General features: G+C 44.2%; 55 protein-coding genes and 2 pseudogenes (2 of these 57 cut by a window edge). 51 read left to right on the top strand and 6 right to left on the bottom strand.

Features of this window, described 5'->3' with window-relative positions:
• The 13 genes from V1225_RS00750 to V1225_RS00690 all read left to right on the top strand — a co-directional run.
• Nucleotides 1-357, top strand: partial view of an MFS transporter gene (locus V1225_RS00750; protein WP_338547211.1) — the end only. Its footprint begins 888 nt before the window's first position; the window shows 357 of its 1,245 coding nt (coding positions 889-1,245); its start codon lies off the left edge, out of view; it ends in the stop codon at nucleotides 355-357.
• A 20-nt stretch (nucleotides 358-377) separates the two neighbouring features.
• Nucleotides 378-1,583 (top strand): amidohydrolase family protein, encoded by a 1,206-nt coding sequence (locus V1225_RS00745; RefSeq protein WP_160202887.1) that lies wholly within the window; start codon nucleotides 378-380, stop codon nucleotides 1,581-1,583.
• Between the two features lie 15 nt (nucleotides 1,584-1,598).
• Entirely contained in the window at nucleotides 1,599-2,996 is a 1,398-nt protein-coding gene (locus V1225_RS00740) for a sodium:solute symporter family protein (RefSeq protein ID WP_161909348.1), read from the top strand.
• 585 nt (nucleotides 2,997-3,581) lie between these two features.
• Nucleotides 3,582-4,985 (top strand): Na+/H+ antiporter NhaC family protein, encoded by a 1,404-nt coding sequence (locus V1225_RS00735; RefSeq protein WP_161909349.1) that lies wholly within the window; start codon nucleotides 3,582-3,584, stop codon nucleotides 4,983-4,985.
• A 12-nt stretch (nucleotides 4,986-4,997) separates the two neighbouring features.
• Nucleotides 4,998-6,026, top strand: a complete 1,029-nt coding sequence (locus tag V1225_RS00730; RefSeq protein WP_243151104.1) for a uroporphyrinogen decarboxylase family protein — start codon at nucleotides 4,998-5,000, stop codon at nucleotides 6,024-6,026.
• A 17-nt stretch (nucleotides 6,027-6,043) separates the two neighbouring features.
• Complete coding sequence (locus V1225_RS00725; protein ID WP_338547208.1) at nucleotides 6,044-7,819, top strand: sigma 54-interacting transcriptional regulator; 1,776 nt, start codon at nucleotides 6,044-6,046, stop codon at nucleotides 7,817-7,819.
• An 8-nt stretch (nucleotides 7,820-7,827) separates the two neighbouring features.
• Nucleotides 7,828-9,084: an L-serine ammonia-lyase, iron-sulfur-dependent, subunit alpha gene (locus V1225_RS00720; RefSeq protein ID WP_338547206.1), complete on the top strand. Its 1,257-nt coding sequence runs from the start codon at nucleotides 7,828-7,830 to the stop codon at nucleotides 9,082-9,084.
• Between the two features lie 19 nt (nucleotides 9,085-9,103).
• A complete protein-coding gene (locus tag V1225_RS00715) occupies nucleotides 9,104-9,997 on the top strand; it encodes a cation diffusion facilitator family transporter (RefSeq protein ID WP_251614288.1) in 894 nt (297 codons plus the stop codon).
• A 245-nt stretch (nucleotides 9,998-10,242) separates the two neighbouring features.
• Entirely contained in the window at nucleotides 10,243-10,659 is a 417-nt protein-coding gene (gene rpsL / locus V1225_RS00710) for a 30S ribosomal protein S12 (protein WP_160202881.1), read from the top strand.
• A gap of 456 nt (nucleotides 10,660-11,115) precedes the next feature.
• Nucleotides 11,116-11,586: a 30S ribosomal protein S7 gene (rpsG, locus tag V1225_RS00705; RefSeq protein ID WP_160202880.1), complete on the top strand. Its 471-nt coding sequence runs from the start codon at nucleotides 11,116-11,118 to the stop codon at nucleotides 11,584-11,586.
• Between the two features lie 41 nt (nucleotides 11,587-11,627).
• Nucleotides 11,628-13,697 carry an elongation factor G gene (gene fusA / locus V1225_RS00700; protein ID WP_160202879.1) on the top strand — a complete coding sequence of 690 codons (2,070 nt, stop codon included), beginning with the start codon at nucleotides 11,628-11,630 and terminating at the stop codon, nucleotides 13,695-13,697.
• Nucleotides 13,698-13,775: 78 nt separating this feature from the next.
• Nucleotides 13,776-14,969, top strand: coding sequence for an elongation factor Tu (tuf, locus tag V1225_RS00695; RefSeq protein ID WP_160200804.1), 1,194 nt, complete (start codon nucleotides 13,776-13,778; stop codon nucleotides 14,967-14,969).
• 885 nt (nucleotides 14,970-15,854) lie between these two features.
• The gene (locus V1225_RS00690; RefSeq protein WP_161908914.1) at nucleotides 15,855-17,063 is read left to right on the top strand and encodes a sugar-transfer associated ATP-grasp domain-containing protein; all 1,209 of its coding nucleotides are present in this window, start codon (nucleotides 15,855-15,857) and stop codon (nucleotides 17,061-17,063) included.
• 89 nt (nucleotides 17,064-17,152) lie between these two features.
• On the opposite strand, the gene V1225_RS00685 is transcribed toward V1225_RS00690, so the two are convergent.
• A complete protein-coding gene (locus tag V1225_RS00685; RefSeq protein ID WP_338547203.1) occupies nucleotides 17,153-18,031 on the bottom strand; it encodes a PhzF family phenazine biosynthesis protein in 879 nt (292 codons plus the stop codon).
• A 288-nt stretch (nucleotides 18,032-18,319) separates the two neighbouring features.
• On the opposite strand from V1225_RS00685, the gene V1225_RS00680 reads away from it, so the two are divergent.
• Together V1225_RS00680 and V1225_RS00675 are read left to right on the top strand one after the other, a co-directional pair.
• Nucleotides 18,320-18,964, top strand: a complete 645-nt coding sequence (locus tag V1225_RS00680) for a transglycosylase SLT domain-containing protein (protein ID WP_161908913.1) — start codon at nucleotides 18,320-18,322, stop codon at nucleotides 18,962-18,964.
• A gap of 262 nt (nucleotides 18,965-19,226) precedes the next feature.
• A complete protein-coding gene (locus V1225_RS00675; RefSeq protein ID WP_160200808.1) occupies nucleotides 19,227-19,904 on the top strand; it encodes a transglycosylase SLT domain-containing protein in 678 nt (225 codons plus the stop codon).
• 91 nt (nucleotides 19,905-19,995) lie between these two features.
• On the opposite strand, the gene V1225_RS00670 is transcribed toward V1225_RS00675, so the two are convergent.
• Nucleotides 19,996-20,208, bottom strand: a complete 213-nt coding sequence (locus V1225_RS00670) for a cold-shock protein (protein WP_161908912.1) — start codon at nucleotides 20,206-20,208, stop codon at nucleotides 19,996-19,998.
• 313 nt (nucleotides 20,209-20,521) lie between these two features.
• On the opposite strand from V1225_RS00670, the gene mtnA reads away from it, so the two are divergent.
• The 10 genes from mtnA (at nucleotide 20,522) to brnQ (ending at nucleotide 29,222) form a co-directional block, all read left to right on the top strand.
• On the top strand, nucleotides 20,522-21,574 hold the full coding sequence (mtnA, locus tag V1225_RS00665; RefSeq protein ID WP_338547200.1) for an S-methyl-5-thioribose-1-phosphate isomerase: 1,053 nt from the start codon (nucleotides 20,522-20,524) through the stop codon (nucleotides 21,572-21,574).
• A complete protein-coding gene (locus V1225_RS00660; RefSeq protein ID WP_338547198.1) occupies nucleotides 21,575-22,489 on the top strand; it encodes a DMT family transporter in 915 nt (304 codons plus the stop codon).
• On the top strand, nucleotides 22,489-23,397 hold the full coding sequence (locus tag V1225_RS00655; RefSeq protein WP_160200812.1) for a DMT family transporter: 909 nt from the start codon (nucleotides 22,489-22,491) through the stop codon (nucleotides 23,395-23,397). The genes V1225_RS00660 and V1225_RS00655 overlap by 1 nt, the downstream gene beginning before the upstream one ends.
• The gene (locus V1225_RS00650) at nucleotides 23,394-24,170 is read left to right on the top strand and encodes a segregation/condensation protein A (RefSeq protein WP_160200813.1); all 777 of its coding nucleotides are present in this window, start codon (nucleotides 23,394-23,396) and stop codon (nucleotides 24,168-24,170) included. Before V1225_RS00655 ends, V1225_RS00650 begins: the two co-directional genes overlap by 4 nt.
• Nucleotides 24,160-24,756: an SMC-Scp complex subunit ScpB gene (gene scpB, locus V1225_RS00645; RefSeq protein WP_160200814.1), complete on the top strand. Its 597-nt coding sequence runs from the start codon at nucleotides 24,160-24,162 to the stop codon at nucleotides 24,754-24,756. Before V1225_RS00650 ends, scpB begins: the two co-directional genes overlap by 11 nt.
• A complete protein-coding gene (locus tag V1225_RS00640; RefSeq protein WP_160200815.1) occupies nucleotides 24,737-25,378 on the top strand; it encodes a CpXC domain-containing protein in 642 nt (213 codons plus the stop codon). Before scpB ends, V1225_RS00640 begins: the two co-directional genes overlap by 20 nt.
• Before the next feature lie 349 nt (nucleotides 25,379-25,727).
• Entirely contained in the window at nucleotides 25,728-26,552 is an 825-nt protein-coding gene (gene pgeF, locus V1225_RS00635; protein WP_160200816.1) for a peptidoglycan editing factor PgeF, read from the top strand.
• Between the two features lie 15 nt (nucleotides 26,553-26,567).
• Entirely contained in the window at nucleotides 26,568-27,326 is a 759-nt protein-coding gene (locus V1225_RS00630) for a threonine/serine exporter family protein (protein WP_338547194.1), read from the top strand.
• Nucleotides 27,326-27,766 (top strand): threonine/serine exporter family protein, encoded by a 441-nt coding sequence (locus tag V1225_RS00625; protein WP_251614309.1) that lies wholly within the window; start codon nucleotides 27,326-27,328, stop codon nucleotides 27,764-27,766. Before V1225_RS00630 ends, V1225_RS00625 begins: the two co-directional genes overlap by 1 nt.
• Before the next feature lie 190 nt (nucleotides 27,767-27,956).
• A complete protein-coding gene (brnQ, locus tag V1225_RS00620) occupies nucleotides 27,957-29,222 on the top strand; it encodes a branched-chain amino acid transport system II carrier protein (protein ID WP_338547193.1) in 1,266 nt (421 codons plus the stop codon).
• Here the strand turns inward: brnQ and V1225_RS00615 are convergent.
• Nucleotides 29,219-29,920: a helix-turn-helix transcriptional regulator gene (locus V1225_RS00615; RefSeq protein WP_338547191.1), complete on the bottom strand. Its 702-nt coding sequence runs from the start codon at nucleotides 29,918-29,920 to the stop codon at nucleotides 29,219-29,221. The two genes, brnQ and V1225_RS00615, sit on opposite strands and share 4 nt — an antisense overlap.
• 158 nt (nucleotides 29,921-30,078) lie before the next feature.
• On the opposite strand from V1225_RS00615, the gene V1225_RS00610 reads away from it, so the two are divergent.
• From V1225_RS00610 to V1225_RS00595, 4 genes are all read left to right on the top strand, one after another.
• Nucleotides 30,079-30,573, top strand: coding sequence for a shikimate kinase (locus V1225_RS00610; protein WP_251614314.1), 495 nt, complete (start codon nucleotides 30,079-30,081; stop codon nucleotides 30,571-30,573).
• Between the two features lie 159 nt (nucleotides 30,574-30,732).
• Nucleotides 30,733-31,710, top strand: a complete 978-nt coding sequence (bsh, locus tag V1225_RS00605) for a choloylglycine hydrolase (protein ID WP_160200822.1) — start codon at nucleotides 30,733-30,735, stop codon at nucleotides 31,708-31,710.
• A gap of 307 nt (nucleotides 31,711-32,017) precedes the next feature.
• Complete coding sequence (locus tag V1225_RS00600) at nucleotides 32,018-33,805, top strand: ABC transporter ATP-binding protein (protein ID WP_251632030.1); 1,788 nt, start codon at nucleotides 32,018-32,020, stop codon at nucleotides 33,803-33,805.
• Nucleotides 33,798-35,720: an ABC transporter ATP-binding protein gene (locus V1225_RS00595; RefSeq protein ID WP_161908902.1), complete on the top strand. Its 1,923-nt coding sequence runs from the start codon at nucleotides 33,798-33,800 to the stop codon at nucleotides 35,718-35,720. The genes V1225_RS00600 and V1225_RS00595 overlap by 8 nt, the downstream gene beginning before the upstream one ends.
• 63 nt (nucleotides 35,721-35,783) lie before the next feature.
• Here the strand turns inward: V1225_RS00595 and V1225_RS00590 are convergent, their stop codons facing one another.
• Nucleotides 35,784-36,161, bottom strand: a complete 378-nt coding sequence (locus tag V1225_RS00590; protein ID WP_160200825.1) for a desulfoferrodoxin family protein — start codon at nucleotides 36,159-36,161, stop codon at nucleotides 35,784-35,786.
• Between the two features lie 198 nt (nucleotides 36,162-36,359).
• Here V1225_RS00590 and V1225_RS00585 point away from each other — a divergent pair, with 198 nt between their 5' ends.
• The 5 genes from V1225_RS00585 to V1225_RS00565 all read left to right on the top strand — a co-directional run bounded on the left by V1225_RS00585 (nucleotide 36,360) and on the right by V1225_RS00565 (nucleotide 42,180).
• Nucleotides 36,360-37,946 (top strand): ABC-F family ATP-binding cassette domain-containing protein, encoded by a 1,587-nt coding sequence (locus tag V1225_RS00585; protein WP_161908901.1) that lies wholly within the window; start codon nucleotides 36,360-36,362, stop codon nucleotides 37,944-37,946.
• A 26-nt stretch (nucleotides 37,947-37,972) separates the two neighbouring features.
• Nucleotides 37,973-38,764 (top strand): zinc dependent phospholipase C family protein, encoded by a 792-nt coding sequence (locus tag V1225_RS00580; protein ID WP_338547189.1) that lies wholly within the window; start codon nucleotides 37,973-37,975, stop codon nucleotides 38,762-38,764.
• A 190-nt stretch (nucleotides 38,765-38,954) separates the two neighbouring features.
• Complete coding sequence (locus V1225_RS00575; protein WP_338547188.1) at nucleotides 38,955-40,064, top strand: aldo/keto reductase; 1,110 nt, start codon at nucleotides 38,955-38,957, stop codon at nucleotides 40,062-40,064.
• 504 nt (nucleotides 40,065-40,568) lie between these two features.
• Nucleotides 40,569-40,949, top strand: a complete 381-nt coding sequence (locus V1225_RS00570; RefSeq protein ID WP_279153633.1) for a TnpV protein — start codon at nucleotides 40,569-40,571, stop codon at nucleotides 40,947-40,949.
• A gap of 169 nt (nucleotides 40,950-41,118) precedes the next feature.
• A complete protein-coding gene (locus V1225_RS00565; RefSeq protein ID WP_161908897.1) occupies nucleotides 41,119-42,180 on the top strand; it encodes a helix-turn-helix transcriptional regulator in 1,062 nt (353 codons plus the stop codon).
• Between the two features lie 60 nt (nucleotides 42,181-42,240).
• Here the strand turns inward: V1225_RS00565 and V1225_RS00560 are convergent, their stop codons facing one another.
• Entirely contained in the window at nucleotides 42,241-43,677 is a 1,437-nt protein-coding gene (locus V1225_RS00560) for a MobA/MobL family protein (protein WP_338547185.1), read from the bottom strand.
• A 247-nt stretch (nucleotides 43,678-43,924) separates the two neighbouring features.
• Nucleotides 43,925-44,140: a helix-turn-helix domain-containing protein gene (locus V1225_RS00555; protein ID WP_161908895.1), complete on the bottom strand. Its 216-nt coding sequence runs from the start codon at nucleotides 44,138-44,140 to the stop codon at nucleotides 43,925-43,927.
• A 180-nt stretch (nucleotides 44,141-44,320) separates the two neighbouring features.
• Between V1225_RS00555 and V1225_RS00550 the strand changes: the two genes are divergently transcribed.
• The 17 genes and pseudogenes from V1225_RS00550 to V1225_RS00470 all read left to right on the top strand — a co-directional run.
• A complete protein-coding gene (locus V1225_RS00550) occupies nucleotides 44,321-45,007 on the top strand; it encodes a helix-turn-helix domain-containing protein (protein WP_338547183.1) in 687 nt (228 codons plus the stop codon).
• A gap of 87 nt (nucleotides 45,008-45,094) precedes the next feature.
• On the top strand, nucleotides 45,095-46,393 hold the full coding sequence (locus V1225_RS00545; RefSeq protein WP_338547182.1) for a site-specific integrase: 1,299 nt from the start codon (nucleotides 45,095-45,097) through the stop codon (nucleotides 46,391-46,393).
• A 263-nt stretch (nucleotides 46,394-46,656) separates the two neighbouring features.
• Nucleotides 46,657-47,274 carry a helix-turn-helix transcriptional regulator gene (locus V1225_RS00540; RefSeq protein WP_160200829.1) on the top strand — a complete coding sequence of 206 codons (618 nt, stop codon included), beginning with the start codon at nucleotides 46,657-46,659 and terminating at the stop codon, nucleotides 47,272-47,274.
• Nucleotides 47,275-47,302: 28 nt separating this feature from the next.
• On the top strand, nucleotides 47,303-47,791 hold the full coding sequence (locus V1225_RS00535; RefSeq protein ID WP_160200830.1) for an HD domain-containing protein: 489 nt from the start codon (nucleotides 47,303-47,305) through the stop codon (nucleotides 47,789-47,791).
• A complete protein-coding gene (locus V1225_RS00530) occupies nucleotides 47,685-48,077 on the top strand; it encodes a flavodoxin (protein ID WP_338547181.1) in 393 nt (130 codons plus the stop codon). The genes V1225_RS00535 and V1225_RS00530 overlap by 107 nt, the downstream gene beginning before the upstream one ends.
• Nucleotides 48,068-48,264 (top strand): annotated as a pseudogene (locus V1225_RS00525) (Rid family hydrolase); the annotation flags it as partial. The gene V1225_RS00530 and the pseudogene V1225_RS00525, both read left to right, overlap by 10 nt.
• Before the next feature lie 302 nt (nucleotides 48,265-48,566).
• Nucleotides 48,567-48,728 (top strand): hypothetical protein, encoded by a 162-nt coding sequence (locus tag V1225_RS00520; RefSeq protein ID WP_251632024.1) that lies wholly within the window; start codon nucleotides 48,567-48,569, stop codon nucleotides 48,726-48,728.
• Nucleotides 48,729-49,100: 372 nt separating this feature from the next.
• Nucleotides 49,101-49,784, top strand: coding sequence for an aminodeoxychorismate/anthranilate synthase component II (locus V1225_RS00515; RefSeq protein ID WP_338547178.1), 684 nt, complete (start codon nucleotides 49,101-49,103; stop codon nucleotides 49,782-49,784).
• Nucleotides 49,784-51,280 carry an aminodeoxychorismate synthase component I gene (gene pabB, locus V1225_RS00510; protein WP_338547176.1) on the top strand — a complete coding sequence of 499 codons (1,497 nt, stop codon included), beginning with the start codon at nucleotides 49,784-49,786 and terminating at the stop codon, nucleotides 51,278-51,280. Before V1225_RS00515 ends, pabB begins: the two co-directional genes overlap by 1 nt.
• Before the next feature lie 12 nt (nucleotides 51,281-51,292).
• Nucleotides 51,293-52,039, top strand: coding sequence for an aminotransferase class IV (locus V1225_RS00505; RefSeq protein WP_338547173.1), 747 nt, complete (start codon nucleotides 51,293-51,295; stop codon nucleotides 52,037-52,039).
• A 387-nt stretch (nucleotides 52,040-52,426) separates the two neighbouring features.
• The gene (locus V1225_RS00500) at nucleotides 52,427-53,320 is read left to right on the top strand and encodes a DNA-binding protein (protein WP_251632017.1); all 894 of its coding nucleotides are present in this window, start codon (nucleotides 52,427-52,429) and stop codon (nucleotides 53,318-53,320) included.
• 647 nt (nucleotides 53,321-53,967) lie between these two features.
• A pseudogene (locus tag V1225_RS00495) lies at nucleotides 53,968-54,410 on the top strand (sigma-70 family RNA polymerase sigma factor).
• Between the two features lie 186 nt (nucleotides 54,411-54,596).
• Nucleotides 54,597-54,896, top strand: a complete 300-nt coding sequence (locus tag V1225_RS00490) for a YciI family protein (protein WP_338547170.1) — start codon at nucleotides 54,597-54,599, stop codon at nucleotides 54,894-54,896.
• Between the two features lie 366 nt (nucleotides 54,897-55,262).
• On the top strand, nucleotides 55,263-56,153 hold the full coding sequence (locus V1225_RS00485; protein WP_338547168.1) for a Fic family protein: 891 nt from the start codon (nucleotides 55,263-55,265) through the stop codon (nucleotides 56,151-56,153).
• 75 nt (nucleotides 56,154-56,228) lie between these two features.
• Nucleotides 56,229-56,444 carry a hypothetical protein gene (locus tag V1225_RS00480; protein ID WP_338547166.1) on the top strand — a complete coding sequence of 72 codons (216 nt, stop codon included), beginning with the start codon at nucleotides 56,229-56,231 and terminating at the stop codon, nucleotides 56,442-56,444.
• A 167-nt stretch (nucleotides 56,445-56,611) separates the two neighbouring features.
• Nucleotides 56,612-57,079 carry a low molecular weight protein-tyrosine-phosphatase gene (locus V1225_RS00475; protein ID WP_338547164.1) on the top strand — a complete coding sequence of 156 codons (468 nt, stop codon included), beginning with the start codon at nucleotides 56,612-56,614 and terminating at the stop codon, nucleotides 57,077-57,079.
• A gap of 40 nt (nucleotides 57,080-57,119) precedes the next feature.
• A protein-coding gene (locus tag V1225_RS00470) for a PucR family transcriptional regulator ligand-binding domain-containing protein (protein ID WP_338547162.1) crosses the window boundary here: on the top strand, nucleotides 57,120-57,671 show its start. 606 nt of this gene lie beyond the right edge of the window; 552 of the gene's 1,158 nt are visible here — the first part of the coding sequence; its start codon is at nucleotides 57,120-57,122; its stop codon lies off the right edge, out of view.

Raw genomic sequence — 57,671 nt, 5'->3', positions numbered from 1 at the left:
CTGCTGTTTGTTCCGCATCAGGAATCCAGCAAAACAATTGCGGTGATTTTGAGTATTGTACTTATCAGTGTAATTGCGCTGAGCCGTTCCGGTCTATATACTCCGATTCCTGAAGCGAAGGTTCCTTTTGAAATTACCGGAACTTCTATGGGTATTGCTTCAGCAGTAGGCTATTCAACTGACCTGTGGCTGTATAATTTATGTGGAAAATGGCTGGATACAAAAGGCGCAGATGGATATAACAACATTTTTATTTTGCTGATAGTTGGTCTTGGAATTGTAGTGGTTTGTGCAGTGTTGCTGCATTTATATGAAAAGAAAAATCACTGCTTTGAATCTGAGCGGGCAGTGATGTAAGGATTTGGAGGGAATGTGATATGAAAACTTTAGTTTTGAAAAATTGCAGACTGATTCCCTATTTGACTGAGGGATTTGTGGTTCAAGAAAATCAACTGGCAGATGTTGTGATTGAAGACAAGAGAATTAAGACGATTCTTCCGGCGGGAACTGCCTTTGAGGGGGATGTTGACATACTGGATGTCAAAGGAGATACTCTCATGCCGGGTATGTTGGATTTACATATGCATTTTGATTTTACAACGATGGACGTTTTGCAGATTAAATATCGCAGTGCGGTAAAAGAACTAGTGGAAGGAATTGAATATGGCTTTGATTATCTGCGCAGCGGTTATACTACGGTTAGGGACTGTGGCTCTGCATTTAATCTGGGCGTAACGCTGCGTGACATGTATGCTAAGGGAACTATCATGGGTCCGCGTGTGATTGCTTCCGGCCATTGTAACACCCCGACTGCACCGGGCAATGCAGAATTCGGACCACTTTATAAAGTGTTTGACGATGTGGCTGACGCAAGAAAAATTGTGAGAGAAGATATTGAAGCTGGCTGTGATTTTGTCAAATATATGGCAACTGGTGCAGTTATGAACATCGGTGGGGATCCTGGAGCTATGATCTGCTCTTTTGAAGAACTGAAGGCACTTTCCGATGCGGCGAAAGAACAGGGAACTTATGTAGCGGCTCATTGTCATGGAAAAAAGGGCATTATGGCATGTGCGGAGGCAGAAATAGGCAGTATTGAGCATGCTTCCTACATTGATGATGCGTGTATCGAGACATTATTAGCGCATGGAAACCAGACTTTCATCGTTCCAACTGTGGAAATTGCATATTCCATGTTGAAGGATTTGACGGGAAATACGCCTGCGTTCATGCATGAACGTTCTATAGAAATCATGGAGCATATTTCGGAGTATATGACAAAAGCCTATCGCGCCGGAATTAGGCTTGGTTGGGGTACGGATGCAGACAGAGTTACTTTTAATGAATTCCCTGGGTTGGAATTTATTGCCAGAAAGGCGGCGGGATTTTCTAACGAAGAGCTACTGAAGATGGCGACGGTGGACAGTGCAGCTCTTGTAGGACTGCAGGAGAGTATTGGAACCGTAAAAGAAGGCAAATTGGCTGACTTAATCGTAATGGAAGGTGAGCCTGATATAAATATTGAGGACATGAAAAAACTACCCAAATATGTATTTAAGGAAGGTAAATTGTTTGTCGAGTAAAGAAGGCTGTGTAGAATGATGAAGACGATAGACTATATTTTTATGGCTCTGCTACTTGCAGCTGTTTTAATTGTTGGTCACTGCTCCAATCGCAAACTTTCGGATTCAAGTGATTTTCTGACGATGAATAAAGGCTTGAATAAGCTGCAAACCGGACTGTCTATGGCGGCGACGGATTTTGGCGGGAGCGGACTGGTTGGCGCAGTAGGGTACTGCTATCTGATGGGGATGGGCGGCATGTGGTGGAACCTTGCCGCTGCGCCAGGATTCTTACTGATAGGCTTTGTTTTGGCGAAAAGGCTCAACGGTTTGAACGGACTTACTGTACCGGATTATTTGGGTAAACGATATGGATTGAGCGTAAAGTACATTACCAGTGTAATGCACATCTGTGCGTCTGTTGCTGCACTGTCGACACAGTTTACGGTTTCATCTGTAATGCTTAACACGTTGACTGGTTTAGACGTGCGAATTACACTGGTAATCGGAATGCTTATTACATTGTTTTTGACTAGCGGGGGTTTGAGAACTGTTGTTAATACAGACATTTTGCTGTTCTTTGTTATGGTGGCGGCTGTTTTTACGGCAGTACCTGTGACAATCAGTGCAGGTGGAGGCCTTGGAGAAATAACGAGGAGTTTGCCGGAAGGATTTATGTCGATCGGCAGTATAGGCATATGGACGCCGTTGTCCTGGGGGATTTTGTTTGGCATCTCTTATGGGACCAATCAGAATTATATACAACGAATTGTATCTGCAAAAGACGGCAGTACGGCAAGATTTGGGATGCTGTTTACTGCAGGATTTTATGTTGTGGTTTCGGCAGCAACGGGGTTAATTGGTGTAAGCGCTGTGTCGCTTCTTCCAGAGATAACAGACTCGAATATGGTGTTTTCGACGCTTCTTGTTAAAGTGCTGCCTGCAGGCTTTGCGGGGATTGCAGTTGCTGGTGTTTTCGCGGCGACGATTTCGACCAGTACTTCGGTATTGCATGCGGTTACAGTGCTTAGTGTAAGTGATGTTCTGATGCCGATCGTGGAAAAGAGAGAAATAGAGCTGAGTGACGTGAAACTATCGAGGGTTACGACAGTTGTTATAGCGCTGATAAGTCTTGCTATTTCGTTGGCTTTTGATAATATCATTGCGGTGCTATATACATCCGGTTTATTTTACAGTTCGGCAGTTTTCCTTCCGATGCTCTTGGGATTGTACACGGATTGGGCGACGAAGAAAGCGGCGATTGCCAGTGTGGCAGGCTCAATCATTTGCGGACTTGCATGGGAGTTTTTTGTCTTAGGCAAGGTGTCGATTCTTGGAAAAATTCCATCGGTTTTAGTTAGCTTAGCTGTCAGTGGAATTTTGCTGTATGGTGTTTCGATGGTCTCAAAGGATAAGGCGTCGATAAGCAAGTAAAAAATTACGCGATTTTGCAGCGAGTCTATCTGGATCATTACACGGGAAATCCGGCGGCGCACCTATATCTGAATCTTGGATTTCAGTATGAGGGTGTGCTTCGAAAAAACTGCAGAAAAAACGGGGTACTTTATGATGTGCACTTGATGTCTATGTTGGCAGAGGAATATTTTGAGAAATATGGGAAATCGATATAAAAAGCGAATGACATCATGAAATAGGAAGTCTAAGCCATGGTACGGCTTTGCGTCCAGAAGAAAATATCCCCGTACACCTAACCGGCACGGAAAGAATCCCGAGGCAGAAGTCTTGGGATTCTTTTTTCTTTTTGGCCGAGAGAGAAACCCTTGTTAATTATCAATATGATAAAAATGAATTAATATATTGAAATATTTACAAAAATTTATTAGAATGATAATTAAACCTTTCCTGATTATCAAAATGATAATCAGGAAAGACAAAGAAAAAATCGATACGGAAGAAATCTTCGTTTTGTAAGGGTTCAAGGAGATGGCACAATAATTGCTTTATAAATAATAAAGGAACTTGTCTACAAAACAGCGCATAATCTTAAGGAGGAATGAAATGGAAACTTTAAATGACAAGAAAAGCAGAGTTCCACATACGTATGTCATTATTTGCGGATTTGTAATCTTAATGGCAATTTTAACGTACGTTATCCCTGCGGGTAGTTACAGCACAGTGTTTAATGAGGAAATCGGGAAAGATGTCATTGATCCTAATTCGTTTGAATATGTGGAAAAATCACCGGTTTCGCTGCTTTCACTACTTACTTCTGTCACACTTGGAATGCAGGGCGTGGGAGACGTTATTTTCTTCGTATTTATCATTGGTGGATCCATGGAAATCATCAATGCAACCGGTGCAATTGAGCATGGTGTGGGAACCTTAGCCAGAAACAAATTTATGGGCAAGTTTTTTATCCCAGTTTTCGCTTTTGTTTTTGGTCTGATGGGCGCAACATTCGGTGCATCTGATGAACTGGTGGTATTTGCACCTATTGGAGTAGCAGTAGCCCACGCTTTTGGATATGATGCCCTTACTGGTCTGTCAGCAGTTACCCTTGGTGCAGCATGCGGATTCAATGCAGGATTTTTAAATCCATTTTCTACAGGTGTTGCACAATCTATTGCTGAGTTACCAATGTACTCCGGCATCGAACTGAGAATTGTTGTTTTTGTGATCATGTTTGCTGTGACAGTCTGGTATATCATGCGCTACGCAAAAAAGGTGAAGGCAGATCCGAAAGCCAGCATTGTCTACGGATGCAGATGTGAAACAGAAAAAGAAGATGTGGATATTTCTCAGATCGCGAAGATGGGAAAAAGAGATGTTGCAATTATGCTTCTGTTTGTAGCCGGAATCATATTCATGGTATACGGTGTATTCAACTGGGAGTGGTACATTGATGAAATGTCAGGTATTTTCATTGCAGTTGGAGTGATTGCCGGAATCATCGGTGGATTGAATCTGAACAAAATTGCAAATACTTTTGTTGAAGGTGCGGCATCACTGACTTTTGGCGCACTGGTAACAGGGTTTGCGAAAGCCATCGTAATTGTTATGGAAGAAGGTCAGATTATGGATACCATCATTCATGCCCTGAGTCAGGCTGTCATTGCGCTGCCTACAGGCATCTCTGTAGTCGGCATGTTTATTGTGCAGATCATAGTAAACTTTTTTATTCCATCTTCCACAGGGCAGGCGGCAACCATTATGCCGATTATGATTCCGCTTTCTGATATTGTGCAGGTTACAAGACAGACTGCAGTACTTTGCTTCCAGTTTGGAGACGGTTTCAGCAATTCTATTATTCCGACCTCCACAGTACTGATGTCCTATCTGGCAGTAACGAAGGTTCCGTACAATAAGTGGTTCAAATTTATCTGGCCGCTGATGCTGATCTGGATCTGCATAGGTGCAGTGATTCTGATTGCGGCAAATCTGATCAATTACGGACCGTTTTAAAGGAGGGACAATATGTGTAGCAGAACTATGACAAAAACAGAACGCGTCAAAGCGGCAGTCAACTTTCAAGAAGTAGATAGAATTCCTTTGGGGCTCTGGCCACATCACACGGATGTGGATCAGGACTATGTGAAACTGGCCGATAAACAGTTTGCCTTTTACAGAGAAACAGATATTGATTTTGTAAAGCTGATGCCTTTTGGACTTTACACGGTAGAAGATTACGGATGTAAAATTGAAAAAATATGTCAGCCGGATCAGTGGCCGCGAATCGTAGAAGCGTTTATAGAGACGCCGGAGGACTGGGAAAAAATCGTGCCTCTTGACGTGACAAAGGGCACCTACGGCAATCAGCTGAAATATGCGGAAAGAATGCTGCAGCTTATGAAAGAACACCAGGATGAGGCGCCGGTGATTCACACCATTTTCAGTCCAATCACTACATTGTACAAGCTGTTGGGCGAAAAGAAACTCTTTGAGGAAATCGAAGCGCATCCGACACTGGTGCATCGTGCGCTGGAGCAGGTTACGGAAACTACAATTGCCTTTGTAAACGAAAACATCAAACTTGGCGTCAGCGGGTTTTTCTTTGCAAGTCAGCTTGCAAACTACAGATTTATGACGGACGAAATGTATGATGTATTTGGTGAGCAGTATGATTTGAAAGTCATCGGTGCATATGCAGACCGAACCTGGTTCAACGTAATTCACGTACATAGCTTTACACAGGAAAAAGAGAAGTCCATGTTTGAAAGACTTGCAAACTACCCGGGCACCTGTCTCAACTGGCATGACAGATGGGTGGGACCGAGTTTGGCAGAGGCTAGAAAATACACGGACAAATGTCTGATTGGAGGCATTAATGAAGAGCAGTATTTCAACAAAACTAGCTATCAAAACGTATATGGACATATTCGCGAGGCAGTAGAAATGGCAGGCAGAACTGGATTCATGCTGGGACCGGGGTGTACCATCTACGAGGATACACCACTTGAAAATTACCTGGCTGCGAGAATTGCGGCAACCAAGTACGGTAAATAATATGTAGGGGAAGACGTATGACAGAGTTAATGCACATTAGAGAATATGCTTTCGCAACGGCGAAAACCATTGCATCTGTAATCAACGAAGAGGTAGTCATCTGTGATAATGAGATGAATCTTTTAGGTGACAGCAATTGCAGCAGTCCTTCGGAACTGACTGATATTTCTGTGACGAAACAGTCAATTATGCTCAATGCAATGGCACATAAGACAACGATTGTCAGCGAGGATATTAAGCATTCTTTAAAGGGATGCAGCCTGTGCGCGAATTTCAGAACCTGTGATATTCACTCTATCATAGCTTTTCCTTTATTGAAAAATGACGTTGTAATAGGGTGCATCGCACTTTATTCCAAAGAAAAAAGACTTTCCGGCGATAAAAAAGAACGCGTAGATCAGTTGAAGAATTTTATTTCAAAGATGTCAGAGCTGCTCATCAGTAAGCTGGACGAAAATCAGGAAAACTATGAACTGTCTGTTGTAAAAAAGCAGCTGCAGGCAGTTGTCGACCATATCGGCAGTGCAGTGGTATGTATTGATAACGTTGAAAGAATTATTTATGGGAATCAGATGTTTAGGAAGCTTTTCGGCATCGGACCGAAGATGCCTGAAAGAATCACAGATATTCGCCAACTTGCAGAATGCAGCGAACTGATGAAGAGCCTATACCACGTAAACGGAACCTTCAGCAAAGAGCTGTCCTTTTCGGACGGAAAAACTGAAATCAACCATGAAATGGTTACGGTTGTTTCCATCAACGATGAGGGCACACAGGTAGGCAGCGTGATTTATTTTCGGGACAGCGAAAAGTATTATGAGGAAATCAACCGAGTCACCAATGCATCTTCAGAAATGACATTTAAAGATTTGATCGGTAAAAGCAAACCGATTCAGAATCTGAAGATGCAGGCGCAGAAGATTGCCAACAGCTTATCGACCGTTCTGATTCAGGGAGAAAGCGGAACGGGAAAGGAAATCATAGCAAGAGCGATACACAATGCAAGCAGAAGATCAGCGGGACCATTTATTTCTGTCAATTGTGCAGCAATTCCGGATAATCTTCTTGAAAGTGAACTGTTTGGGTATGAAGAGGGCGCATTCACCGGCGCGGCAAAGGGTGGGAGAATCGGCAAGTTTCAATTGGCAAACAAGGGGACTCTGCTTCTCGATGAAGTTGGAGAGATTCCGATTCATCTGCAGGCCAAGCTGCTTCGTGCCATTCAGGAAAAGAAAATACAGAGAATCGGTTCAAATGTTGATATCGCAACAGACATAAGAATTATTGCGGCAACCAATCGAAATCTTGAAGAGATGATTGTGTCCGGTGCATTCAGAGAAGATCTGTTTTACCGTCTTAATGTGATTCCGATTTATGTGCCGGCATTGCGGGAGCGGAAAAGTGACATTCCTTTTCTTGTGGATACCTTTATAAAAAAATACAATGAAGTGCTGAACAAAAATATCAGCAGATTTTCCAAAAAAGCGATGAAAATGCTGGAGACGTACGACTGGCCGGGGAATGTACGGGAACTGCAGAATGTTGTAGAATACTGCGTAAACATTTCCAATAGGAGGGTGATAGAGCCTGACAGTCTGCCTGCGCGTGTAAAATGTGAGAGAAAAGAATTTTCTATAGAGCATTCGGCAGAGATAAAGCCGCTGAAGGATGTAGAAAAGGCCTATATCGATGAGGCAATCCGTGTTTACGGTGATACTACCGAAGGCAAGCAGAAAGCTGCAGATGCGCTTGGCATCGGAATTGCGACATTGTATAGAAAACTGAAGGAGTGAACAAACATATGAAAAATGCATATATTAGAATATTGGAAACGGAACTGATGCCCGCCATGGGGTGTACAGAACCTATTGCGATTGCATATGCAGGGGCAGTCGCCAGAAAAGTACTGGGAAATGTTCCGGAGAAGGTGTTGGTTCGCTGCAGCGGAAATATCATCAAAAATGTGAAAGGCGTGATTGTGCCATCCACGAAAGATATGAGAGGCATAGAGACCAGCGCACTTTTGGGCGTACTGTGGGGAAACCCGGATGACAAGCTGGAGGTTCTGAAGGGCATTACGGAAGAACAGGTTGCGACAATGGTTCAGTATCTCGAAAAGGGCATCTGTTCTGTAGAGTTGGCTGCGGGTGTTGAGAATCTGTACATTGATATGATTATTTCTGACGGCACCCACTGTGCGGAGGTCGTGATTTCGCAATGGCATACAAACATTGTCAAAGTTGCCAGAGACGGACAGTCGATTCTCGAAAGCGAAAGTGAGTCCTTCCATGATTTCGAGGAAGAGGAAAAGATTATGGATCTGAAAGGAATCTATGATTTTGCCAGAGAAGGCGATATTGCGGAATTGATTCCATACATAGACCGTCAGATTCAGTATAATAAAGCGATTTCTGAAGAGGGCATAAAGAATCAGTATGGTGCAAACGTGGGAAAAAGCATTCTGAAACACAGACACCATGAGATTCGTGAAGTTGCAAAGGCATATGCGGCAGCAGGCTCTGATGCCAGAATGGCAGGTTGTGAACTGCCGGTAGTAATCAATTCAGGCAGCGGAAACCAGGGGATCACCGTATCTGTTCCCGTTGTTAAGTACGCAGAATATTTAGGTGTAGCGGATGAAAAGCTGTATCGCGCGCTGATTCTCAGCAATTTAGTAGCAATACATATCAAAAGAGGGATCGGAAAATTATCAGCTTTTTGTGGCGTCGTGGGGGCTGCCTGCGGTGCGGGTGCTGGTATCAGTTTTCTGTATGACGACTCTTTTGATGTGATTTCCAATGGTGTGATCAACACCCTGGGAAATGTTTCGGGTATCGTATGTGATGGTGCGAAAGCGTCCTGTGCTGCAAAGATTGCATCTGCCCTAGATGCGTCAATTATGGCCAGGGAACTTGCCATAGATGGCAGCAGATTTCAGGATGGAGAAGGGCTGGTTGAAGAATCCGCCGAGGAGACCATTGAGAACATATGGAGACTGGGAAAAGAAGGGATGAAGAATACTGACACGGAAATATTGAATATGATGATTTCCAATTAATTTTGAGGAGCTGAAAAGTATGGAATATAAAAAAGATGACGCCAAACAAGTAATCATTCGTGTTTCCAATGTGAGTCTTGTATGGAATATTTTGTTGGCGTCAGTCAAGCTGGTGGCTGGAGTCATTGCCAATTCCCATGCTATGATTTCTGATGCAATCCATTCCGGTTCAGACGTTTTGGGCACAGGACTGGTGATTTTAGGCGCACATCTTTCTGGAAAAAAGGCAGATAAGGAGCATCCTTACGGTCATGAAAGAATGGAATGTGTCATTGCGCTGCTTCTTGCAAATATACTTGTACTGGCTGGCATTGCAATTGGATATGCAGGGATAAAAACGGTGCTTTCTATCAGAGCTGGGGCAACTGTTGCAGCGCCCGGAACCCTTGCGCTTGCAGCGGCGGTGGTGTCCATCCTTGTAAAGGAAGGTATGTACTGGTATACGATTATTGCAGCTAGGAAAATCAATTCGGTTTCTCTGAAAGCGGAAGCTTGGCACCACAGATCTGATGCATTCTCCTCTGTGGGCAGTTTGATTGGAATTGCCGGCGCTCGTATGGGATTTGCAGTTCTGGATCCTATTGCAAGTATTGTAATTTGTATTTTTATTATCAAGATTGCTGTAGATATTTTCCTTGAGACTGTGGATAAAATGGTGGATAAAAGCTGCGATGACAGCATCATACAGAACATGGAGCAGGAAATTAAAAATGTGCAGGGTGTGGTCGATATTGATGATATCAAGACGAGACAATTTGGTGCGAAAATGTATGTAGATGTGGAAATTCAGGTAGATGGCGAACTGAGCCTTAAGAATGCGCATACGATTGCAGAAGACGTCCATGCGACGATTGAGCGCAGTGATGAGAATATCAAGCATTGTATGGTTCATGTAAATCCTTCTTTGAACTGAAGGTGGATGGCATTATATACTTTTTAGGGGTTTCACCTGTGTGTCTAAACGGAATAGAGATTTTTAGAAGTCAAAGATTGTTCCCACACCTTCGGCTAAATTTGCAGCAAAATCAGGAATAATTTCCTTGCACTTGGAAAAAATATGTGATAAAATATTAGAGCGTTTCGAATGAAATTGACCCTAGAAGTGATTTAGGGTCAGTTTGATTGTGAAAATAAAGTTTAAAAAGAAAGGAGAAACGAATGCCTACTATTAACCAATTAGTACGTCAGGGCAGAACCAGTTCTGTTAAGAAGTCAACCGCTCCTGCTCTCGGTAAGGGTATGAACTCTTTAAGAAGAGTAGCAACTAACACCAACTCACCACAGAAGAGAGGCGTGTGCACTTCAGTTAAGACTGTAACCCCTAAGAAGCCGAATTCCGCTCTTAGAAAGGTTGCCAGAGTACGTCTGTCCAACGGTATCGAAGTAACCGCTTATATTCCTGGTATCGGTCACAACCTGCAGGAACACAGCGTAGTGCTGATTAGAGGCGGAAGAGTTAAGGACCTCCCAGGTGTGCGTTATCACATCATCAGAGGTACACTGGACACTGCCGGCGTAAACAACAGAAATCAGGCTCGTTCCAAGTACGGTGCTAAGAGACCTAAGAAGAAATAAGAATATTTCTTACAAGTAAAGAATGAATCGGGAATAGAAAGAGCCCTTAATATATATAATATTGATGCTGGCAGGATGTACAGCCTCTGGCATGGTACGACAGGATATTAAGTGCGCTCGCGGCTCCTTGGAAGGAAGTCGAGTACCCCCGTAAGACTGGACGCCTATTTAATTGCAGGGCGATTCCAGAGTAATCCTGCGCTTTTGCGTATGGGTGAAGAGAATGTGCAATTAGAAAATCAGTTAGAACAATTGTGCAGGTAATTTCAATGATAAGGCAAGCCTTATAGAAAGAGGAGTGGCATGAGAGAAGAGCATACTCTCGCGCCGATAATTTCGCATAAGGCTAGGCGCGCAGGAGGAGCATGAAGCGCCGCGTACTTAAGTACGGTAGCGAATGCGACGAGTGCAGCAACAACGCCTTATGCGAAATTATCAAGCGAGGAGGGAAGAGAAGTGCCAAGAAAAGGTAACACACCAAAACGTGAAGTACTTCCAGATCCAGTATACGGCAGTGTTGTTGTAGCAAAACTGATCAACAGCATCATGCTTGACGGAAAGAAAGGTACAGCACAGTCGATTGTATATTCCGCCTTCGATAGAATCAAGGAAGCAACCGGCGAAGAACCTTTGGAAGTATTCGAAAAGGCAATGAACAATATCATGCCTGTTTTAGAAGTAAAAGCAAGAAGAATCGGTGGTGCAAACTATCAGGTTCCTATTGAAGTAAGACCGGAAAGAAGACAGACTTTAGGTTTGAGATGGCTGACGAAGTACACCAGACTTAGAGGCGAAAAGACTATGTCTGAAAGACTGGCAAAAGAATTAATGGATGCAGCAAATAACACTGGCGCATCTGTAAAGAAGAAAGAAGATACACATAAGATGGCAGAAGCTAACAAGGCATTTGCACACTTCAGATGGTAATTTCACTTTCTTCAATTTCATAAAAAAATGGAGGAAATGTAATGGCTGGTAGACAGTTTTCACTTGAGAAAACAAGAAACATTGGTATCATGGCGCACATCGACGCCGGAAAGACCACTACCACGGAGCGTATCCTTTTCTATACAGGAAGAACCCATAAGATTGGCGAAACCCACGACGGTGCAGCTACAATGGACTGGATGGAACAGGAACAGGAACGTGGTATTACAATTACCTCTGCAGCAACTACAGCACAGTGGAAGAACCATAGAATCAACATCATCGATACCCCGGGTCACGTTGACTTTACAGTAGAAGTAGAACGTTCCCTGAGAGTACTGGATGGAGCAGTAACTGTACTTTGTGCAAAGGGCGGTGTTGAACCGCAGTCCGAAACAGTTTGGAGACAGGCTGAAAAGTACGGTGTTCCTAGAATGATTTTTGTAAACAAAATGGACATTTTAGGAGCAAACTACTTCAGAGTAGTTGACATGGTTAAGGACAGACTGAAAGCAAATGCAGTGCCTGTTCAGCTTCCTATCGGTGCGGAAGATAGTTTCGTTGGAATTATCGACCTGGTAGAAATGAAAGCAGAGATTTACAAAGATGAACTAGGACAGGAATTTGAAATCACTGAGATTCCTGACGATATGAAGGAACTTGCCGCAGAATGGAGAGAAAAATTAGTAGAATCCGTTGCTGAATGTGACGAAGAACTGATGATGAAATTCCTGGAAGGCGAGGAACTGACCGTAAAAGAAATGAAAGATACCATCAGAAAGCAGACGATTGCCTGCGAAATGGTTCCGATGCTTTGCGGCAGTGCATATAGAAACAAGGGCGTACAGATGATGCTGGACGCAGTCATCGACTATATGCCGTCCCCAGTTGATATTCCGCCTATTAAGGGTGTTAACCCAGATACTGGAGAAGAAGACGTAAGACACGCTGATGATAACGAACCGTTCTCAGCACTTGCATTTAAGATTATGGCTGACCCGTTTGTTGGTAAGCTGGCATTCTTCCGTGTTTACTCCGGTACACTGGATTCCGGTTCCTATATCTACAACTCTACAAAGGGTAAGAAGGGCAGAATCGGAAGAATCCTGCAGATGCATGCAAACAAGAGAGAGGAAATCGACAAGGTTTACTCCGGAGATATTGCTGCTGCAGTAGGTTTGAAAGATACTACAACTGGTGATACACTTTGCGATGAAAAACATGAGATCATTCTGGAATCCATGGAATTCCCAGATCCAGTAATCGAAATCGCAATCGAGCCTAAGACCAAGGCAGGTCAGGAAAAGATGGGCATTGCGCTGGCTAAGCTGGCAGAAGAAGACCCAACTTTCAAGACCTATACAAACGAAGATACCGGACAGACAATCATTGCTGGCATGGGAGAACTTCACCTGGAAATCATCGTAGACAGACTGTTGCGTGAATTTAAGGTAGAAGCAAACGTAGGTAAACCTCAGGTATCCTACAAAGAAACTATTTCTTCCAACGCTGATGTTGACCACAAGTATGCTAAACAGTCCGGTGGTCACGGTCAGTATGGTCATGTTAAGATCAAAGTTTATCCGAGAGAACCGGGTGCAGGCTTTGAATTCGTCAACAATATCGTCGGTGGTGCAATTCCTAAGGAATACATCCCTAAGATTGAAGACGGTATCAAAGAAGCGATGGAAAACGGTCCTATTGCAGGATATCAGGTAGTAGACGTTGGTGTAGAACTGTACGATGGTTCCTATCACGAAGTCGACTCCTCTGAAATGGCATTTAAGGTTGCCGCTTCCATGGCATTCAGAGAAGCAGCTAAGAAGGCAAAACCAGTTCTTCTGGAGCCAATCTTCAAAGTTGAAGTTACAGTTCCTGAAGAATATATGGGTGATGTAATCGGCGATATCTCCTCCAGAAGAGGAAGAATCGAAGGTTCTGACATGAACAACGGCGTTGTTGCAGTAAGAGGTATGGTACCTCTGTCCGAAATGTTCGGCTATGCAACCGACCTGCGTTCCAAGACTCAGGGTCGTGGTGTATATGTAATGCAGATGGACCACTTCGAAAAATTGCCTGACAGCTTAGTTGAAAAAATTGGAAATAAATAAAATTATAAATTAACCTTTAGCGGTCTGTCCTTTCGGACTAGCGACTGGGGCAGACCTATCATTAGGAGGAAAACAAAAATGGCAAAAGCAAAATTTGAGAGAACCAAACCGCATATCAATATCGGAACCATTGGCCACGTAGACCATGGTAAGACAACGCTGACAGCAGCAATCACAACCACCCTGTATCAGAGATATCAGCTGGGTGAAAAGGTAGCATTCGACCAGATCGACAAAGCACCAGAAGAAAAAGAAAGAGGAATCACCATTTCTACAGCACACGTAGAATACGAAACACCGAATAGACACTACGCACACGTAGACTGCCCGGGCCACGCTGACTATGTAAAGAACATGATTACAGGAGCAGCACAGATGGACGGCGCAATCCTGGTATGCGCAGCAACAGACGGACCGATGCCGCAGACAAGAGAGCACATCCTGCTGTCCAGACAGGTAGGCGTACCATACATCGTAGTATTCTTAAATAAGTGCGACATGGTAGATGACGAAGAGCTGCTGGATCTGGTAGAAATGGAAATCAGAGAACTGCTTGACGAATATGAATTCCCAGGAGATGACACACCAATCATCAGAGGATCCGCACTGGGCGCATTAGAGAACCCAGAAGGACCATGGGGAGATAAGATAGTAGAACTGTTCGAAGCAGTAGACAGCTACATTCCAGAACCAGAAAGAGCAAACGATAAGCCATTCCTGATGCCAGTAGAAGACGTATTCTCCATCACAGGAAGAGGAACCGTAGCAACAGGAAGAGTAGAAAGAGGCGTACTGAAAGTTGGTGAAGAAGTAGAAATCATCGGCTTAACAGAAGAAAAGAGAAGCGTAGTAGTAACAGGACTGGAAATGTTCAGAAAGCTGTTAGACCAGGCAGAAACAGGAGATAACGTAGGAGCACTGCTTAGAGGTGTGCAGAGAACAGAAATCGAAAGAGGACAGGTACTGGCAAAACCAGGAACCATTCATCCGCACACAAAGTTCAAGGGCGAAGTATACGTACTGAAGAAAGAAGAAGGCGGAAGACACACTCCGTTCTTTAACGGATACAGACCACAGTTCTATTTCAGAACAACAGACGTAACAGGAGACCTGCAGTTACCAGAAGGAACAGAAATGTGTATGCCAGGAGATAACGTAACCATGACAATTGCGTTGATCACCCCGATTGCAATCGAAGAAGGACTGAGATTTGCGATCAGAGAAGGCGGCAGAACAGTAGGTTCCGGCGTTGTTACTGAGATCATCGAATAATTGCAAGTTCGCATTATGAAAGAGACAGAGTTAAATCTGTCTCTTTTTTCTATTTTTAATGGTTGTATAAATAGAGCATTAAGCGAGTGGAGACTGCTTTTAACCTAAAACGGATATTCGCGAAAAAAGTGTATAAGTGAATCATTAAATCTTAACCGAAAATCAAAAAATCTTGGATAAATGTATAAATTGCATTCAGCAATAGAGCACTTCTGCATAAAGTTTTTAGAAATATTGGAAGATACATACATAAATACTGCATTTTATGAGGCAATACCGAGGGTTTATCAAAGATTTTTGGAGACACAGCAGTATGAAAGAGCTGAAAGAAGCAAAATCTTATACACTTTTATAAAAAAATCACAATTTAGGTTAAAAAGAGTAAAAAATAAGTCAAGTTCAAAATGTGGTGTAAATTCCATTCGGTCATAATTCATCAAGCAGCGCTTAGCACTGGGCGCAGCCTGTTTCTTTCTTCGTAGCATTGACTCATACTGAATACCCTGGATAAAGAAGAGATCAAGGTACGTAAATAGGAGAAACTGACTAGGGAAAAGAAATATGAAAAGTGGCAGTTTTCGCATACAATTATGGGATTAATTACCAAATAATGACCAGTTATCCGAAAAAACGACCAGTTATCCGAAATTCCTTGATTTTTGTTGACGATATATTATACTGAAATAAAAGGGAAGAGGGATTAGACTCTTAATCATATTGTACTTAGAGATATTGGATATAGACATTAGCCTGTATCCAATATTTCTTTTTAATAAAAGAAAATATTGGAATTTTCATCTCAATTTCATTTTCAAGGAGTAATCTTCTTTAAAGATGTGTAAACTAACAGAGTGTTAGAAAAATTATATGGGGATGAACTGAAAGATGAATGAAACTGGAAAGAAATTAATATTGCGCATTTTGAGGAAAGAAAAGCGAAATCCATATATTGAATACGTTTGCAAAGAAACTGGTTGGACCTATAAACAAGCAAAAGAGCAGATGGAAGTTGCCAGGGAATGGGATATTTCCTATAGATATTATGCAAAACGTAAACTTTGGGCCAGAACTGAGAAAGAACTGGAAAAAGTAAAACGGGATATGCAGATTGTAAATGCACGAAATCGTGAAGAAAAGGCACATGCTCTTGAAATGGTCTGCAAGGAGACCGGATGGGACGAGGAGACGGCACTTGAACGCATTAGGCAGGCGAGAAAGGTGTGCGGATGCACTTACAAGGATTATTATAAATTTAAATTGTATAGGTATGATGCAGATAAACAGAGCACTTTTTTGACCTCGAAGGTGATGGATGAAATCTCTTTTAAGTACAACCACGATCCTAAAGTGCTGAAACTCCTGCTGCATAAGGAGCGTTTTGCGAAGAAATACGACGATTTGCTGAACCGAAAGTGGTTTGTAAATCGGAAGCTCACCTTTGAAGAGTTTTTAGAAAGGATGGAAGGCGTGGAGGACTTAGTCTGCAAGCCTACGTCTGCTACACAAGGTAAGGGTATCGAAAAGATACACTGCGGCGCGGACTTGTCTGAAACCGAGAAACGCTCGTTGTATGAGAAACTGTTTTCGGCGAAGAAAACAATGATTTGTGAGGAATGCATCGTGCAGCATCCGGAGATGGCGGCGTTCAATACGTCTTCGGTGAATTCTGTGCGGGTATTGACGATTACGCAGGAAGGAAAATGTTATCATATTTATGCGGGCTTTCGCATGGGTCGCGGTAAGATTGTGGACAATTTTCATGCAGGCGGAATTATCGCTACGGTGGATGTAAAAAGTGGCGTAACCTGTATGGATGCAATTGATTTGGAGGGGAAACATTATCCTCAGCATCCTATTTCAAAGCTTGCAACGAAAGGCTTTCAGATACCTCACTGGGATAAAGTTCTTACAGTAACGGAGGAGGCTGCACTACGGCTTGAAGGAGTGGGCCTTGTAGGCTGGGACGTTGCCATTACAGAAAAAGGCGTTTGCCTGATAGAAGGAAATTCCGAGGCTAGCTACCATATCATTCAGCTGCCTTACGTAGAAGAGGGTATTGGTATGAAACACATCTTTGCACCATTTCTGGATTAAAAATATAAAAGCCCTTTGTCGATTGGCGCATCGGCAAGGGCTTTGTTTTTGCTTTTCATTGTTTTTCATCATTTGCGGTCAAGCGCTTATTACTTGATATGAATTTCACCTTCCGCTAAAATGACAGCACTGCCGCCGACCTTAATTCGGCAACTTTCTGCAGAAGCGTCGATTTCGGTAAGAATCACCGACGGACGCTGCATTTTTTCTCCCTGAACGAACTTACAACTGCTCTTTTCGCCAATGAGTTTGTTCAGATAGAAGTAATAGGTCATAGCGCCACTGGAAGTGCCAGTGGCGGCCTCTTCGTCAATTTCGTAAAGAGGTGCGAAGTTTCTGGCGTGGGCGGTAACGCCTTTTTCACAATGCAGCGTAAAGGCATGGACGCCGACGACGCCATAGCGTTCTGACAGTGCGGAAAGAGCTTTCATGTCAGGCTCGATGGCGTTAAGGGCGGCAAGGTCAGAAACGGGCATCATGATGTCTGGAAGACCTGTGGAAATCAGTCTTGGCACAGGTAGATCCATGGAGGAGTCATAATCTGCTCCCATGATATCGTAAAGCTCTTTGATTTTCTCAGGGTCGTTCATAATGGAAATTTCCTCTGGGGAAGCCATGTCCATCATGATAAAGCCGTCTTTGATTTCGATATTCAAATCTCCTGCAAGGGTGTGATTGATGCAGGAACAGTTATTTTCGATAATGCCGAGGTACATCATTGCATAAAATGATGCGATAGTAGCGTGACCGCAAAGGTCAACTTCCGCAGCTGGGGTAAAATAGCGAATCTGAAATTCATGGGCATCTAAAACTTTAATGAAAGCTGTTTCAGAGTAGCGAAGTTCTGCAGCGGTTTTGATGCAGAGTTCGTCGGACGGAAAGTCAGCGCCTTCGGAAAGCAGAACGATGCCGGCTGGATTTCCGCCGAAAGTGGTATCGGTAAAAGCATCAGCAATTAAAAATTTCATAATAAGACCTCCTCACTAAATCTACCTATAGTATAGTGTAAAGTAGGAATAATTGCAAGAAGGAAGAAATTAGAGGGGAAATTGCATACAATTATATAAAAACACTAAAGGCAAACCTTTAAATTAGTTTTAAAACATTAAAAAATTGAACCGAACTGTGAAGACGATGTGAAAAGTCGTGATTTACAGTTTATTCATTTTTTTGCCTGCCTATACTAATATAGCCTGAGAAATTGTGGCAGGCACGTTTAAGTGTAAGACACAAAAGGAAAAAAAGGGAGATTTGATATGAAAAAGAAGCTATTTATTACAGGGGCATTGATTTCTATGACTGTTTTTTCAGCAGCTGTGATTTATGCCGATACAGATGTAAGGGAGCCGGAACTCACGTCATTTACGCCAAAAGAATTTACAAAAATTGAAACTGCTATGGCATCTTGTGCGACTGCGGTCAGAAAGGAAGATCAGAATTATCGAAAAGGTCTTTCTGCGTATATTCGCCATGTCAACAGAAATGTAAGCAAGCAGGAGGCAGATGCTATGGTTGACAGTTTCGTGAAGTATGCGGATGAATATAATGTAGATGAAAAAATCGTCATGGCGGTAGCCCAGACAGAGAGTTGTTATTACGCGGATGTAGTTAGCTGTGCTAATTATAAAGGACTCATGCAGACGGGAGATATCTTAGCGGAAAGTGCGGGTTATACCCCTGAAAGTCTGTTTAATCCGGATATCAGTATCAAAGTTGGCGCCAGCTATATCAAAGATAAATTGGAAGAATTCGGAGACACCAGATTGGCGCTGACAGCCTACAACCAAGGTTCGGGTTCGGTGCATTCAGGAAACTATTCCACAGACTATGCAGATCTGACTTTAAGAAGAGCAGAGGACATGGAGAACTTTCTGAAGGAGCATGGATATTTGAAAAAATAGTTTCTTAAGATTCCTTAAGAAACTGCAATAATTCTTAAGAAATCTTAAGGAGATTGGATACAATTTAGAATTAAAAACAAATAATTAAAATATAAATTGGACAATAAAAACAAAAAATGGTAAAGCTTCGTGAAAAGTGTGTGAAAAATTAAGATTTCTTAAGAATTCGCCTTGACCTTTGTTTATAATATAGGAGTCGCAGGAAACATCTGGTGAATGACTTCCTGCACGAGTAAACTAATAGACAGAGGAGAAGAAAGAAATGGCGAAGAAGCTAATCACAGTTTTACTGGTATTAACCATCGTCGCTTGCTCATCAGTTTCCATTTACGCAGCAGAAAGCAGAGAAGTAGAATCTAGTAACGATACAGAAAAAGGCGGACAGAGAGTAGAGCAGATGGTCGACGAATACGACGAAGCAGAAGCTCAGAAGGAAGCAGAGAAAAAGAAGAAAGCTGAGGAAAAGAAAAAGAAGGAAGAAAAGTACCGTAACGGTCTTGCCGCTTACATCAGAAAAATTAATCCAAATGTAGGAACAAGAAAATCCAAGACTTTGGCAAAACTGTTCATTGAAAAAGGCGAGAAGTACGATTTGGATCCTAAAGTACTGATGGCAGTTGCTCAAGGCGAAAGCACTTTTTATACCAATGCAACTAACCCTTATGGCTATAAGGGGCTTATGCAGACCAGCGATTCTTTAGCAAGAAGTTACGGATATAGCCCGTCAAGCCTTTACAAGCCGGAAGTCAGTATTGAAGTCGGCGCAAGGTATTTAAAAAGTATGAAAAAAACATACAAGACCTATAAAAAGGCGCTTTCCGCCTATGCGTATGGACCGGGCTCAGTGAATGCAGGAAAATTTTCCTACAGTTATGCAAACCGAGTACTGAATCGCAGAGATAATATTACAAAATATTTGGAACGCAATAAGTATATCTAAGCTTTTAAATACCATGCTGGCGCATAGTGTTTAAAGATAAAAAAGACGCAGCTGCGAGGGCTGCGTCTTTTCCTTTTGAAATTGTGGGCGTTTATGCAACGAAAACATTAACTGCGCGAAGCTTTGCGGAATCCCTTGGATCCTGCTCTACATCGTAGGTTACATGCTGTCCTTCTTCCAGGGATTTGTAGCCTGCACTTTGAATGACAGAAAAATGTACAAAGACATCTCCGCTACCATTATCTCCTGAGATAAAACCAAAACCTTTTTCGTTGTTAAACCATTTTACAGTACCAGTATTCATAAGTGGTACCTCCTTTATATTATATTAGCCCAAATGATACAAATAAAAAACACCACGGGCAGGTCAAAATGAAAAATCGACCTTGCATTGTGGTGACAATCAATCATACATCTTAGAACTAATATTAGTATAACAGATATTTTAGAATTTACAAGAGTTTTTATATGAAAAATTTAGAAAAATATAATTCTGGTTAATTTATAACTAGCAGAAGTGGACGGAGACGATGCTGCCAGCATCGCAAAACATGCAAGGGAATTCTTGTCAATACCGCACTCAGTGTGGTATACTATAAGCTTAGAGGAGTGTAAAAATGAAAGTTTTCGATATTGCACCGGTTAAGTATCTGGACGGAAAAATGCTTGTTTTGGATCAGACCTGTTTGCCCGGTGAAGAAATTTACATAGAAATGCAGAGCAAAGAAGACGTCTTTGAAGCAATTTACAAATTGCGTGTTCGAGGTGCGCCGGCAATTGGTGTGGCAGCGGCATACGGTCTTTATGTGGAAATGCGGGATTATCCGGAAGAAAAGGGGCTTGCAGAGTTTATGCAGGCGCTAAAAAAAGCAAAGGACTATCTGATTTCGGCAAGACCGACGGCGGTCAATCTGGCATGGGCACTGAATAGAATGTGCGGCGTGCTTGAGGCGGAGAAACCGCAAAGTGTTGAAGCCGCAAAGCAGAGGCTCTTTATCGAGGCGGAATCCATTCGCAGTGAGGATGAGGCTGCCTGCTATGCTATGGGAGAATATGGTTTGTCGCTGCTGCGTCCAGGTATGGGAATTCTGACCCATTGTAATGCTGGAACCATAGCGACTGCCAAGTACGGAACTTGTCTGGCACCAATTTATCTCGGTGCAGAGCGAGGGTTTGATTTTCATGTCTTTGCTGATGAAACCAGGCCGCTTTTGCAGGGGGCAAGACTGACTAGCTGGGAGCTTTCCAAGGCGGGTATTGATGTTACTCTGATTTGTGACAACATGGCGGCGACCGTGATGAAGAAGGGCTGGGTTGACGCTGTTGTGACCGGCTGCGACAGAATGGCGGCAAACGGTGACGGCGCCAACAAGATAGGAACTAGCGGTGTGGCAATTTTGGCAAAGGAGTATGGGATTCCTTTTTATATGTATGTGCCGACTTCGACCATCGATTTGAATACGGCAAGCGGTGAAGCAATAGAGATTGAGGAAAGAGACGGAGAAGAGATTTATAAGATGTGGTATGAGAAGCCTATGGCGCCTGCAGGGATTAAGACTTACAATCCGGCTTTTGATGTGACTGAGGCGAAATATATCACAGCAGTAATTACGGAGAAAGGAATTGTCAGACCTCCCTACAGGGAAAATCTGGAAAAGTTATTGAAATAAATGAAGAAGAATACGACGATTTACGCACTTATGGTACTGGCTGCTTTTTTGTGGTCGGGGGCTTTTATTGCTGGGAAATATACGGGTCCATACATTCCGTCCGGCTCGGTGACATTCCTGCGATTTGCAATTGCTTCGGTTTTAATGTATTTTATCATGAAGGCGACCCAGGCGAAGGAGCCACAGGCGGCATATAAATTTACAAAGAAGGACATTCCGCATTTTCTTTTTACAGGGGTTGTGGGTATGGTAGGCTATCATTTGTTTTTCTTTGAATCCCTCAACTATACGACGGCGATTAATTCATCGATTATCAGAGCTATTGACCCTGTGATTACGGTGCTCATCGCTTTTGTGTTTTTACATCAGAGGGTGCCGCTCAAACAGCTTCTCGGCATTTTACTGTCTCTATTTGGGGTGGTGCTTACGATTACAGCCGGTGACTTTGCACATTTTGCAGAGATGGAACTGAATCGAGGCGACCTATATATGATCGGTGCTGTGGTATGCTGGTCGGCATATGGGGTTTACAGCAAGAGCAGATGCAGTCACATTCCACCAGTGGTATTGACTTATTACAGTTTTTTGGTATGTTCCATCGTGCTGATTCCTGTTTCGCTCATTGAAAAGCCGTGGGAATTTCTGCCAAGCGTTCCGGTGTCTGCTTGGATCGCACTATTATTCATGGCTGTGTTTTGCTCAGGCATCGCTTATTATATACAGCAGATTGCGCTAAGAATCATCGGACCGACCCGATGCTCAATTTTCGTCAATTTAGTGCCGGTATTTTCTTTCATCCTGGCAACGTTGATGCTGGGAGAGGAACTGCAGCCGGTTAAGATATTAACAACGGTTATCATCATTGCTGGCGTTTGCATATGTCAGGCGGCAGGAAACAGGAGTGAAGCGAAATAATGGAAAAAGAAAAGAAGGGCGTTCTTGCCCGCTATGTTAAAATTATTGTAGTATTGGCTGTAATGGCAGGGTCCTCCTCAGGCATTTTTGGCAGTGTGATTGAGGCGCCTTCGCTTGCTATTGGATTTTGGAGACTGACTATCGGTGTGCCGTTCTTTGCGGTTCCGGTGCTTCTAAAGCAGCGGGATGTGCTGAAACAGATTTCTGTGAAAGACTACATATGGACCTTTGTTGCAGGGGCATTTTTGTTTGGACATTTCTTTTCCTGGTTTAATGCAGTGAAAATGACCAATGTCGCTAGTGCAGTTGTGCTGGCAGCGCTGCATCCGCTGGTCGTTCTTGCAATCACGATTTTTATTTTCAAACGGAAGGTTGGACGCAGACCGATTATGGGCATTGTTCTAGCCCTTCTCGGCGGTGTCATGATTGCTGGACTCGATTATCAGCAGCTTACGGCAGGTAACTTTAAAGGCGATGTGCTGGCGTTCCTTGCCGGTGCATTTATGGGCATTTACTTTGCTATTGGCAATGAAGTGCGAAAAAGCGTGCCAGGCGCGGTTTATGTATTTTTAGTATTTTTTTCCTGCTGGATTTGCTTTTCTGCAGGTGTTATTGCAACGGGAACGCCAGTTTTGGGCTACAGCAGCATGGACTATATCTATATTATCGCAATGACGCTGGTTTGCCAAATCGGCGCCCATGCAGTGCTTAACCTGTGCTTTGGCTATGTGGATTCTCTGTACGTTTCTGCATGGGAGTCGGGAGAATCCGTGTTTGCTATCATCATGGGCGTTATCTTTCTGGGACAGATTCCGACTTCCTACGAGCTGATTGGCTGCGTGATAGTGATTATCGGACTTTTGTACTATAATTATTATACGGGCATCGCTGAAAAGGAGAGATTATGAGTTACAAAGTAAAGCTGCCTATTTTTGAGGGACCTTTTGACCTTCTCGTATATCTCATTGAGAATGCCCAGATGAGTATCTATGATATAAAGGTTTCGGAAATTACCGGACAGTACTTAGAATATATCAAAGCGATGCGGGAGATGGACTTTAACATCGGCACAGAGTTTATGGTGCTGGCGGCGACTTTAATTGATATTAAGTCGAAGATGATTTTGCCGAGGACAACCATCGACGGCACGACGGTGCTTGAAGACGATCCAAGAAGCGAACTGGTTGAACGTCTGCTGGAATACAAGCGATTTAAAAGAGGTGCGGAAATTCTGGCGGAACGAGAAGCGTATATGTCTTTTGTTTACGAGAAACCGCAGGAAGATATTTCTGCTTATCTGGAAGAACCGGATGAATATCTGGCGCTGGATATTAAGCAATTTGCGACGGCTTTCGATCTGTTTCTGCGAAAGAAAAAGCGGGAGGAAGATGTCAGAGCCCACTATACCAGGGTGGAGAGAGAAAAAGCCACCATTGAAAGCAGAATGGTCTACATTAAAGACCGATTTAAATCAGCCTTATCAAGGGGAATTGGCAAGCTGAATCTGAAGGAACTGATTCCTGACAAGAAAGATCGATATGATGTGGTGGTTACTTTTACTTCTGTGCTGCAGATGATGCGCGACAAATATCTGGACGCAGAGCAGAAGCATATTTACGGAGATATTATGGTTTTGCCGGGAGAAAAAAACATGGAGGAGACAATCGAACATGAACAGTAAGAAGACAATCAAATCTGCGCTGGAATCCATGATGTTTATCTGGGGCGAGCCTCTGGAAGTGAAGACTTGTGCAGATCTCTTTAATATCAGTAAAGAGGATATGATGGAATATTTTCTGGAACTGAAAGATGAGTATGAGCAGGAAGGCAGGGGAATTGTCGTCAGGCAGGTGGGAAAGTCTTTTCAGTTTGTAACAAGACCTGAGAATGCCGAGTTTATTGAGAGACTGTGCACGCCGGTCAAGGTGAAAAAGCTGTCTCAGTCAGCGCTGGAAGTACTGGCAATTATCGCTTACAAACAGCCGGTAACGAAGGGGGAAATCGACGCGATCAGAGGCATCAAATGTGACCGGGTGATCGATGGTCTTGTAAAGAAAGACTTGATCTGTGCAAAGGGGCGGTCTGAAGGGATTGGAAGACCCATTTTGTACGGTACAACAGATACGTTTTTAAAGAATTTTGGATTTACCAGTCTGAAGGAATTGCCGGAGATTGAGGATATTGAAGGCGTGATTAATGTGGAAGAGCCTAAGGACATGGAACAAATATCAATTGAAGAGGTGGATTATGGAGAGGGAGAAATTTAAATGCCCGGGCTGCGGGGAAGAGATTATGATGGATATCCATGAATTTGTAGATGTGTGTGTGGAGCCGTCGTATAAGGAGAAGGTCATGAATGGGTCCTTTTTCCTTGCAAAATGTCCAAAGTGCGGAGATGAAACGCTGGCGGAGTATCCGATGATGTATATGGATCCTGATCGGAAACTGACCATTTACATGGCGCCGGAACACGACAACTCTTTGCTTGCGCAGCTCAACAGTCTGGAACTGCCGGAGTCTTCGGTGGACGCAGAGGCAGTTTTTCGAGTAGTCAAAGATGGCGGAGAGCTTTTAGAAAAAATTCTCATCTTTGATGGCGGCAGAGATGACCGGATTATCGAGCTTTACAAGGCGCTGGTTTATGAGAATATAAAGGGCGAATGGCCTAAGGTGCGCCGCGAGGACCTTTTGTATTATCTCGATGGTGAGGAGGATTACTTTATTATTTGGGATTATACGAACGCTATGGGCGAACAACTGACGGTTAATTTGGATGAGGAACTCTACGGGCAGCTGGAGCGGGATTATCTGAAGTCCCTTTCAGTGCCTGCCGGAAAGTATGCCGAGGTCAATGCCGCATGGCTTTCTGAACGGGTGGATGTGGAGTAAGTCTGTAATAGGGTTATTTATGAAATGAAAATCGCCGTTGCAGAAAAACGTTGAAATATAATTGAAAAAAGGAAAATTTGATTGATAGGGGCGTCCGGTGATGGGGATGCTCCTTCTTTTTGAGAAAAATATAGGCGGAAGGAGTGTTGTATCCGTCTTGCGACGTATTGTCTTTAGGAATTTTCCTTTTTTTTGTGGCAACAAAGGGTAAAGTTCTGTAACTTCCAAAATGCTTTTACATAAGCCTTACTGTCAACAAAAGGAGGCAAGCTGTCTCTTGTAGTTTTTGTAAATATCTCGTATACTATCCGTATGTGTGATGGAAGATTTTATGTTGGGGGGGAAGAGAATGAAAGAATCCACGAAAAATTATAAGCTTCACAAATTGGGAGAGCGGCAGTACCTGACGCTAAATGCTTTTGCGGCATATCCGGAGCTTGTGCATCTGTTTACAACGCGTCACGGCGGTGTGAGCGGCGGCTGTACCGCCAGCTGGAATTTTGGAGCGCGAACTCTGGACAGTGAGGAAAATATACGGCAGAATTATGAGCTTTTAGCGGAGACATTGGGAACTGGCGCTGAGAGCCTTGTCGTTTCAGATCAGACCCATACCACCAATATTCGAGTGGTGCAGGCATCGGATGCGGGAAAGGGTGTAACGTGTCCCAAGGATTACGAAGATGTGGATGGTCTTGTGACTGATGTACCGGGGATTGCTATAGTAACTGGTCATGCAGACTGCAATGCAGTGTTTTTTTATGATCCGCTAAAGAGAGTTATCGGTCTTGCCCATTCGGGATGGAGAGGAACACTTGGCGGTATCAGCAGGGAAATGGTGCGTAAGATGAAAGATTGCTACGGCAGCTCTGCAGAAAATTTGATCACAGGGCTTGGACCTGCCCTTTGCCAAGACTGTTTTGAGGTGGATACGGATGTCGCGCAGCGTTTTTTTGATAAGGACGAAAATTATAGAAATTTTTCTTACCAAAAAGGCGAAAAATATTATCTTGACTTAAAGCAAATCATCAGGTATGATTTGCTGGCAGAGGGAATTTTGCCAGAACATTTCAGCGATATGAATCTCTGTACGAAATGCCATAAGGACGTATTCTTTTCCCACCGGGGGCACCAGGGAAAACGAGGCATTATGGCGGCAGCAATGATGTTACGATAGAAAGAGGACGAAGGAATGCGATATCTACAGAAAGTGTTATATCTGACTGCAGGGGTCGGGGAACAACTTCTGCGATGCGGTGCGGAAATTGCCCGTGTAGAAGAGACCATGGAGAGAATTGCAAAGCACTATGGAACGACAAAACAGCAGGTATTTATCATATCTAACGGTGTGTTTGTCAATTTGGAAATGGGAACAGAAGAGCGGGAGACCAGCCTGGAGCCGATTATGAGCACCAGTGTAGATCTAAACAAACTTTGCGAACTGAATAATCTGTCGCGAAAAATAGAGCAGATGGATTTAGAGATTGATGCCGCAATAGAAGAATTTGAGGTAATTAGACAGGGGCGGAAATATAATAAGTGGCTGCACGTTCTCTGCTCTGGTATCGGTGCGGCAGCGTTTTGCTATTTTCTCGGAGGAGGAACGTTAGACTGCATGGCAGCTTGTCTGATGGGGCTTCTCGTTTGGGGCTTTTTTCTGGCACTGGAACCCCTGCATCTTTCCAATGTGCTTCTGCACATTGCTGCTAGCTTTATAGCGGCGGGAGGCTGCGTGCTGATGATGAGAATGGGCATGGTGGAAAATCTTGATAAAGCCATTGTCGGGGCGATTATACCGCTGCTTCCCAGTGTGGCTTTTGTTAATGGCGTGCGGGATTTAGTGGATCAGAACTATATCTCCGGCGGGGTCAGAATGGTAGACGCAATTTTACTGTTTACCTGCATTACCACAGGAGTATTTTTAGCATTGCAGCTGGGAGGTCGTGTCTGATGATAGAATTTGTATTGCAGGGCATTGCTGCCTGTATCGGAACAGCGGCTTTTGCGGTGCTGTTTAAAGTGCCGGGCAGACAGTGCGGCGTATGCGGCCTTGTTGGACTTGCGGGCTGGGTCATTTATACCCTCTGTCTTCCTTTTATGTCCATTGCGCTGGCATCATTTCTTGCAGCGGCAGTTATTGCACTTCTTGCGAGAATCCTTGCCGTATTTTGTAAGGTGCCTGCCAACGTGATTATGATTCCTGGGATATTTCCCATTATTCCAGGGATTAGCATCTATAACATGATCTATAATCTGTTTATCGGAAATACGGTGCAGGGGCTGTCTGGCGGTTTTGCAGTGCTGAAAATCATCGGCGCTATGGTGCTGGGCATGGTGGCGGTGTTCTCTCTGCCGAGAAGTATGTTCCGCAGACATAAAAAAGTTTCTTAAAAAGAACCTTTTTCGTGAATTTTCTCGTTTTCACAGTGAATTCTGTAAAGTGCTATGAAAGACGAGGAAAAGTTTCTTTAAAAGATACATACAAGAAAAAGATTTCCTGCAAGGAAACGACCCTGGGTTTGTCATCGGCAGATTTCAGATGATAAAATAGCCTCATGAATTTTAGTTGTGAGGTGTAAAGATGAACAAAATTAAAACAGCTGATTCCCTGACCATTGGCTTTGCACTCTTTGCAATGTTCTTTGGAGCAGGGAATCTTATTTTTCCTCCATTTTTAGGCTGGGAGTCCGGCGGATCCTGGCTGATTGGATTTTTATGCTTTATTTTTATTGATATCGGTATGAGCTTGTTTGCCATGATTGCTATTGCAGGAAGCGGAGAGGGTGCAGAAGGGCTTACGGGAAAGCTTGGAAATAAAATTTCTACTGTGGTTCTTGCGCTTAACTGTCTGTGCATTGGACCTTTTGTAGCGGTTCCTAGGACGGCGGCAATTACCTATGAGGTCGGTGTAGTACCGAACCTGGGAGCAATAAACTCCTGGTTATTTACTGGGATTTTCTTTGCAGTCGCATTTCTTCTCAGCGCAAAACAGAGCAAGGTTGTAGATCTTGTAGGGAAATTTATGGCGCCTGTGATGTTTGTTGCACTTTTAGTAATGATTGGAAAAGGAATTGTAACACCTCTTGGGGAAATCGGACCTTCTGCCCAGACGGGGAGTGTTGTGAGAAACGGACTGCTGTCCGGCTATCAGACTATGGATATGATGGCTGCATATATTTTCTCTGTAGCGATTTTGATGACCATTCGTCAGAAAGGATATAGCCAGCAGAAGGAACACTCTGCGCTGATTCTAAGGGGTGGTCTTATTGCAACGGTATTGCTAGTCGTGGTGTATGGTGGGCTTGCCTATATAGGCGCAACTATGTCGGTTTCTGTAAAGGAACAACTGAGTCAGGCACAACTTCTGATTTTGCTGACAGAACAGCTTCTGGGAAAACCAGGCATGCTTCTTCTGGGGGTAATTGTCGCTTTTGCCTGTCTGACGACGGCAGTCGGACTTTTGACTTCTATTGCTTCCTTCTTTGCAGAAAAAACAGGTGTAAAGTATGAAGTGCTGGTAGCTGTATTTACGCTGGTTTCCTGGGTCATTTCCAACTTTGGAACTTCAACGATTATTTCCATGGCAGCGCCGGTACTGGATTTGATTTATCCGGTGTTGATTGTGCTGGTGGTATTTGGATTTTTGGGAAGGTGGATTCGGTCAGAAACGACCTACCGCTTTGCAGCATTTGGTGCCTTTGCAGCATCGGTACTTTTGCAGATTGGAAATATCTTCGACATCGATATCTTTGCAAATTTGCTGCCGCTGTCCGGTCTGGGCTTTGGCTGGATTATCCCGGCAGGAATTTTTACAGCGCTGGGCGTGCTGAAAACGAAGAAAATTTAGCGCCTTTGCAGCGATACGATACCGGTGTTTCGAATGCGTCTGATTTCCGTCTGGTCGAAGGTGAGGGCGTCAAGGAGCAGCTGGTTTTCTGCCAGCGGTTTTTCTGAAATGACTGCCTTGCAGGTGACGGGAACCAGATTGGCAAAGGAAAGACCGCTGAGAAGACCGATATTAAAGAGCAGGTTGTCCAGATTAGAGCGATAGCAGATGGAGACCTGCTCAATATTATTTTTTTGATTGATTAAATGCAGATGCGTAAAGATGTCTTTCTTATAAAAAAAACCGTAGTAGAAACCCTGGCATTTTTCAGGTGTCTGAAAAGAAGGAACACCGTAGAACATGGAGGCTTCCTGTTGATGCAGGTTCGAATTTTGATTACTGCCGTAAATTTCTACAAGACTTCTGTGCAGCGTGCCGTTGCGTCCGGCAAGGTTGTACAGATAAAACTGGGATACGACGTTTTTTTCAGATGGGAAGTCTTCTTCATCTGCAATTGTTAAAAGTGCGTGCATTGGTATTTGCAGAAGCTGGCATATTTCGTGCAGGGTTTCAAGATCCAGTGCAATAGCAGCATGCTCATATTTAGAAATGGTTGACTTTGTTTTATGCAGTGCATCTGCAAATTCTTGCTGACTGAAGCCCTTGGCTTTTCTGAACATGCGGATTCTGTTTCCAACTTCTTTGCTGTACTGGTTCATCAATTCTGTGCCTCCTATTTTCCTCCTTATATTGTACATCAGGTTAGGGTGGTTTGCCAATGATTCTTTTTGCAGAGATTCAAGCCTGACTTTGCTATCTGAACCGATTTATGGTAGAATAAAAAACTAAGTGAAAATGATAGGAGTTTAAACGAAACATGCAGAATATTATTTTAGTGGGAATGCCCTCCTGCGGGAAGAGCACGGTGGGTGTTGTTCTTGCAAAAACTTTAAATAAAGGTTTTGTGGACACGGATCTTTTAATTCAGCAACGGGAGAAGCGAACCTTGCAGGAGATTATTGACAGTCGAGGCAATGGGTATTTTCATCGGGTAGAAGAATCTGTGCTGCTGGATTTTAAGGGAGCGGATTATGTCGTTGCCACAGGCGGTAGTGCTATTTATTTTGACAAGGCGATGAATCGCTTCAAGGAAAACGGCATCGTTGTGTATCTGCAGGTGACGCTGGACACGGTGCTTGAGCGGCTGTCTAATATTAAAACCCGCGGCGTGACTTTGGAAAAGGGACAGACTCTGGCGGATCTTTACCAGCAGCGAGTGCCGCTTTATGAAAAATATGCGGATGTAACGATTTGCTGTGATGAATGTACGGTAGAAGACGTAGTAGAAAAAATTGCCGCAGCGCTGAACTGATGGAAATCTGTGCATGAAATTAGGAAGTGTGGCATAAATTGAGAAGAATGGGAAAAGATATTTTTACAGGAATAACCGAAAGGAAGGTTTTGTTATAGGAACGTTTTGATACACTTTGCCGCATAGCGGCATCTTGTTAAGATTGGGGTAAGGAATTTTATGTGTACAGCGATTACGTACAAGACGAAGGACTTTTATTTTGGGAGGACACTGGATTATGAGTTCTCTTATGGGGACGAGGTTACCATAACACCGCGAAACTATCCGTTTCGCTTTCGGAACATGGAGACGATGGAAAACCACCATGCGATGATTGGGATGGCGTATGTGCCGGAGGATGAGCCGCTTTACTATGAGGCCGTCAATGAAGCGGGGCTTGGTATGGCAGGACTGAACTTTGTGGGCAACGCGGTGTATCAGAAAGAAGTGAAACAGGGGAAGTGCAATCTTGCCCAATTTGAACTGATTCCGTGGCTTCTGGGACAATGCGTTTCAGTAAAGGAGGCACGGAAGCTGCTTGCGCGCGTGAATCTTTTGGATACTCCCTACAGCGACAGTCTTCCGCCGGCGCAACTGCACTGGATGATTGCCGACAAGCAGGAAGCTATCACGCTAGAATCTACCGCGGAGGGATTGTTTATCTATGATAATCCGGTGGGCGTACTGACCAACAATCCGCCTTTTGGGGAGCAGATGTTTCAGCTGAATAACTATATGAGCCTGTCGACCTGCGCGCCGCAGAATCATTTTTGTGATAAGCTGCCGCTTTTTGCTTACAGCCGGGGCATGGGCGCTTTAGGGCTTCCGGGAGATTTATCCTCTCAGTCGCGCTTTGTGCGGGCTTCTTTTGTAAAAATGAACTCGGTCAGTGATGATTCGGAAGAAGAAAGCGTCAGTCAGTTTTTTCATATTCTAGGCGCAGTAGATCAGCAGCGTGGCTGCTGTGATTTAGGAGACGGCAAGTACGAGGTGACCCTCTTTACGGCTTGCTGCAATGCGGATCGAGGAATTTACTATTATACTACCTACGATAATCATCAGATTTCGGCAGTGGATATGCGAAGAGAAAATCTGGAGGCATCGGAACTGATCCGGTATCAGCCGGTTCGGGGTCAGCAGATTTACAGGCAGAACTAAATATTTTGCGTTTGCTAGCAAGCCGCTCCCTTGGGCGCGGCTTGCTGCTTTCGCTTTACGGCAGCAGGTTCACAACTGGGTCTACAGCCGGGTTCACAAAGTAGGCAGTCTGTCAGTGCAGAAATTCCAAAAAATCTTCTAAAATATGCACAGCCTGATCTATGTCCGGTGGAGTAGTGGAGCAGCGAAAACGGTAAAGGCAATCAAACTCGCTAGCATTTTTACGTGCGGGTTTTTCTTTTGCTTGACGAAAGAACAAATGTTCATTATAATGATAAGGTATAACAATGAAAGAAGGAGTGATCCCTTGATTTTTGGACGTCATATCAATCCATATTATTTTCGGTACGCACCGATGCTTTTCTTCGGCATGGCCGCACTGCTTTTGGTAGACTGCCTGCAGCTGGCGATTCCTAATTTATATCAGATGGTAATAAATGGTATGAATCAGGGCTTTGTCGAGGTTGACGGAACGACAGTATCTTTTGATATGGACTTTTTACTGGATAGAATCTGCATGCCGATGACAGGGATTATTCTTGCCATCGTTTTCGGCCGTTTTTTGTGGCGGGTGATGTTTTTCGGGGCGGCAGTCCGTGTGGAAGCAGGGCTCCGGGAGGATATGTTTGACAACTGCCGACGGCTAAGCCTGGCGTATTACCAGCACAATAAAGTCGGCAATTTGATGAGTTTATTTACCAATGATTTGGATACAGTACAGGAGTGTTTCGGCTGGGGCATTATGATGTTTTTGGACACGCTTTTTCTCGGCGTTTTGGCAATCGCCAAGATGTGGAAGATGGACGCGGTGCTGACGCTGCTTTCTCTGATTCCTATGGCGCTTCTGCTTGCCAGCGCTACGGTTGTAGGCCGTTATATGATGGTGAAATGGGACATCAGACAGGAGGCTTTTTCCAAGCTTTCAGATTTCTCGCAGGAAAGCTTTTCGGGCATTGCTGTCATCAAAGCCTTTGTAAAGGAAGCAAGGGAACTGCTGGCGTTTCAGAATTTGAATGTAGAGAACGAAAACGCCAATATCGATCATACGAAGGCCTCGGTACTTCTGCGCATCCTGGTTACCATGTTTGTGGAAAGTGTGATTTGCATCATCCTGGGATATGGTGGTTATCTTGTCTACCGGGGCGTCTTTAACGCAGGGGAACTGGTAGAGTTTATCGGATATTTTAATGCTGTAGTATGGCCGATTATGGCGGTTTCCGAACTGATCGACATGACCTCTCGGGGCAAGGCTTCTCTGAACCGAATCGGAGAACTTCTGGATGCGGAGCCGACCGTAACGGATCGCCCCGGTGCGTCTGTCCTGGAGGATGTCAGAGGCGAAATTCGTTTTGAGAGTCTCTGTTTTCACTATCCTGGCGAAAAGCGGGAAGCTCTGTCTGATATTACCTGCACGATTAAAGCTGGGGAGCAGGTGGGCATTGTAGGAAAGACTGGCGCGGGAAAAACGACTTTCGTCGATCTGCTGCTACGAACCTATAACGTGAATGACGGCATGATTTTTCTGGATGGAAAGGAAATCAACGACCTGACGATTGCTTCCGTGCGGGAGGCGTTTGCCTATGTGCCGCAGGATAATTTTCTCTTTTCGGATACGATTGCGCGAAATATCGCCTTTGGAATGGATGGAGACGTGTCAGGGATGGATCGCATACAGACCGCGGCGAGAATGGCGGACATTGATGAGGATGTCTGCGGCTTTACCGCTGGCTACGATACGGTGCTGGGCGAAAGAGGCGTGACGGTGTCCGGAGGTCAGAAACAGAGAATTTCAATCGCGCGCGCTTTGATGAAGGATGCGCCGATATTGATTTTGGATGATTCGGTTTCAGCGGTGGACACCAAGACGGAAAGAATGATTTTGCAGAATTTGCGTTCGGTGCGGAAGGGAAAAACGACGCTTCTAATCGCGCACCGTATTTCCACCATCGAGCAGATGGACCGTATTTTGTTCTTGGAAAACGGGCGCCTGGTGGCGGAAGGAAGCCATGCGCAGCTTTATGACAGCTGCCTGCCGTACCGCAAGATGGTGGAGCTACAGAAACTGGAAGAGAGAGGAGATGAGGCGAATGCGTAGCTATCTCCCGATTCTGATTGTGGGTGCAATCATCGGTGTCTTTACGCTGATTTTTGTACTGACCTATCTGGTAGAAAAAAATAAAAAAGAAGCGCCGGATTTGGACCGCCATATGAAAGATGGAGAACTGATCAAAAGGCTGATGACCTATGCCAGACCTTACCGGAAAGAATTTTTGAAGGTACTTATACTTTTGTTATTTTCGATTGCGTATGATTTGACTTCACCTCTTTTAATTGGCTATATCGAAGAGACGGTAAAGGGTTCGTTCGCCCTGTCTTATCTTTGGACGATGGTGGGATTTTACGCAGGAATTTTGATTGTCAGTATGATCTGTACCTACGGACAGTCCATGATTTTACAGCGCACGGGGCAGAAAATTCTTTCTGCGCTGCGAGAGGATGTTTTCATCCATATAGAGGGGCTTTCTCATGGACAGCTTTCGGCGATTCCTGTAGGTAAGCTGGTTACCAGGGTGACCAATGACACCAATGCAATTTCCTATATGTTTACCAATATTTTAGTGACGCTGATTAAAAACATGGTAGTCATCTTCGGCGTGCTGTTTGCCATGCTACTGCTCAACTACGAGCTGACCCTGATGGTGTTGTGCTTTGTGCCTTTTGTGGTGCTGTTTACAGTACTCTTTCGGCATTTTTCCCGTAAAGTGCACCGCAGGGTTAATAACGCGACGACGGATGTGAATACCTACCTTTCAGAAAATCTGTCCGGCATGAAGATTACGCAGGTATTCAATCAGGAAGAACGCAAGATGGAGGAATTTCGGGCAAAAAGCCAGACGTTACGGAAGGCAAAAAAGGACAGAATTTTCGTTTTCGGGATTTTTCGTCCGATGGTATACATGCTTTATGTATCTTCGGTGATGTGCCTGTTTTATCTGGGTGGCAGGGGCTACATTGATGATCTTCAGCTGTTTGGACAGACGGTGACCAGCGGCGTAGTTGTCACATTCTATATGTATATTTCACGTTTTTTTAATCCAATTCAGACTTTGGCGGAGCAGTTTGATATGCTGCAGCGATCCTTTGCCGCCGCGGAGAAAATTTTCACTATCATGGACATGGCGCCGGAAATTGTGGACGTGGAAGAAGAGGAGCAGCTGATTGAGCTAGAGACTCTGCGCGGCGAGATCGAATTTCGTGATGTTTGGTTTTGCTACAATCCTGGTCAGTGGGTGCTGAAAGGTGTGTCCTTTCATGTGTATCCGGGTCAGACCGCAGCCTTTGTTGGCGCGACAGGCTCCGGCAAGTCGACCATCCTGTCTCTGATTTGTAGGAATTACGATATTCAGGAAGGGCAGATTCTGATTGATGGAATCGAAATCAGAAAAATCAAGATTGCTTCGCTGCGCCGCCACTTCGGGCAGATGCTGCAGGATGTATTCCTGTTTTCCGGCACGGTGCGCAGTAACCTGACGCTACGGGGTGATTTTACCGATGAAGAGGTCTGGCAGGCGTGCCGCTATGTCAACGCGGACAGTTTTATCAGTAAGCTGGAGCATGGTTTGGATCAGGAGGTCAGGGAAAGGGGGAATAACTTTTCCGCTGGGCAGCGGCAGCTTTTGTCCTTTGCCAGAACGGTGCTGCACCGACCTTCTGTGATGATTCTCGATGAAGCAACGGCCAATATTGACACGGAAACGGAACTTCTGATTCAGGATTCTCTAGAGAGGATGCGAAATATTGGCACCATGCTCATTGTAGCACATCGTCTTTCTACGATACAGCATGCGGATCACATCATTTTGCTTTCTCATGGCGAAATTGCAGAAGAGGGCAACCATCAACAGCTGCTTGCAAAGCAGGGGAGATATTACCAGCTGTATATGTTGCAGTATAGCCGCAGACAGATGGCGGATGGAGAAACTTACGCGTCGGGGCAGGAAGAGTGCTGAAGCAACATAGAAAAAGCCGGACAGGCAATTAGGTTTGCTGGTCCGACTTTTTGCATATTTTCTTTAGATTTCCGCTTTCCAAAATCCGTGGAGATTACAGTATTCATAGGCTGCGATTGCTTTTTCGCCTTCACAGAGAACAAACTGCGCAGTGGGTTTTCCGGTTTTATCCAGATATTTTCTCTGTACGCCCTGATTTGTCTCCAAGATGATGAAGGCGATGTGATGCTCTTCCATCATCGGATGTTCGGTGCTGCTGACACAGACAGTAACTTTATTTCCGTCGATAGTAACAACGGGCACATGTTTTTCCTGCGCTGCGTCTGTAGTGTTTGGATTCATCAGCTGCATCGCTTCACCGCAGCAGGCGGGTTTTACACCTTTGTCTTCCACCATTTCTACAATATTACCGCAATGGGCGCATTTAAATAATTTTACCATGCAAATTTCCTCCTGATTGATTTGTTTTTATTAATATACCCCCTGGGCACGGAATTTAATCATAGCTAGAGAATTGCAGCACTGCGCGAGTTTGTGTGTAGGGAACAGGTGCAGCGGCAGCGGTTGGTTTTGCTATATTTTTAAATATATGTTATAATATCAGTTCAAGACAAAAAATATCATAAAGGAGCAGGAATTGTGATTGATGTAGTAAATGTAAGTTTAAACTTCAGCGGGCAGCCGCTGTTTAAAGATGTAGATTTGAAATTCACGCCGGGCAACTGCTACGGCATTATCGGCGCCAACGGCGCAGGAAAGTCCACATTCCTTCGGATTTTGTCCGGAGATTTGGAACCGACTACAGGGCATGTTTCCGTCAAGCCGGGCATTCGGATGTCGGTTTTGAAGCAGGACCACTTCGCTTATGACGCGTATACGGTACTGGATACTGTTATCATGGGCAATGCCAGACTTTACGAGGTTATGCAGGAGAAAGACGCCATCTATATGAAGGAAGATTTCAGTGATGAGGACGGCATCAAGGCGGCGGAGCTTGAGGCAGAGTTTGCGGAGATGGACGGCTGGGAGGCAGAGTCCGATGTGAGCAGGCTGCTGCAGGGACTGGGACTTTCCAACGATATTCTCTATAGCCAGATGAGCGCCCTTTCCGGTAAGGAAAAAGTGAAGGTGCTGTTGGCGCAGGCCCTCTTTGGCAATCCAGGCATTATCCTTTTGGACGAGCCGACCAACCATCTGGATGTAAAAGCCATCAACTGGCTGGAAGATTTCCTCATGGATTATGACGGCACGGTCATCGTAGTTTCCCACGATCGTCACTTCCTCAACACAGTTTGCACAAACATTGTGGACGTAGATTATGGTAAAATTAAGATGTATGTGGGTAACTACGAGTTCTGGTATGAGTCCAGCCAGCTGGTACAGAAGATGGTGAAGGATCAGAACCGCAGAAACGAAGAAAAGATTAAGGAACTGCAGGCGTTTATCCAGCGATTTTCTGCCAACAAATCCAAATCTAAGCAGGCGACCAGCCGTCGTAAGCTGCTCGATAAACTGACGGTAGAAGAGATGCCGGCGTCCTCAAGACGGTATCCGTTCGTAGGCTTTAACATGGATAGAGAGCCGGGCAAGGATATTCTTATTGTAGAAGGAATTTCCAAGACTATCGACGGAGTTAAAGTGCTGGACAACATTTCTTTCCGCGTAAACAAAGGGGATAAAATCGCTTTCGTTGGAGAAAATGAAATTGCAAATACGACTCTATTTAAAATCATCATGGGTGAAATGGAGCCAGATGAGGGTTCCTACAAATGGGGCGTTACCATCACTAACTCCTATTTCCCGATGGACAATTCGGAATTTTTTAACGGTTGTAGCTTGAATCTGGTGGAGTGGCTCAGCCAGTACACCAGCGAGACTACAGAGACCTTTATGCGAAGCTTTTTGGGCAGGATGCTTTTCTCAGGGGACGATGTCTATAAGGAAGTACAGGTTCTTTCCGGAGGTGAAAAGGTGCGCTGTATGCTTTCACGCATGATGCTGTTTGGCTCTAACGTGCTGGTTTTGGATCAGCCGACCAACCATTTGGATTTGGAATCTATCACGGCGGTCAATGACGGTCTGAAAAATTTCAAAGGGAATGTGCTCTTTGCATCCCATGACCATGAATTTATTCAGACCATTGCCAATAGAATTATGGAAATTCGCAAGGACGGCACGCTGGTTGACAGACTGTGCACCTACGATGAATATATAGAAGAAAACTAAGGTTTCAGATTGGGGGATCAGAGATTATGCCGGGATTTTATGCGCATCACCGCTTTGGGAAAGAAGTTCTCATCTATTTGAGGGAGGATTTGCGGGAAGTTGCAGAGAAATACAGGGTACAGTTTGATATTGGGCTGCAGGGACCGGATCTGTTTTTCTTCTATAAGCCTTACAGGAAGAACAGAGTTGTAACCTATGGACATCAGCTTCATAAACGGTCTGTGCTGCCGTTCTTTGAACACGGCCTTTCTGTTGTGGAGAGAAGGGGTGTAGACAGCAGAGAATATGCCTACTTGCTGGGTTTTATCTGTCATTTTATGCTGGATAGTCAATGTCATAGCTATGTCAACTCCATGGTCCTTGAGACAGGCGTTGAGCATCTTGAAATTGAAGAGGAATTTGAAAAATTTCTGCTCCAAGAGGACGGTAAAAAGCCGGCAGCATTTTCGGCGGCTGAACTGGTGCCGCGCGATGGCGAAACTGCCGCATCCATAGCGCCTTTTTATGATGGTATTAGCGAGAAAATTGTGGCGGATTCGCTGGCAGATTTGCAGAAAGTAAAGAGACTGCTCACGGCGCCGGGGATTTTGAAGCAGGGCATCATCAATGGCGCAATGAAGATTTCGGGCCATTACGGGCAGTTGAAAGGTCTGATGAACCAGAGGAAGGATAATCCGGCTTGTGAGGAGACAAATCGGCAACTTCGGGAACTCTTTGAAGAGGCAGTACCTCTGACTGCTGCTATGATAGAAAGTTACGATAAAAGCCTGCGGACGGGAGAAAGACTTGCGAAGCGGTTTGACAGGAATTTTGAATAAGGTATGAGGTAGAAGGTTTCGGCTAAAATAAAAGTTAGATGCATTTTAGCCGAATTTTTGTGCCTGTGATAATCTCCATACGTTTTGATTATGAATTGACATACTGCATAAGTATTAGACATGACTGGCGAGGTGTGTTATACTGAGAACAGTTAAGTTTGAACTGGAATGAAACCGACAGGAGGTTGTTATGGAATATCGTGTAAACCGCCGGACAGGCGATAGAGTAAGTGAGATTGGAATGGGCGCGCATCTGACCCCTGCGACAGAAAAAGAGGGCGTGGAGACCCTGCAGATAGCTTATGAAGCAGGTATTAACTTTTATGACTTCGCGGCGGCAGAAAGCGCTTGTTTTGACTATTATGACAAGGCTTTCGGTGATGCTAGAAAGAATGTATTCTATCAGATTCACTTTGGCACGGAGTTCAGCACCGGTGTTTATGGGAAAAATTTAGCGCTGGATTCTGTGAAGAAAAATATCGACTGGCAGCTTTCTAAGCTGAACACAGATTATATTGACTACGGTTTTATTCACTGTTTGGATACGGAAGAGGAGTGGAACAAATACCTCGATAACGGCGTTCTGGCATACATAGAAGCATTGAAGCAGCAGGGCGTGGTGCGTCATATCGGTATGTCTTCCCATACGCCTTCTGTAGCGGCGCTGGGACTTGATACGGGTCTTGTGGATATGCTCATGTTCAGCATCAATGCGGGCTATGACTACTGTCACGGCGAGTATGCGGTCGGCGCCTCTGATGAGCGAATGGAACTTTATAAACGCTGCGAGAAAGAGGATGTCGGGATTTCGGTGATGAAAGTATTCTCTGCCGGGCAGCTGCTTTCGGAAAAAACTTCTCCTTTTGGCAAGGCGATGACGGAAATTCAATGCTTGCAGTACGCGCTGGATAAGCCTGGCGTGCTGACAGTGCTTCCGGGTATCATGAATAAGGCGGAGCTTCAGCGGATTTTGAGTTTCTATGATGCTTCGCCATCGGAAAAAGACTATTCTATGATTTCGTCTTTAACGCCGGCTGAGGTGAAAGGTGTATGCGTGTATTGCAACCATTGTCAGCCGTGTCCGGCGGGACTTGATGTAGGTCTGATTAACAAGTATTACGATCTGGCAAAAGTTGGCGATAGCCTGGCAGCCGATCATTATGCAAATCTGGAAAAGAAAGCCGAACAGTGTACCGCTTGCGGCCACTGCGACAAAAGCTGTCCTTTCGGCGTAGGTCAGAGTGAACGCATGAAAGAAATTGCTGCGTACTTTGGTGATAGCTTAGCTGTTGGCGACTAACGGCAGATTAATACACGGCAAACGTCAGGAATCTACGTAGCGTAGGTTGCTGTCGAAAGGTAGGCATGAAAGTGGATATCTATGGCTGGATTGTTGAACACTGCAATCAGCACGGACTGTTTAATATATGCGTGTAGAGATATTGTTCTCTACACGTTTTTCTTTTGGCATCTAGTCAGGATAAGCAGAAAAGAAATGACGATATTGGGGTATCATGATATAATGTGCATAAAGATAAATCGGAATTTGAAAACTATGATTTTATAAGTGGTTACTGCCACTCATAGGGCGTTAATAAAATCCTCCAAAAGCCTTGAAAATAAAGGATTTATCGCAATGTGTTCGCCTTATCCCTTTATATGATTTCACACAAGTTTATTCTTTCCCTGATTGCTTATAAGGGCAAAATCAAGGGCAAGAAAATCTCATAACAAGATATAACAGAGTGTGGCAATCGGGGAAATGTGATGTATGTGCGAATATATTAAAACGGAGGATTTTTTAATGGATAAGTACATTTATGATGAAAGCAATGGTCTTTGGTATGAACTACAAGGAGATTATTATATTCCTTGTCTTACTTTACCAACCGAAAAAGAATACAAGCCTATCGGCTTATGGGGACAGCGACACAAACGCTATTTACAGGAACATAAACGGACAGTTTATATTTCGTTGCTCACAAGTGGCAATTTGAACAGTTATCTTGCTGACATCAACGAACAAGTTGAAAATATGCTTTGTCGGTTGGTTAAGAAAATGGCTACAAAAGAGAAAGTGACAGAACAGCTCAAAGCCGAAAATCAAATGTTGTGGGTGCAGTTGATGAATAACATTCACAACCGTGCAATGGAAGTTGTAAATAGCGAAATTATTTATCAATAAGATCATAGCGGTGTTTCTGTTCCTCAAACAGAAACACCGCTTGAATGATAAGAACTTAATTACCGGTTAATATTTCTTCTCGAAAGTTAATAAGTGGTAAATAGAAAATATAAGTACTTAATGCTACAATATAGGTACGAAAAAGTTAATTCGTAAAGGAGATAGCATTATGAAAATCAATGAAATAATTCGTGAGCGACGCTTAGCGAAAGGTTTTACGCAAGAACAGATTGCGAATTACCTTGGGGTTTCTGCACCTGCTGTAAATAAGTGGGAAAAAGGAACTTCATATCCCGATATAATTTTATTGCCAGCACTTGCCCGACTTCTCGATACAGACCTGAATACGCTATTATCTTTTCAAGATGATTTGTCAGAAAAAGAAGTTGCACTGTTTATGAATGAAGTTTCTGAAACGATGGATAAAAACGGTTTTGAAGCAGGATATTTGCTTGCCACTGAAAAGTTAAAAGAATATCCTACTTGCGATTTACTGGTGAGCAATTTAGCCATGCTGTTAGACGGTGCCTTGATGCTTCATGGTAGCAAAAACAAGTCAAATGAAATGTATCGAGAAAAAATTGAATCTTTATACTATCGTGCAGCACAAAGTGAAGATGCAACTATCAGAGAGCAAGCACAAGCGTGTCTAATTTCTAAATTGATGGGAAAACAAGATTATGAGCAAGCGCAGGAAATACTCAATACACTCCCCAAGAAAAGTCCTGTGGACAGAGAACAGGCTCAGGCAAATATATATATTGCACAAGGAGATTTAGAAAAGGCAGCGAAACTGATAGAGGAAAAACTATTATCTGCCACAAATGAAATTCACGCAGCGTTAATGACTTTAATGGAGATTGCACTTAAAGAAGAACGAATGGACGATGCTGAGTATATCGCTGATGTTGATAAGCAGGCGGCTCAAGTATTTGATTTGTGGGAATATAATTCCTATGTTGCACATTCTCAGCTTTATGAAGCCACAAAAAACAGGATTAAATTTTTGAAGATACTATTGCCTATGTTAAAATCACTCACAAAAAAATGGGATATTAACAAATCGCCATTATATCGACACATCCAAACAAAAGAAATTGATAAATCATTTGGACCAAAACTTCAAAAAGCTATTATTCAGTCAATTAACGCAGATGAAGAAACCGAGTTCTTAAAAGACAGTCCAGAATTGCATGAACTAATAAAGGAAATAGATATTGAGCAAAAGTAACTTAATAGCATTGTTTTTTCTATGTAGACACCGTCAGCAGGCTGCTAACGGTGTTTTCTTTTATCGGCTATCTCTGTCAATGGATTTTTTACGCTGTCTTTGCGGCGGTTGCTGCTTGTTGCGTTCCTGTATCTCTCGTAGATGTTTTAACACGCTCTGCTTTTCGGGCGGTCTGTGCTGTTCTTTGGCGGCGACTGTCGGTTTCCTGCTGACTTGGTATTCCCACTTGGCAAGGTCACGGTTGTACTGTTCTACAACGCTTTCCATTTCTCGGAAAGTCCTCATAAAAACTTGTACATCGGGATAACCGTCCGCTTTGAGTGTATCAGGAATTTTATCCAACCTGTCGGCAATCTCTGCTTCGGTTTCTTTGATTTTTACCTCTAACGCTTTTCGTTCTTTGCCTTTGAAAAGCCCCTTTGTATCGGCAAGCTGCTGTTTCAACTGCGGCAGAACTTTATCCTGCAAGTTTTTGATTTTTACCGCCTTATCCTGTACTTTTATCATCAGGTTTCTCATATGGCGGAACTCTGCCATATCAATATCAAGTGTAGGCTTGGGCGGCATATCTTTTTCTCGAATAAGGTTTTGAAGAAAATCTTTTGCCTTTGTCACAATCCCACGGAACAGATTGGGCAGCCAACCCTTGCTTTTGATAGACTGGCTTGCTTTTTCGTGTATCTCGGTCTGCTTGACTTCTAAAATTTTTGCTTCGGAAATACCCGATATGAGTGCCATATCCGCTGTCCTGTTCCATTCCTGCCTTGCGGCATTATCCGTTTCAATCTCGGCGGCTTTGGGATTGTTCTTGCCGATTTTCTTGGTGGGAAGATAAACGCTGTTCTTATCAAATACCTTTAACTGCTGCTCAGGATCGGAGATATGCCGATTGATAAGGTCAGTGTAAATCTCTTTTACCTCCCGAAGAAAAGGCTCGCTTTTGAATTTATCATCTTTCACGGTAAAAAGGTGGCTTTCATAAATTTCTCCCTTTTTTATGACAGTGCAGCCTTTTCGTATCTGCCCGTCCTCCCCTGTGATTTCTTTCTTGGTGCGTACCCTTTTGCCCGTTTCGTCATAGAACACGCTGCGTGTGGCTATCTTGATGTCAGGTTCAGGAAGCAGCTTTCTTTCGCTGAAGATAAGGTGGATATGATAGTTTGTCTTGCGTTTGTTGTGGTGGAGGGCTGACACGCACTCCACACCATACCGCCTGCGGAACTCCTCCGTAAAATCTTCAAGGACTTCCTGCGGCTCGTATCTTGTATATACTTCGGGCAGGGCGATAATCAATTCCCTTGCTTCAATACATTTGCCCTCTGTACCGCTTCGCTTAAATTCCTGCTGGCTTTCCCTTGCAAGGTTACTCCAAAATTCATTGTCGGCGGTGCGGTAGGTGGCATAGAGGTTTTCCTGTCTTGCGTGGCTTGTGATATAGGATATTCTTCCCTTGACATTGGGTAGCTTTGACATCTGTATAAAACTGTGTCTTGCCATATACTCCTTCCTCCCGTGACGGGCATACTCTTTTTGCAACCGAGAAATCGGTTGCCGCTGTTTCGGCGGCGTAAGCAGACGGACAGCGAAGAAAACAGCGGGCTGTTTTCTTCTGTATCATAGCGGCGGTGCTTTGTCCGAAGCTGTGATACATAGCCCCCTGCAAGGGCGAAATACCCAGAGTACAAATCGAAGATTTGTGCGAGGGGTGTATTTCGCTCTCAAACGCCGAGGGCTTGGAGAACGGTTATTCTACTTTGCGGACATCGTTTTCATTCAGCAGGTTTCTTCCCTGATTGACGCTCATAAATCGCTCTAAAGTATCCCTGCGGATAATCGTTTTTCTGCCGACTTTGAGGACGGGAAGTTTGCCCCAGTCTACCAACTTACGCATTGTATTTCTTCCGATACCCGTACATTCTGCGGCTTCTTCTATGGTTAAACCCATTTTGATGTCGCTCATTTTATCAACCTCCTTTCAAAGTACGCATTTTGCAACTACGTATCTGTAATTATACTTATTTTGCTATCTCTTGTCAACTTGTTTTGCAACCTATTAAGGAATATTTTTGTCTATTATTAAATTTATGGTTGCAAAATAGGTTTTTCTGTGCTATACTATCAGCAATAGGAGGTGAAAACCTTGAAAAAAGAAATTACATTCACCGCAAAACAGGTCGGTGAACGAGTGAAAGAACGCCGAACAGAATTAAACTTAACTATGCCCGAACTTGGCAAGCGTGTCGGGGTAAACAAATCTACCATTCAGAGATATGAAGCGGACGGAGTAGACCCGAAGCGTACAATGATTATCAACGGGCTGGCAGAAGCACTCCTGACCACTCCCGAATGGCTGACAGGACTTTCCGAAGATAAGGAATACGACAGCCGCACTTTATGTGCAAAGGATATGGAGGAACATATCAAAAATTATCTTGATACTGTTTCTTCCGTGGTAAAGGGAGAACCGCACCAACAGCTGCTCACCACATTCCTCGGAAAGATGATTGACCTCTATACGGTTATGACCTATCACTTTGCAGACGCTATGGCTGAGGTTGACCGTGTAGCGGAGGACGAGGGCTTAAAGCAGTCCTTACGCCGCTATGCGATTGAGTCAGGGGCGATTATAGAAAGAGTTTACCGTAAAGAAATGGAACTTCCTATCGAGGATATGAAGCAGTTTTTAGACGGGATTTTACATATCTACGATGAGGGACACACCGCTGTAAAGATGGGCGACCTGTTCGGGATAGCGACAGCAGCCGAAGAAAGGGTTGCTGAAAAAGAAAAATTCCGTGGCTCTTTGACAAGTGAAAACGATGACTGACACTCATCGGCATAAGTAACCTTATTACTTTACGCACACCATATGTCACAGTCCCGATTGCCACGGATAGAAAGGGGAAATTTATCTATGGCAAAAGGTTCTGTAAGAAAAAAAGGTAAAAAGTGGTACGCACGCTTCTATATCGAAGATGAAAGCGGCAGAAAAGCACAGAAAGAGTTTGTGGGAACAGAAAGCAAGTCTGAAACAGAAGCCCTGCTCAGAAAAGCAATCGCTGACTATGAGGAAAAGAAATTCGTTGCGAAGTCTGAAAACATCACGGTTGGTATGCTGCTCGATCTGTGGGTGGAGGAAGAACTGAAACCCGGCAGTCTCAGCAATGGAACGGTAATGTCCTATCAGGGAACGGTCAACCGTATCAAACAGCACCCGATAGGAAACCGAAAGCTGAAAACCGTAACCGCCGACCATTTACAGGCGTATATAGACTTTCTCAGCTTTGGCGGTACAAATCCTGACGGCACAACCGCAAAGGCACTCAGCAAAGGGTATCTCCGATTGTTTTCGGCAGTTTTACAAGGGGCGTTCCGTTTTGCGGTATTCCCGAAAAGGCTGATAACCTTTAACCCGATGCAGTATGTGGTATGGCGGGGAAAGAAAGAAGAATATGAACTGTTCTCGGACGAGGATGGGGAAACTGCTTCCACACCAACGCTCAGCTACGAACAGTATCAGAGGTTAGAGGACTTCCTGAAAAAGAAAAACAACCCTGCACTCCTTCCTATACAGATAGCCTATTATACAGGCTTGCGTATTGGAGAGGTCTGTGGTCTGACTTGGCAGGACATCAACCTTGAAGAACAATATCTGACAGTACGCCGCAGTATGCGTTACAACGGGGCAAGGCACAAAACAGAAATAGGGGCAACAAAGCGTAAAAAAATCCGCACCGTGGACTTTTGCGATACGCTTGCCGCAATCCTGAAAACTGCGAAAACAGAACAGCACAAAAACCGTTTCCGATACGGGGAACTGTACAGCCTTAATTACTATTTTGAGGTCAAAGAAAAAGACCGCATCTACTATGAGGTTTACAGTCTGCCGAGGTCGGAAGAAGTCCCAGAGGGGTACAAGGAATTATCCTTTGTCTGCCTTAGACCTGACGGGGCATTTGAAGCACCGAGTACGGTGGGGATTATGTGCAGGACAGCGAGAAAAAAGGTGGAGGGATTGGAGGATTTCCACTTCCATATGCTCAGACACACCTATACAAGCAATCTGCTTTCAAACGGTGCAGCACCTAAAGATGTGCAGGAACTTCTCGGACACGCTGATGTCAGTACCACAATGAACATTTACGCTCACGCTACAAGGGAAGCAAAGCGTACTTCCGCAAGACTGCTGGATAAGGTAATCGGCGGAGAATAAAAATTTCCCTTGTTTCGGCTCATAAGGGCAAAAACAAGGGAAAATACATAAGGTTTGAACATTTAATAGGCGATTTGCCTTGAAAATACAGGGTTTATAGAGGATTGAATAGATAAACTGGAATTTGAATGAGGATTTCTATTAAGTTGGAGTCCTCCCCCCCCACACTTTTGCAACTGCCAGTTGACACATTTCCATGCCTAAATGGTAGTCATGCAACTGATAATATTGCTATAATCACACTATGAAAGGAAGTGCTGATAATGAATATGGCAGACAGAATACAATATTTAAGAAAAACAAAGGGAATATCACAGGAAGAACTTGCTGATAAAGTCGGTGTCTCAAGGCAGGCTGTTTCTAAATGGGAAAGTGAACAAAGTACACCCGACTTAGAAAAAATAATTATAATGAGTGACTTTTTTGAAGTAACAACAGATTACATTCTAAAAGGCGTTGAACCAATAAAGAGTGAAGAACAAAAAAGCAAAGAGATTGCAAGTAAGATACTTTATATCTCATCAACAGCTTTTATTGCTATTGGGTTATTTTGCGCATTTGGCGGGTGGTACGCTGAACAAACGATGGAAGTTGTTTGGGGGTCAATGATTATTCAAACGGTGGGAATTGCTGGATATTTTATTGGGAGATTATTGTCAATGGAAAAAGCATCGTTTTATATTAACTGGCTTAATATAGTTGGAATTGCTTTAATGCCAGTTTCTATGGTGACAGGCTATATATCGATACTTGTTTTTAAACAGGGTTGGATTGCGCCTTATCCCAGTGGAATGTTTCATACGTTAATTTTTAGCTTGGTATTCTTTACAGTTTTGGCTGTAAGTTTTATCTTTGTAAAAAAGCCGTTTTCGGTAAAATAAAATACAAAATGCAATGAGGAGATAATCCATGAAAAAAGCACAAATGATACAGAAGATGATAGATTTTTATGAAGGTAGTGTGCATGATGTCGAGCATTTTTTAAAGGTGCTCAGTTATGCTGGGATGATTGGCAAGCTGGAGGGTCTGGATGAGAAGACGCAGGATATTTTGGAGATGGCTGCAATTGTTCACGATATTGCCTGTCCACTCTGCCGGGAAAAGTATGGTAATACCGATGGAAAACACCAGGAGGCGGAAAGCGAGGCGCTGCTTAGACCGTTTCTTTTTGAGTTTAATTTGGCTGAAGAGGTGCTAGAGCGGGTAATTTATCTTGTATCGCACCATCACACCTTTTCAGGGATAGATGGACAGGACTATCAGATATTGGTAGAAGCGGACTTTCTGGTCAATGCATCGGAAGCGCAGATGTCAAGGGCGCAGATTGAGGCATTCAAAGGAAAAGTCGCAAAGACGGAAACAGGAAAGGGGCTTTTGGATTCGATCTATCTTAGGTGAGGGCGGATTGGCAGGCGCAGCATTAGATATAGAACAATATGATGTGGTGTTTGTGGGTTATCCAATTTGGTGGTACATTGCCCCGACTATCATCAATACATTTTTGGAAAGCTATGATTTTTCCGGTAAAACCATCGTGCCTTTTGCGACTTCGGGTGGCAGCGGTATGGGTAAAACCAACGAGAACCTTGTGGACAGCTGTCCGGGGGCAGTACTTCTTCCGGGAAAAATGCTGAATGGCAAATTGTCTGAGTCAGAGCTGAAAGCATGGGTAGAGCAATTCTAAACGAAGCGGGAAGCAGCATGGATAAGGTGATAAAACAACCTGTTTTCTTGCGGATATGGAAGACTTTGCTGCATTTAACGAGGTGTATGCTGCCCATTTTACATCGTGCCCGGCAAGAAGTTGTGTTGCAGTGAAAGCGCTCCCAAAAGGCGTTCTTTGTGAAATTGAAGCGATTGCGGAAAAATAATTATTGCGTAATGCTAATGTAGCATGCTGAGAAATATCAGCATTGAATGCGACATATAAATGAGCGTTTTATAGAAAAAGGTTCAGAAGCAGGATTAAACCACAGAGGGCAGAACACGATGCGATTAAGTAAACGGAAGAAATAAACCATAGGGCTTATCATAGGGGCGGAATTGTGCTGGTGGTTCTTCCCGTTACAATACGATAGCTGGCAGAAGATGTGAAAACTACATTCCTCAACAAAAGGAGAACTCTCTTCTGGAGACCCTGCATGATTTAAAGACTATTGTACAGGCGAATATTATGACAAAGCAGCTAGATTTCTACATCGATACGGTGGATGTGGTGAATGAAAATGTTCTGTGCGATAAACTCAGACTGAATCAGATTCTTCTGAACCTCCTAAGTAGTGTCATGGAATTTACAAAGCCAGGCGGTATGGTAAGCGTTCGGACTCTGCAGTAGTCAGGCTTTGCTGTAGATGTTGCCGATGATGGTGCTGTTGCAGTAGAAAAAATGAAGGAAGTGGGGATGAACGGCATATTGTAAAACCTATTGATGTTTCTATACTGCTGGAACTTTTGTGGGAGATTATGAAATTGACAGTATAAAATGAATTGAGATTTCCTATGAAACGGGTACATAGGCGCTCTGCTTTGGCAGGGTGCTTTTTATATATAAGGATGTCAAACTTCCGTATAAGTCTGCGGCTGAACTAAAACCTTTTGACATTCGGTTTCTTTTTCTATATAATACGGTGTATACAGGTTACGGACCTAATTTTGCTTTAGGATAAACGACTGTGAATCCAACAGAAAGCGAGGTGGGTCTTTTTTTATGTATTTTATGGTCGATAACTACGATTCTTTTGTCTATAATCTGTCCGCCTATATGAGGGAGCTGGGGCAGGAGGTGCTGGTGCGGCGGGCGGACGCAGTGAGCCTGGCTGAGATACGTAGGCTTCGCCCGGAGGGGATTATCCTCTCCCCAGGCCCGAAACGGCCCACTGACGCCGTGGAGGCTAAAAGTGTCCTTAGGGAATTTCAGAACCAGATTCCGATACTCGGCGTATGTCTGGGGCACCAGGTCCTGGGTCAGGTCTACGGGGCAAATGTATGCAAGGGGGAACGTCCTATGCATGGGAAAATCACGAAGCTCTGCAATGACGGGACGGGGTTGTTTGCGGGGTTGCCCGCCGAGTATGAGGTGACACGTTACCATTCCCTCGTAGTGTCGGAGAGGCGGCTTCCCGCCTGCCTGCGGGTGACGGCCAGAAGTGCGGACGGGGTCGTCATGGGTCTTGCGCACAGGACTATGCCGATTTATGGGGTGCAGTTCCACCCGGAGGCTGTGCTGACCCAGTACGGTCGGGAACTTTTGGGGAATTTCTGCGGCATATGCAGGCGGTATGAGCAGGGGATATGGCGTCCGGAGTCGGACCAGCCCTTGCGTTGGCTCGGAGAAGCGCACTTTGCGGGAGCGTTGAGCTGGGAGAACGGCTACGGAAGGGAGGAATTTTGATGCAGCTGATACGTGCGCTTGAGCAATACCCTGATATGGAGCGGATATTTTCTCTGGTACAGGATTGGGAGGACAGCGTGTTTCTCGATTCCTCCCTGGAAAATGATCTGGGGCGCTATTCGATCATCGGGCTTCACCCTTACCTAAAGCTGGTAAAGGCGGAGAAATTTACGGTAAATGGCGAGGTCTTGGAGGAAAGCTTTGAGGACTATGTCAAGATGTATCTGCGGAAGCACAGGGAGGAAAACCGTACAGGCCTTCCGCTGGCCTCCGGGGCCGTGGGCTATTTTTCCTATGAATACGGAAGAGAAAAGGAGGGTGTGGGGACACGGCACAGAGCGGAGGCGAAGATTCCCGACGCTATCCTCATCTTCTACGACAGCTTTGTGATAGAGGATAAGAGGCAGAAGAAATTGTTCCTAATCTCCAACGGTCATGGGCGGGACTGTGATGAGGAGTTGGAGGAGCTCCTGGGACTTGTGCGGCAGGCAGCAGGGCAGGCGGCGGACGAGGTCTTTGCGATGAAGAGCTTCAGCAAAAATGCGCCCGGCATGTTGGTCGCAGACAGCTCTGCCGGGCAGGGAGAGCCGGGAGAGATTTGCGCAAACTTTACAAAGGAAGCCTATCTGACCGCTGTTCAGCGCATGATCGAGTATATCATAGAGGGGGACATCTACATAGCCAACATGACGCAGCAGCTTCGCATTACAAGTCCGGTGCCGCCCTATGAGATGTTCCGGAAGCTGCGCAGGAACAATCCCTCACCGTTTGGGGGCTATTTCAACTATGGAAGCTTTCAGGTGGTGTGCGCCTCCCCGGAGCGTTTTCTGCAGGTGCGAGGCGGTCGGGTTGAGACGCGGCCGATCAAGGGCACGAGAAAACGGGGCAGTACGCCGAAGGAGGATGCGTTCCTTCGAAGGGAACTGGAGCAGTCAAAGAAGGACAAGAGCGAGCTTTTGATGATTGTGGATCTGGAGCGCAACGACCTGAACCGAGTCTGTGTTCCAGGCAGCGTGCGGGTGACGGAGCTCTTTGCAGTGGAGGAGTACGCCACGGTCTTTCATCTGATTTCCAATATCGTTGGGGAGCTTGGACCGGAGATGACGGTCATGGATCTGCTGGAGGCCGCTTTTCCGGGAGGTTCCATTACCGGAGCGCCGAAGCTGCGAGCTATGGAGATTATCGATGAGTTGGAGCACGGTGGGCGGAACCTTTATACGGGCTCTATGGGCTATCTCTCCCTGGATGGGGACTGCGATTTCAACATTGTGATCCGGACAGCCCTCTGTCAGGACGGCATCTATTACCTGGGCGTAGGCGGCGGAATCACCTGTGAATCGGGGCCGGAATTTGAGTATGAGGAGACGCTTCAAAAGGCCAGAGCCCTTCTTGAGGCGCTGAACGTTGGGGAGCAGGAGATTGCTGCAGACGTCCCAGGGGTCGAGGTGGCAAAGCTGGGCGCAGGGGCGGATTTTAACGGTGCGGATACGAAGTAGGAAGGAGCAGCTATGCAGATTACATTGGATGAGGGGTATCAATTCGGGCTGGGGGTCTTTGAGACTGTAGCGCTGGAGTGCGGGCGGACGGTTTTTCTCGACTGGCATCTGGAACGGCTCGGGGTCTCTCTAAAGGAACTGGGAATTTCTAGGAGTATCACCGAGAGGGAGGTTCAGGACTACCTTACTTCTATAAAAGAGGGAGAAGGGGCGCAGGCTTTTTTGGATCACGGCGCTCTAAAAATCATGGTATCCGAGAAAAACAGCCTTTTTACCATGCGCGAAAATCCCTACACACCCGAGAAGCGAAGGAGAGGCTTTCGACTGGTATACAGCAGCGTATACCGGAACGAGACCTCACCCCTTGTGCGCCACAAGACCATGAACTACGGCGACTGCATCATGGAGAAGCGCAGGGCAGCGTCCTTGGGTGCGGACGAGCTGATTTTTCGAAACAGCCGAGGAGAGATTTGTGAGGGAACCACAACGAATATTTTCTTTGTCCGGGAAGGCAGGCTTTATACGCCGCCTGTCTTTTGCGGTCTTCTTCCGGGAATCCTGCGCCGCTTCATTTTGGAGCGCTTCCCGGTGACAGAGTGTGTGATAAGGGCTGAGGATGTCTCGAAGATGGAGGAATGCTTCGTGACCAATTCCCTGATGGGCGTTATGCCTGTGAACTGCTTGGGAGAAAAGAAATTCTCTACGAGAGAGCAGGCACAGGTCTGTCAAAAGGCCTATCTGACCGTCCAGCGCCTTTAAACGATTAGTAGATGTCTTTGCAAGAAAAAGCTGTTCTATTATCGCAGGTTAAAGAAATGGAAGAACACGGCATGTGTAGTTTTCTGATCTATGAATTTAATTTGCCAGAAGAGCTGGGAGGGGATTGAAAAGACAAGTGTGGGTATCATCAAAAAAATATGCAGGGTATCTGGTGCTTTGCGAACACTTTGAAGTGAAAATGAATACGGACCAAGTAGGGGGGTACTTGATTTGGAATTTTAAGGAAGGTGTGCTTGTGCCGTGGACATGGAGTTAATCAGATCAGGATGTTTTTATTATTCCGAATACGATAAAACATTATTCCTTTCAAGTTGATATTATTCCGAAAATAGGATATACTATTTTCGGAAGAGAGGTACAATCTTTATGTATATGACGGTAAAGCAGGCGGCAGAAAAGTGGGGGATTTCTGATAGACGAGTGCGTATACTTTGCGCAGAAGGGAAGATCTTAGGTGTTACCCGTGAAGGGCGTAGTTGGATGATTCCGGCAGAGGCGAAAAAGCCAGAGGATGGGCGTTTTAAGGCAACAGAAAGTTTGCTGACGGTCATAGATAGGAAGAAAATGGAATTAGATTCCAGACGCCCACTGACAGAGGGAGAACTGGAACGTTTGACTGAGGAATTCATTATTGAGTATACCTATAACTCTAATGCAATTGAGGGAAATACGCTGACCCTTCGTGAAACGGACATGGTTTTGCGTGGGTTGACGATTGACAGGAAGCCGTTAAAAGACCATATGGAGGCAGTCGGGCATAAAGAGGCGTTTGGTTTTGTGCAGGATCTGGTAAAGGAACAGGCGCCTTTATCGGAGAGTATCATCAAGCAGATTCATTATCTTGTGTTGGCAGATAAACCACAGGATCGAGGGGTTTACAGAAAAATCCCCGTCAGGATTATGGGCACGAAACATGAGCCGGTACAGCCATATTTGATCCAGTCTGAGATGGAACAGTTGCTGCAGGCTTATAGAAATAGTAGCGAACATATTATTAGCAGGCTCGCACGATTTCATATTGAGTTTGAGAGGATTCATCCTTTTATTGACGGAAACGGCAGAACTGGAAGGCTGCTTGTGAATTTGGAATTGATGAAAGCCGGATATCCGCCGATTGACATTAAGTTTACAGATCGCATTTTTTATTACAATGCGTTTGATGAATACCATGTAAAGCATAATCTTGGTACAATGGAAAAGCTGTTTGCAGGTTATGTGAATGCAAGACTGGATCGTTACTTGATGATTCTGGAAGAATAACCATACAAGAGAGGTTTCGGGTCAAGACCATATAATCCGTTGATTGCAAATACATTTTTCAGAGCTGGTTTTATTGAGGCATGGGGACGTGGAATCGAAAAAATCTGGAATTAAAAAAAGAGAAGGTTCTAGTCAAAAAGGAAAATGGATTATTCTATAACTATATTTCACACAATTCAACAATAATATTACTTTGCTGATACAGCCAGCCCGTAAATTTTTTCGGGCTGGCTATTCCTGTTTCTTTGCAAAATTATCTATCTTGAAAAATGCTCATGCACGGTAAAGAAGCAAGAAATCAAAAACAAGAGATAGATTGCCAGCACCACACTATTCCCACAATGCCGACGACAACGGAATCCCTCTCATTCATTCATTCATACTTGTTTCCAAACTGCAATAATGCTGATGCAATTCATATATTTTTTACGGAAAATTCATTTGCCAATTCGCCTACAGTAAAATCTTTTTTGCATTTATTGTTATCATCATCTCAATAAGCCGTTCTGCTTTTGACATTTTTGAACTCCTTTCCGAATGGTGACAGCCTTTGTCACTATTCTATGATAAACTACCCATGTTCCAAATGCAATATGGCACAAAACAAAGTCATGTTCCCCTATGTGGAAGAAAGGGGGGAATCATTTATGATTTGTACAGAAGCATACAAAGAGCATATTATGTATACTTTCAATGGCTTTTGCAAAGTTGTCATTCGCTATGCCGCTATCAACGCATGGCTTGACAGGAGCAGACGGCGAAAAAAAGAAATATCCCTTGAATACCTCACAGAAAAAAGTTTTACCCTTTAGGCACAAAGGACGAATATTTTGAAGCACCCTATGAAGAATACCCCATTACGATATGCGGTCAGACAGCTATCCTCACCAACGGAAAACTTGCCGACGCCCTGTTAGCTCTGCCGGAGAAAAACCGGGAAATCATTTTCCTTTACTTTTTCAGGCATTACACACAGCGGGAAATCGGGGAAATGTACGGACGCCGCCGGAGTACGACCGGGTATCAAATCCATAGGACTTTACAACTCCTGCACAAAGAAATGGAGGTGCTTTTGCATGAGAAATCCTAATCTTTTGCCTTATGAAACGATTGTCCGGGCGACCAGCGGAGAGCCGGAGGCCTACCTGCATAAAGACCGTTATAGGCGTGGGCTATAAGTTTGCTTCCGGAAAATGAACAGACAAATTGCTATTGCCGGATAAATATAATATAATACCCTCAGTGAATCCCCATAGAATGTAAAGGAGAAAATCGTATGGAAAAATTGATGTACATGATGATGATTGAGAAAAGCAAGACCTATAATAAAATGACAAAACAGGTAGTTATGGAACACGTTGAGAACATAAGAAAGCTGGACGATGAGGGAAAGCTGGAAATCTGCGGTGTCTTTAAAGGCTATCCGGGAATGGCAGGTATGTATATCCTAAAAACAGAGAGCCGTGAAGAAGCAGAAGAAATTTGCAAAGCAGAGCCGCTGGTTATGGGAGGATATGCAACCTACGAATTGGTTGGTTTGCAGATTGCAAACCGGGAAAATAATTACTTGCTGTAATTGCGAAAAGGAACAACACTGGGGCAAATAAAATCCGGCTTGTATGGAAACTGAATAACCGCCGCTACATGGAACGGCACACCAAGACAGGAAATCAAGAAAAGATTTCCTGTTTCTTTGTAGAACGAAAACCATCGGCTGTACCGGTGGTTTATTATAGGTACATACGTAGAGTTATCGCTATGGGCAGTGAATCACACTTTTCTGTAATTTAGTGTGATGGGTAAGCGACAAAACCAAACTTCCTGTGGCGGCAAAAATATAATAGTTTTGCCGAAAATATGTTGATGTTTTTGCCGATAATATGATATACTATACAGTAGATTAGTGTAGTTCTTTGATTTGATTTATGACGGAGGATAGCAGATGCGATACCTTTCGGTTACTGAGATAGCAAAAAAATGGGATGTGTCAGAGCGTAGTGTTAGAAACTATTGCGCCCAAGGACGTGTGAATGGAGCCTTTCTTACCGGCAAGACTTGGAATATTCCCGAAAATGCAGGAAAACCAGAGCGTGCCAACAAGAGAAAAGAGGAACCGATTACTCTGTTGGATATTCTGAAAGAGCAGAAAGCAAGCAAATACTCTGGTGGTATTTATCATAAGACGCAGATTGATCTGACATACAACTCAAACCACATCGAAGGTAGTCGTCTGACTCACGATCAGACCCGATATATTTTTGAAACCAATACGATCGGCGTGGAAAATGAAGTTCTCAATGTTGACGATGTTATTGAAACAGCAAATCATTTTCGCTGTATTGATATGGTTATTGAGAACGCAAAAACGGCACTAAATGAGAAGTTCATTAAGGAACTTCATCTAATCTTGAAGAATGGAACCAGTGATTCCAGAAAAGATTGGGTTGCAATTGGCGAATACAAGAAGCTTCCGAATGAGGTTGGCGGCATGGATACCGCCCTTCCGGAAGAAGTTGCCGATAAGATGAAAGCGTTGCTGGCAGAATACAATGCCAAGGGAGAAAAGACCTTTGAAGATATTCTGGATTTCCATGTGAAGTTTGAGCGAATCCATCCGTTCCAAGACGGCAACGGTCGTGTAGGCAGATTGATTATGTTCAAAGAATGCCTGAAATATGATATTGTTCCATTCATCATAGAGGATAATCTGAAGATGTTCTATTACCGAGGATTGAAAGAATGGAACAATGAAAAGAGTTATTTGACTGATACCTGTCTGAACGCGCAGGACAAATATAAAGCATACTTGGACTATTTCAGGATTGCTTATTAAGAAGACGGATTTCCAAAGTGTCAAAGGCTCATTTTGGCTATAATTTTGTTTTGAATCTGGTCAAAAAAGAGGATTTTGGCTATCGCAATATCAGCACCGTCAAGGTATCCGATGCAAAACAGTGGTTTGCAAAGCTGCAAAAGGACGGCATGGGGTCACTCCGATGCGGGCGTGACGCTCAATGTTTACACCCATGCAAGCTACGCACACGCTGCGGAACAGATGGCGAAAATTTCACAGTTTCGCCAGCCCCCTGAAATGAAAAAAGACAGGGATTTTGCTGTTGGATAAGCAGCAAATATGGTGGTAGTATCTTGAGTTTACTACGCCAATTACTACACCACCAAGGGGTGTAGTTACATAGATTTATAGAAACTTATGAAAAATTGAAGAAAAATCGAAAGCTCGAAAATCAGTAAAATCAAGGATTTTCGGACTTCTGGAGGAATATAGAGATTATGATAAAAGTGCTTTTCATTTGCCACGGCAACATTTGCCGTTCGCCAATGGCTGAATACGTAATGAAAGACATGGTCCGCAAGGCGGGACGTGAAGCGGAATTTGAAATCGCATCTGCAGCCACCAGCCGTGAAGAAATCGGCAACGATATCCATAGAGGTACCAAAGCAAAGCTGCGGGAACAAGCCATTGCCTTTGAGAAACGGCAGGCTCGCCAGGTGACGAAAAAAGACTATGAGGAATTTGACTATCTGATTTTGATGGATAGAGAAAATAAAAGGGGCTTGTCTCGTATTATCAGTGCAGACCCCTATAATAAAGTACACATGCTACTGGGATTTGCGGGAAAGGATCGGGATATTGCAGATCCATGGTATACGGGGAATTTTGACGAAACCTACGATGATGTTGTAGCGGGATGCCAGGCGTTTTTGCAGTCCCTTGCTAAACAAAATTTGCAGTTGTAATTAGTATAAGCCTACTCTGAAAAACAAAAGGAGAATTGCAGTGAATATAGAAATCGGTGCGCTTTTGAAAGACAAACTTTTTGAAAACAGAAAGGTGCTGGCGGGGAGAGAGGGACTTCATAGAAAAGTGAAGCGAATATCAGTCTTTGATTGCCCCTGCGTGCCCGATCTTTTGGAGCGCAAAATTCTTTGCGAGGGAGATTTATTCATTACGTGTCTGGAACAGTTCCGCAGTGAGAAAGATGATTGTGAACTTCGCTATTATCTGGAATGTCTGATTCACTCTGAATCTGCAGGGCTTTTAATTGTTACGGACGATAGAGTAAACCTTTTGACGCCGCAGGTTCTAAAACTGTGCGAGGATAATGACTTTCCTTTAATACTCATACCAGAGGAATATCCTTACACGGTGATTATTGATACAGTGCACAGCTATATTACCTTCGATACTTACAATACTATTAATAAACTTCGACTGGATAAGATTATGTACGAGAGCCTAAACGATACAGAACGCAGCGAAGTACTTTATAGTATCAAGCCTACAGTAAAGCAGTACATTAGAGGGATATTTATTCAGGGCGGCTTCAAT

Origin of the sequence: Emergencia sp. JLR.KK010, from assembly GCF_037018265.1 — a bacterium.
Classification (GTDB): domain Bacteria; phylum Bacillota; class Clostridia; order Peptostreptococcales; family Anaerovoracaceae; genus Senimuribacter; species Senimuribacter intestinalis.
Note: the sequence above shows the minus strand (reverse complement) of the source record. Positions and strands in the feature narration are given on the sequence as shown.

Bases quoted from the DNA above. Each gene is read 5' to 3' on its own strand.
- V1225_RS00745 (WP_160202887.1), top strand. From the start codon at position 378: ATGAAAACTTTAGTTTTGAAAAATTGCAGACTGATTCCCTATTTGACT.
- V1225_RS00660 (WP_338547198.1), top strand. From the start codon at position 21,575: ATGAAGAAGAATACGACGATTTACGCACTTATGGTACTGGCTGCTTTT.
- V1225_RS00610 (WP_251614314.1), top strand. From the start codon at position 30,079: ATGCAGAATATTATTTTAGTGGGAATGCCCTCCTGCGGGAAGAGCACG.
- V1225_RS00505 (WP_338547173.1), top strand. From the start codon at position 51,293: ATGCAGATTACATTGGATGAGGGGTATCAATTCGGGCTGGGGGTCTTT.
- V1225_RS00680 (WP_161908913.1), top strand. From the start codon at position 18,320: ATGAAAAAGAAGCTATTTATTACAGGGGCATTGATTTCTATGACTGTT.
- V1225_RS00490 (WP_338547170.1), top strand. From the start codon at position 54,597: ATGGAAAAATTGATGTACATGATGATGATTGAGAAAAGCAAGACCTAT.
- V1225_RS00730 (WP_243151104.1), top strand. From the start codon at position 4,998: ATGTGTAGCAGAACTATGACAAAAACAGAACGCGTCAAAGCGGCAGTC.
- V1225_RS00640 (WP_160200815.1), top strand. From the start codon at position 24,737: ATGGAGAGGGAGAAATTTAAATGCCCGGGCTGCGGGGAAGAGATTATG.
- V1225_RS00555 (WP_161908895.1), bottom strand. From the start codon at position 44,140: ATGAGCGACATCAAAATGGGTTTAACCATAGAAGAAGCCGCAGAATGT.
- V1225_RS00595 (WP_161908902.1), top strand. From the start codon at position 33,798: ATGCGTAGCTATCTCCCGATTCTGATTGTGGGTGCAATCATCGGTGTC.
- V1225_RS00575 (WP_338547188.1), top strand. From the start codon at position 38,955: ATGGAATATCGTGTAAACCGCCGGACAGGCGATAGAGTAAGTGAGATT.
- V1225_RS00530 (WP_338547181.1), top strand. From the start codon at position 47,685: ATGCATCGGAAGCGCAGATGTCAAGGGCGCAGATTGAGGCATTCAAAG.
- V1225_RS00735 (WP_161909349.1), top strand. From the start codon at position 3,582: ATGGAAACTTTAAATGACAAGAAAAGCAGAGTTCCACATACGTATGTC.
- V1225_RS00570 (WP_279153633.1), top strand. From the start codon at position 40,569: ATGGATAAGTACATTTATGATGAAAGCAATGGTCTTTGGTATGAACTA.
- V1225_RS00725 (WP_338547208.1), top strand. From the start codon at position 6,044: ATGACAGAGTTAATGCACATTAGAGAATATGCTTTCGCAACGGCGAAA.
- V1225_RS00545 (WP_338547182.1), top strand. From the start codon at position 45,095: ATGGCAAAAGGTTCTGTAAGAAAAAAAGGTAAAAAGTGGTACGCACGC.
- fusA (WP_160202879.1), top strand. From the start codon at position 11,628: ATGGCTGGTAGACAGTTTTCACTTGAGAAAACAAGAAACATTGGTATC.
- V1225_RS00650 (WP_160200813.1), top strand. From the start codon at position 23,394: ATGAGTTACAAAGTAAAGCTGCCTATTTTTGAGGGACCTTTTGACCTT.
- V1225_RS00715 (WP_251614288.1), top strand. From the start codon at position 9,104: ATGGAATATAAAAAAGATGACGCCAAACAAGTAATCATTCGTGTTTCC.
- V1225_RS00560 (WP_338547185.1), bottom strand. From the start codon at position 43,677: ATGGCAAGACACAGTTTTATACAGATGTCAAAGCTACCCAATGTCAAG.
- V1225_RS00675 (WP_160200808.1), top strand. From the start codon at position 19,227: ATGGCGAAGAAGCTAATCACAGTTTTACTGGTATTAACCATCGTCGCT.
- V1225_RS00565 (WP_161908897.1), top strand. From the start codon at position 41,119: ATGAAAATCAATGAAATAATTCGTGAGCGACGCTTAGCGAAAGGTTTT.
- V1225_RS00630 (WP_338547194.1), top strand. From the start codon at position 26,568: ATGCGATATCTACAGAAAGTGTTATATCTGACTGCAGGGGTCGGGGAA.
- V1225_RS00580 (WP_338547189.1), top strand. From the start codon at position 37,973: ATGCCGGGATTTTATGCGCATCACCGCTTTGGGAAAGAAGTTCTCATC.
- V1225_RS00540 (WP_160200829.1), top strand. From the start codon at position 46,657: ATGAATATGGCAGACAGAATACAATATTTAAGAAAAACAAAGGGAATA.
- tuf (WP_160200804.1), top strand. From the start codon at position 13,776: ATGGCAAAAGCAAAATTTGAGAGAACCAAACCGCATATCAATATCGGA.
- V1225_RS00485 (WP_338547168.1), top strand. From the start codon at position 55,263: ATGCGATACCTTTCGGTTACTGAGATAGCAAAAAAATGGGATGTGTCA.
- rpsL (WP_160202881.1), top strand. From the start codon at position 10,243: ATGCCTACTATTAACCAATTAGTACGTCAGGGCAGAACCAGTTCTGTT.
- scpB (WP_160200814.1), top strand. From the start codon at position 24,160: ATGAACAGTAAGAAGACAATCAAATCTGCGCTGGAATCCATGATGTTT.
- V1225_RS00590 (WP_160200825.1), bottom strand. From the start codon at position 36,161: ATGGTAAAATTATTTAAATGCGCCCATTGCGGTAATATTGTAGAAATG.
- brnQ (WP_338547193.1), top strand. From the start codon at position 27,957: ATGAACAAAATTAAAACAGCTGATTCCCTGACCATTGGCTTTGCACTC.
- V1225_RS00655 (WP_160200812.1), top strand. From the start codon at position 22,489: ATGGAAAAAGAAAAGAAGGGCGTTCTTGCCCGCTATGTTAAAATTATT.
- V1225_RS00535 (WP_160200830.1), top strand. From the start codon at position 47,303: ATGAAAAAAGCACAAATGATACAGAAGATGATAGATTTTTATGAAGGT.
- pgeF (WP_160200816.1), top strand. From the start codon at position 25,728: ATGAAAGAATCCACGAAAAATTATAAGCTTCACAAATTGGGAGAGCGG.
- V1225_RS00740 (WP_161909348.1), top strand. From the start codon at position 1,599: ATGATGAAGACGATAGACTATATTTTTATGGCTCTGCTACTTGCAGCT.
- V1225_RS00685 (WP_338547203.1), bottom strand. From the start codon at position 18,031: ATGAAATTTTTAATTGCTGATGCTTTTACCGATACCACTTTCGGCGGA.
- V1225_RS00500 (WP_251632017.1), top strand. From the start codon at position 52,427: ATGTATATGACGGTAAAGCAGGCGGCAGAAAAGTGGGGGATTTCTGAT.
- bsh (WP_160200822.1), top strand. From the start codon at position 30,733: ATGTGTACAGCGATTACGTACAAGACGAAGGACTTTTATTTTGGGAGG.
- V1225_RS00515 (WP_338547178.1), top strand. From the start codon at position 49,101: ATGTATTTTATGGTCGATAACTACGATTCTTTTGTCTATAATCTGTCC.
- V1225_RS00615 (WP_338547191.1), bottom strand. From the start codon at position 29,920: ATGAACCAGTACAGCAAAGAAGTTGGAAACAGAATCCGCATGTTCAGA.
- V1225_RS00520 (WP_251632024.1), top strand. From the start codon at position 48,567: ATGACAAAGCAGCTAGATTTCTACATCGATACGGTGGATGTGGTGAAT.
- V1225_RS00670 (WP_161908912.1), bottom strand. From the start codon at position 20,208: ATGAATACTGGTACTGTAAAATGGTTTAACAACGAAAAAGGTTTTGGT.
- V1225_RS00720 (WP_338547206.1), top strand. From the start codon at position 7,828: ATGAAAAATGCATATATTAGAATATTGGAAACGGAACTGATGCCCGCC.
- V1225_RS00690 (WP_161908914.1), top strand. From the start codon at position 15,855: ATGAATGAAACTGGAAAGAAATTAATATTGCGCATTTTGAGGAAAGAA.
- V1225_RS00475 (WP_338547164.1), top strand. From the start codon at position 56,612: ATGATAAAAGTGCTTTTCATTTGCCACGGCAACATTTGCCGTTCGCCA.
- pabB (WP_338547176.1), top strand. From the start codon at position 49,784: ATGCAGCTGATACGTGCGCTTGAGCAATACCCTGATATGGAGCGGATA.
- V1225_RS00625 (WP_251614309.1), top strand. From the start codon at position 27,326: ATGATAGAATTTGTATTGCAGGGCATTGCTGCCTGTATCGGAACAGCG.
- mtnA (WP_338547200.1), top strand. From the start codon at position 20,522: ATGAAAGTTTTCGATATTGCACCGGTTAAGTATCTGGACGGAAAAATG.